The organism is Thioalkalivibrio sp. ALJ4 (genome assembly GCF_000377225.1).
Lineage (GTDB): Bacteria > Pseudomonadota > Gammaproteobacteria > Ectothiorhodospirales > Ectothiorhodospiraceae > Thioalkalivibrio.
On record NZ_KB897920.1, the window covers coordinates 114,103 to 169,031 of the forward strand.

At 64.9% G+C, this 54,929-nt stretch carries 62 protein-coding genes and 1 tRNA gene (1 of these 63 running past the window's edge); 24 read left to right on the top strand and 39 right to left on the bottom strand.

Features of this window, described 5'->3' with window-relative positions:
• Positions 1-49 precede the first annotated feature (49 nt).
• The 11 genes from flgJ to C936_RS0112040 all read right to left on the bottom strand — a co-directional run bounded on the left by flgJ (position 50) and on the right by C936_RS0112040 (position 9,624).
• Positions 50-1,105 carry a flagellar assembly peptidoglycan hydrolase FlgJ gene (gene flgJ / locus C936_RS0111990; RefSeq protein WP_018174474.1) on the bottom strand — a complete coding sequence of 352 codons (1,056 nt, stop codon included), beginning with the start codon at positions 1,103-1,105 and terminating at the stop codon, positions 50-52.
• A complete protein-coding gene (locus C936_RS0111995; RefSeq protein WP_369699445.1) occupies positions 1,105-2,238 on the bottom strand; it encodes a flagellar basal body P-ring protein FlgI in 1,134 nt (377 codons plus the stop codon). The genes flgJ and C936_RS0111995 overlap by 1 nt, the downstream gene beginning before the upstream one ends.
• Before the next feature lie 86 nt (positions 2,239-2,324).
• The gene (flgH, locus tag C936_RS0112000) at positions 2,325-3,023 is read right to left on the bottom strand and encodes a flagellar basal body L-ring protein FlgH (protein WP_018139141.1); all 699 of its coding nucleotides are present in this window, start codon (positions 3,021-3,023) and stop codon (positions 2,325-2,327) included.
• Positions 3,024-3,027: 4 nt separating this feature from the next.
• The gene (gene flgG, locus C936_RS0112005) at positions 3,028-3,816 is read right to left on the bottom strand and encodes a flagellar basal-body rod protein FlgG (RefSeq protein WP_018139142.1); all 789 of its coding nucleotides are present in this window, start codon (positions 3,814-3,816) and stop codon (positions 3,028-3,030) included.
• A 35-nt stretch (positions 3,817-3,851) separates the two neighbouring features.
• Complete coding sequence (gene flgF, locus C936_RS0112010) at positions 3,852-4,592, bottom strand: flagellar basal-body rod protein FlgF (RefSeq protein ID WP_018174472.1); 741 nt, start codon at positions 4,590-4,592, stop codon at positions 3,852-3,854.
• Between the two features lie 29 nt (positions 4,593-4,621).
• Positions 4,622-5,848, bottom strand: coding sequence for a flagellar hook protein FlgE (gene flgE, locus C936_RS0112015; RefSeq protein WP_018139144.1), 1,227 nt, complete (start codon positions 5,846-5,848; stop codon positions 4,622-4,624).
• A 25-nt stretch (positions 5,849-5,873) separates the two neighbouring features.
• Positions 5,874-6,545: a flagellar hook assembly protein FlgD gene (locus C936_RS0112020; protein WP_026278842.1), complete on the bottom strand. Its 672-nt coding sequence runs from the start codon at positions 6,543-6,545 to the stop codon at positions 5,874-5,876.
• A 13-nt stretch (positions 6,546-6,558) separates the two neighbouring features.
• A complete protein-coding gene (gene flgC / locus C936_RS0112025) occupies positions 6,559-6,978 on the bottom strand; it encodes a flagellar basal body rod protein FlgC (RefSeq protein WP_018139146.1) in 420 nt (139 codons plus the stop codon).
• Positions 6,979-7,014: 36 nt separating this feature from the next.
• Positions 7,015-7,425, bottom strand: a complete 411-nt coding sequence (gene flgB, locus C936_RS0112030) for a flagellar basal body rod protein FlgB (RefSeq protein WP_012982336.1) — start codon at positions 7,423-7,425, stop codon at positions 7,015-7,017.
• 180 nt (positions 7,426-7,605) lie between these two features.
• Positions 7,606-8,421 (bottom strand): protein-glutamate O-methyltransferase CheR, encoded by an 816-nt coding sequence (locus tag C936_RS0112035; RefSeq protein ID WP_018139147.1) that lies wholly within the window; start codon positions 8,419-8,421, stop codon positions 7,606-7,608.
• Positions 8,422-8,694: 273 nt separating this feature from the next.
• Positions 8,695-9,624, bottom strand: a complete 930-nt coding sequence (locus C936_RS0112040; protein WP_018139148.1) for a chemotaxis protein — start codon at positions 9,622-9,624, stop codon at positions 8,695-8,697.
• Between the two features lie 243 nt (positions 9,625-9,867).
• Here C936_RS0112040 and flgA point away from each other — a divergent pair, with 243 nt between their 5' ends.
• The 4 genes from flgA to C936_RS0112060 all read left to right on the top strand — a co-directional run bounded on the left by flgA (position 9,868) and on the right by C936_RS0112060 (position 12,382).
• Complete coding sequence (gene flgA, locus C936_RS0112045) at positions 9,868-10,602, top strand: flagellar basal body P-ring formation chaperone FlgA (protein WP_018139149.1); 735 nt, start codon at positions 9,868-9,870, stop codon at positions 10,600-10,602.
• A gap of 131 nt (positions 10,603-10,733) precedes the next feature.
• Positions 10,734-11,048 carry a flagellar biosynthesis anti-sigma factor FlgM gene (flgM, locus tag C936_RS0112050; protein WP_018139150.1) on the top strand — a complete coding sequence of 105 codons (315 nt, stop codon included), beginning with the start codon at positions 10,734-10,736 and terminating at the stop codon, positions 11,046-11,048.
• Between the two features lie 13 nt (positions 11,049-11,061).
• On the top strand, positions 11,062-11,547 hold the full coding sequence (locus C936_RS0112055; RefSeq protein ID WP_018139151.1) for a flagella synthesis protein FlgN: 486 nt from the start codon (positions 11,062-11,064) through the stop codon (positions 11,545-11,547).
• Positions 11,548-11,665: 118 nt separating this feature from the next.
• Positions 11,666-12,382, top strand: coding sequence for a flagellar brake protein (locus tag C936_RS0112060; RefSeq protein ID WP_018139152.1), 717 nt, complete (start codon positions 11,666-11,668; stop codon positions 12,380-12,382).
• Positions 12,383-12,480: 98 nt separating this feature from the next.
• On the opposite strand, the gene C936_RS0112065 is transcribed toward C936_RS0112060, so the two are convergent.
• The 11 genes from C936_RS0112065 to C936_RS0112115 form a co-directional block, all read right to left on the bottom strand.
• Positions 12,481-12,557: transfer RNA gene (locus tag C936_RS0112065), tRNA-Pro, on the bottom strand.
• Between the two features lie 59 nt (positions 12,558-12,616).
• Entirely contained in the window at positions 12,617-12,973 is a 357-nt protein-coding gene (locus C936_RS0112070) for a MerR family transcriptional regulator (protein WP_012982329.1), read from the bottom strand.
• Positions 12,957-13,256: an integration host factor subunit alpha gene (locus C936_RS0112075; RefSeq protein WP_018139153.1), complete on the bottom strand. Its 300-nt coding sequence runs from the start codon at positions 13,254-13,256 to the stop codon at positions 12,957-12,959. Before C936_RS0112075 ends, C936_RS0112070 begins: the two co-directional genes overlap by 17 nt.
• 4 nt (positions 13,257-13,260) lie before the next feature.
• The gene (gene pheT, locus C936_RS0112080; protein WP_018174469.1) at positions 13,261-15,621 is read right to left on the bottom strand and encodes a phenylalanine--tRNA ligase subunit beta; all 2,361 of its coding nucleotides are present in this window, start codon (positions 15,619-15,621) and stop codon (positions 13,261-13,263) included.
• Positions 15,621-16,649: a phenylalanine--tRNA ligase subunit alpha gene (gene pheS / locus C936_RS0112085; protein ID WP_038038722.1), complete on the bottom strand. Its 1,029-nt coding sequence runs from the start codon at positions 16,647-16,649 to the stop codon at positions 15,621-15,623. The genes pheT and pheS overlap by 1 nt, the downstream gene beginning before the upstream one ends.
• A 142-nt stretch (positions 16,650-16,791) precedes the next feature.
• Complete coding sequence (gene rplT, locus C936_RS0112090) at positions 16,792-17,151, bottom strand: 50S ribosomal protein L20 (RefSeq protein WP_018139156.1); 360 nt, start codon at positions 17,149-17,151, stop codon at positions 16,792-16,794.
• 20 nt (positions 17,152-17,171) lie between these two features.
• Complete coding sequence (gene rpmI, locus C936_RS0112095; protein WP_018139157.1) at positions 17,172-17,369, bottom strand: 50S ribosomal protein L35; 198 nt, start codon at positions 17,367-17,369, stop codon at positions 17,172-17,174.
• Positions 17,370-17,471: 102 nt separating this feature from the next.
• Entirely contained in the window at positions 17,472-18,005 is a 534-nt protein-coding gene (gene infC / locus C936_RS0112100) for a translation initiation factor IF-3 (RefSeq protein WP_081601214.1), read from the bottom strand.
• Positions 18,006-18,012: 7 nt separating this feature from the next.
• On the bottom strand, positions 18,013-19,929 hold the full coding sequence (gene thrS / locus C936_RS0112105) for a threonine--tRNA ligase (protein ID WP_018174468.1): 1,917 nt from the start codon (positions 19,927-19,929) through the stop codon (positions 18,013-18,015).
• 149 nt (positions 19,930-20,078) lie between these two features.
• Positions 20,079-21,071: an MBL fold metallo-hydrolase gene (locus C936_RS0112110; protein WP_038038701.1), complete on the bottom strand. Its 993-nt coding sequence runs from the start codon at positions 21,069-21,071 to the stop codon at positions 20,079-20,081.
• A 148-nt stretch (positions 21,072-21,219) separates the two neighbouring features.
• Positions 21,220-21,900: a TVP38/TMEM64 family protein gene (locus tag C936_RS0112115; RefSeq protein ID WP_018174466.1), complete on the bottom strand. Its 681-nt coding sequence runs from the start codon at positions 21,898-21,900 to the stop codon at positions 21,220-21,222.
• An 88-nt stretch (positions 21,901-21,988) separates the two neighbouring features.
• Here C936_RS0112115 and C936_RS0112120 point away from each other — a divergent pair, with 88 nt between their 5' ends.
• Positions 21,989-23,014: a serine/threonine protein kinase gene (locus C936_RS0112120; RefSeq protein ID WP_018174465.1), complete on the top strand. Its 1,026-nt coding sequence runs from the start codon at positions 21,989-21,991 to the stop codon at positions 23,012-23,014.
• Between the two features lie 305 nt (positions 23,015-23,319).
• Here C936_RS0112120 and C936_RS0112125 read toward each other — a convergent pair whose 3' ends face one another.
• From C936_RS0112125 to C936_RS0112140, 4 genes are all read right to left on the bottom strand, one after another.
• Positions 23,320-24,081 (bottom strand): DUF2063 domain-containing protein, encoded by a 762-nt coding sequence (locus C936_RS0112125; protein WP_018174464.1) that lies wholly within the window; start codon positions 24,079-24,081, stop codon positions 23,320-23,322.
• Positions 24,074-24,958: a DUF692 domain-containing protein gene (locus C936_RS0112130; protein ID WP_018174463.1), complete on the bottom strand. Its 885-nt coding sequence runs from the start codon at positions 24,956-24,958 to the stop codon at positions 24,074-24,076. Before C936_RS0112130 ends, C936_RS0112125 begins: the two co-directional genes overlap by 8 nt.
• Positions 24,948-25,244, bottom strand: coding sequence for a hypothetical protein (locus C936_RS0112135; RefSeq protein WP_018139164.1), 297 nt, complete (start codon positions 25,242-25,244; stop codon positions 24,948-24,950). The genes C936_RS0112130 and C936_RS0112135 overlap by 11 nt, the downstream gene beginning before the upstream one ends.
• 106 nt (positions 25,245-25,350) lie before the next feature.
• Positions 25,351-25,965: a DoxX family protein gene (locus C936_RS0112140; RefSeq protein WP_018174462.1), complete on the bottom strand. Its 615-nt coding sequence runs from the start codon at positions 25,963-25,965 to the stop codon at positions 25,351-25,353.
• 176 nt (positions 25,966-26,141) lie between these two features.
• On the opposite strand from C936_RS0112140, the gene C936_RS0112145 reads away from it, so the two are divergent.
• Positions 26,142-27,077 carry an AraC family transcriptional regulator gene (locus C936_RS0112145; RefSeq protein ID WP_018174461.1) on the top strand — a complete coding sequence of 312 codons (936 nt, stop codon included), beginning with the start codon at positions 26,142-26,144 and terminating at the stop codon, positions 27,075-27,077.
• Positions 27,078-27,097: 20 nt separating this feature from the next.
• On the opposite strand, the gene C936_RS0112150 is transcribed toward C936_RS0112145, so the two are convergent.
• Positions 27,098-27,649 (bottom strand): carboxymuconolactone decarboxylase family protein, encoded by a 552-nt coding sequence (locus C936_RS0112150; RefSeq protein WP_018174460.1) that lies wholly within the window; start codon positions 27,647-27,649, stop codon positions 27,098-27,100.
• A 21-nt stretch (positions 27,650-27,670) separates the two neighbouring features.
• The gene (locus C936_RS0112155) at positions 27,671-28,309 is read right to left on the bottom strand and encodes a TetR/AcrR family transcriptional regulator (protein ID WP_018174459.1); all 639 of its coding nucleotides are present in this window, start codon (positions 28,307-28,309) and stop codon (positions 27,671-27,673) included.
• A gap of 62 nt (positions 28,310-28,371) precedes the next feature.
• Between C936_RS0112155 and C936_RS0112160 the strand changes: the two genes are divergently transcribed.
• Complete coding sequence (locus C936_RS0112160) at positions 28,372-29,091, top strand: hypothetical protein (RefSeq protein ID WP_018174458.1); 720 nt, start codon at positions 28,372-28,374, stop codon at positions 29,089-29,091.
• Positions 29,092-29,127: 36 nt separating this feature from the next.
• Here C936_RS0112160 and C936_RS0112165 read toward each other — a convergent pair whose 3' ends face one another.
• Complete coding sequence (locus C936_RS0112165) at positions 29,128-29,646, bottom strand: hypothetical protein (RefSeq protein WP_018649357.1); 519 nt, start codon at positions 29,644-29,646, stop codon at positions 29,128-29,130.
• A 177-nt stretch (positions 29,647-29,823) separates the two neighbouring features.
• Complete coding sequence (locus tag C936_RS0112170; RefSeq protein ID WP_018139171.1) at positions 29,824-30,264, bottom strand: nucleoside deaminase; 441 nt, start codon at positions 30,262-30,264, stop codon at positions 29,824-29,826.
• 109 nt (positions 30,265-30,373) lie between these two features.
• Between C936_RS0112170 and C936_RS0112175 the strand changes: the two genes are divergently transcribed.
• Positions 30,374-31,657, top strand: a complete 1,284-nt coding sequence (locus C936_RS0112175) for a phosphatidylserine/phosphatidylglycerophosphate/cardiolipin synthase family protein (RefSeq protein ID WP_018174456.1) — start codon at positions 30,374-30,376, stop codon at positions 31,655-31,657.
• A gap of 25 nt (positions 31,658-31,682) precedes the next feature.
• Here the strand turns inward: C936_RS0112175 and C936_RS0112180 are convergent, their stop codons facing one another.
• Genes C936_RS0112180 through C936_RS0112190 form a run of 3 tightly spaced genes read right to left on the bottom strand, consistent with a single transcriptional unit; the run spans position 31,683 to position 33,041 of the window.
• On the bottom strand, positions 31,683-32,300 hold the full coding sequence (locus C936_RS0112180; protein WP_018174455.1) for a histidine phosphatase family protein: 618 nt from the start codon (positions 32,298-32,300) through the stop codon (positions 31,683-31,685).
• Positions 32,301-32,323: 23 nt separating this feature from the next.
• Complete coding sequence (locus C936_RS0112185) at positions 32,324-32,719, bottom strand: thiol-disulfide oxidoreductase DCC family protein (RefSeq protein ID WP_018174454.1); 396 nt, start codon at positions 32,717-32,719, stop codon at positions 32,324-32,326.
• A complete protein-coding gene (locus C936_RS0112190; RefSeq protein WP_018139175.1) occupies positions 32,712-33,041 on the bottom strand; it encodes a hypothetical protein in 330 nt (109 codons plus the stop codon). The genes C936_RS0112185 and C936_RS0112190 overlap by 8 nt, the downstream gene beginning before the upstream one ends.
• Positions 33,042-33,297: 256 nt before the next feature.
• Between C936_RS0112190 and mtgA the strand changes: the two genes are divergently transcribed.
• From mtgA to C936_RS0112240, 10 genes are all read left to right on the top strand, one after another.
• Positions 33,298-34,020 (top strand): monofunctional biosynthetic peptidoglycan transglycosylase, encoded by a 723-nt coding sequence (mtgA, locus tag C936_RS0112195; RefSeq protein ID WP_018174453.1) that lies wholly within the window; start codon positions 33,298-33,300, stop codon positions 34,018-34,020.
• A gap of 133 nt (positions 34,021-34,153) precedes the next feature.
• Positions 34,154-36,457, top strand: coding sequence for a mechanosensitive ion channel domain-containing protein (locus tag C936_RS0112200; RefSeq protein WP_018649356.1), 2,304 nt, complete (start codon positions 34,154-34,156; stop codon positions 36,455-36,457).
• A 72-nt stretch (positions 36,458-36,529) separates the two neighbouring features.
• Positions 36,530-37,216: a zinc metallopeptidase gene (locus C936_RS0112205; RefSeq protein WP_018139178.1), complete on the top strand. Its 687-nt coding sequence runs from the start codon at positions 36,530-36,532 to the stop codon at positions 37,214-37,216.
• 3 nt (positions 37,217-37,219) lie between these two features.
• Positions 37,220-37,942, top strand: coding sequence for a class I SAM-dependent methyltransferase (locus C936_RS0112210; protein ID WP_018649355.1), 723 nt, complete (start codon positions 37,220-37,222; stop codon positions 37,940-37,942).
• Between the two features lie 59 nt (positions 37,943-38,001).
• Positions 38,002-38,586, top strand: a complete 585-nt coding sequence (locus tag C936_RS0112215; RefSeq protein WP_018139180.1) for a hypothetical protein — start codon at positions 38,002-38,004, stop codon at positions 38,584-38,586.
• A gap of 317 nt (positions 38,587-38,903) precedes the next feature.
• The gene (locus C936_RS0112220) at positions 38,904-40,976 is read left to right on the top strand and encodes a SulP family inorganic anion transporter (protein ID WP_018649354.1); all 2,073 of its coding nucleotides are present in this window, start codon (positions 38,904-38,906) and stop codon (positions 40,974-40,976) included.
• A gap of 95 nt (positions 40,977-41,071) precedes the next feature.
• Positions 41,072-41,761 (top strand): Bax inhibitor-1/YccA family protein, encoded by a 690-nt coding sequence (locus C936_RS0112225; RefSeq protein ID WP_018139182.1) that lies wholly within the window; start codon positions 41,072-41,074, stop codon positions 41,759-41,761.
• A 180-nt stretch (positions 41,762-41,941) separates the two neighbouring features.
• The gene (locus tag C936_RS0112230; protein WP_018649353.1) at positions 41,942-42,922 is read left to right on the top strand and encodes a D-2-hydroxyacid dehydrogenase; all 981 of its coding nucleotides are present in this window, start codon (positions 41,942-41,944) and stop codon (positions 42,920-42,922) included.
• Positions 42,909-43,151: a SlyX family protein gene (locus C936_RS14775; RefSeq protein WP_081601215.1), complete on the top strand. Its 243-nt coding sequence runs from the start codon at positions 42,909-42,911 to the stop codon at positions 43,149-43,151. The genes C936_RS0112230 and C936_RS14775 overlap by 14 nt, the downstream gene beginning before the upstream one ends.
• Positions 43,152-43,153: 2 nt before the next feature.
• Positions 43,154-43,909, top strand: coding sequence for a class I SAM-dependent methyltransferase (locus tag C936_RS0112240; protein WP_018174446.1), 756 nt, complete (start codon positions 43,154-43,156; stop codon positions 43,907-43,909).
• Between the two features lie 37 nt (positions 43,910-43,946).
• Here the strand turns inward: C936_RS0112240 and C936_RS0112245 are convergent, their stop codons facing one another.
• Complete coding sequence (locus tag C936_RS0112245; protein ID WP_018139186.1) at positions 43,947-44,507, bottom strand: hypothetical protein; 561 nt, start codon at positions 44,505-44,507, stop codon at positions 43,947-43,949.
• Between the two features lie 131 nt (positions 44,508-44,638).
• Between C936_RS0112245 and C936_RS0112250 the strand changes: the two genes are divergently transcribed.
• From C936_RS0112250 to cyaY, 3 genes are all read left to right on the top strand, one after another.
• Entirely contained in the window at positions 44,639-44,911 is a 273-nt protein-coding gene (locus C936_RS0112250) for a hypothetical protein (protein ID WP_018139187.1), read from the top strand.
• Between the two features lie 15 nt (positions 44,912-44,926).
• Positions 44,927-45,319: a DUF423 domain-containing protein gene (locus tag C936_RS0112255; RefSeq protein WP_018174445.1), complete on the top strand. Its 393-nt coding sequence runs from the start codon at positions 44,927-44,929 to the stop codon at positions 45,317-45,319.
• A gap of 98 nt (positions 45,320-45,417) precedes the next feature.
• Positions 45,418-45,741 carry an iron donor protein CyaY gene (gene cyaY / locus C936_RS0112260; RefSeq protein ID WP_012982299.1) on the top strand — a complete coding sequence of 108 codons (324 nt, stop codon included), beginning with the start codon at positions 45,418-45,420 and terminating at the stop codon, positions 45,739-45,741.
• A 172-nt stretch (positions 45,742-45,913) separates the two neighbouring features.
• On the opposite strand, the gene C936_RS0112265 is transcribed toward cyaY, so the two are convergent.
• The 5 genes from C936_RS0112265 to C936_RS0112285 all read right to left on the bottom strand — a co-directional run bounded on the left by C936_RS0112265 (position 45,914) and on the right by C936_RS0112285 (position 49,905).
• Positions 45,914-46,321, bottom strand: a complete 408-nt coding sequence (locus C936_RS0112265) for a hypothetical protein (RefSeq protein WP_018139189.1) — start codon at positions 46,319-46,321, stop codon at positions 45,914-45,916.
• A 311-nt stretch (positions 46,322-46,632) separates the two neighbouring features.
• Positions 46,633-47,661 (bottom strand): thioredoxin fold domain-containing protein, encoded by a 1,029-nt coding sequence (locus C936_RS0112270; RefSeq protein ID WP_018174444.1) that lies wholly within the window; start codon positions 47,659-47,661, stop codon positions 46,633-46,635.
• A 21-nt stretch (positions 47,662-47,682) separates the two neighbouring features.
• Positions 47,683-48,972: a serine--tRNA ligase gene (gene serS, locus C936_RS0112275; protein WP_018649352.1), complete on the bottom strand. Its 1,290-nt coding sequence runs from the start codon at positions 48,970-48,972 to the stop codon at positions 47,683-47,685.
• An 85-nt stretch (positions 48,973-49,057) separates the two neighbouring features.
• A complete protein-coding gene (gene crcB / locus C936_RS0112280; protein ID WP_018138819.1) occupies positions 49,058-49,474 on the bottom strand; it encodes a fluoride efflux transporter CrcB in 417 nt (138 codons plus the stop codon).
• Positions 49,471-49,905, bottom strand: a complete 435-nt coding sequence (locus C936_RS0112285) for a CrcB family protein (RefSeq protein ID WP_018138820.1) — start codon at positions 49,903-49,905, stop codon at positions 49,471-49,473. Before C936_RS0112285 ends, crcB begins: the two co-directional genes overlap by 4 nt.
• Positions 49,906-50,080: 175 nt before the next feature.
• Here C936_RS0112285 and C936_RS0112290 point away from each other — a divergent pair, with 175 nt between their 5' ends.
• The 3 genes from C936_RS0112290 to C936_RS0112300 all read left to right on the top strand — a co-directional run.
• The gene (locus tag C936_RS0112290; protein WP_018649351.1) at positions 50,081-52,789 is read left to right on the top strand and encodes a cation-transporting P-type ATPase; all 2,709 of its coding nucleotides are present in this window, start codon (positions 50,081-50,083) and stop codon (positions 52,787-52,789) included.
• Positions 52,790-53,020: 231 nt separating this feature from the next.
• Positions 53,021-54,703, top strand: a complete 1,683-nt coding sequence (locus tag C936_RS0112295; protein ID WP_018138822.1) for an NADH-quinone oxidoreductase subunit L — start codon at positions 53,021-53,023, stop codon at positions 54,701-54,703.
• A 1-nt stretch (position 54,704) separates the two neighbouring features.
• Positions 54,705-54,929: the 5' portion of a hypothetical protein gene (locus C936_RS0112300; RefSeq protein ID WP_018174442.1), read on the top strand. It continues 528 nt past the right edge of the window; 225 of the gene's 753 nt are visible here — the first part of the coding sequence; it begins with the start codon at positions 54,705-54,707; its stop codon lies off the right edge, out of view.

Consider the following 54,929-nt stretch of genomic DNA (forward strand, 5'->3'; position numbering starts at 1 on the left):
CCCTCCGTGTCAGGCTCGCCCAGCTGGATTTACGTGTCTGCGACATGGTCTACCCCTCGTTTCGGGTAACGGCCGGCTCGGCCAATGCTTGAGTCGGCTCCGGATTCACGTAGCCCGACAATTGGTCACGTACCCGCAGCACCTTGTCCGCATAGGCGGGGTCGGTCGCGTAGCCGGCGGCCTGCAGCTCACGGATGTACTGGACATCGTCGCCAGCCTGAAGGGCGCGGTGATAGCGCGGATTGTTGCGGATAAAGTCGACGTAGTCAGCGAAGGAATCCGCCGGATCGGCGTACGCGCGGAAACGTGCCTGCTCGCGCTGGGCCACGCCATCACGGTACTCAAGGGTGCCCACGGCGACCTGATCCCCTTCCCAGCGGGAGTCGGCCTTGATCCCGAACAGGTTGAAGCTTGGCTGGCCGTTCTCGCGCGAGGGCACGTGCCGTCCCCAGCCGGTCTCCAGGGCACTTTGCGCCAGCAGGATGCCGGGCTCCACGCCCAGGTCGGCAGCCGCTTCCCGTGCCAGGGGTTCCAGTGTCGCAACAAACTCGGACGGGTCGCGTGGCGGCCAGTCGATCGCCAGCGGGCTCGGCGCACCGCCCAGCCGTTGGAGCTCACCGGCTCCAGCCCCCGTGTCGCTTTGTGCAGGACGCACGGGCGCGACGGGCTCGAGTTCGCGTTGTTCGTCGGACAGGCGCCGGAAATTCAGGTCACCCCGGCGTTGCGGGAGATCCAGGGACGCCAGCCGCTCGGGATCCCGCAGACCCTGCCCGTCCTGCGGCTGGCTCTGCTGCGACAGCTGCTGCATCAGTACCTCGCGCAGTCCAATCCCGTCCCCCTGACTCATGGACTTGGCGAATTCCTGGTCCTGCATCTCGAGGTACATCTTGCTCTGCTCGTTGTCGAACAGTCCGTCGCCCAGCGAGGCCTCGCGCATCTGCTTGAGCATCTGGCCGATCAGCATCGCCTCGAACTCGCGTGCGACCGCCTCCAGCGCCTCGTCCCCGCCTCCCTGGGCGGCGCGCCCGAGGTCACGCAGGCCGCTCGGGTCGCTGGCCAGCGCCGAGCGTGCCTGCATGGAGAAATCGTGGCCGGAGGAGATCATCAGATGACCACCAGCTCCGCGCGCAGGGCGCCCGCCTCGCGCAGGGCCTCGAGGATGGCCACCAGATCACCCGGAGCCGCGCCCACGTTGTTCACCGCGCGCACGATCTCGTCCAGCGAGGTGCCGGGGTCAAACAGGAACATGGTGCTGTCGTCCTGCTGGATGGCAATGTCCGTCTGCGGCTGCACCGCGGTCTCGCCCTCGGCAAAGGGCAGCGGCTGCACCACCTGCGGGGCCTCGCTGATGGTGACGGTCAGGCTGCCATGAGAGACCGCCGCCGGGGTCACCTGCACGCTGGAGCCGATCACCACGGTCCCGGTGCGCGAGTTCACGATCACCCGTGCCGGGGGCGCACCTCGCTCGATGGGCAGGTTCTCCAGCTCGGCGACAAAACCCACGCGCTGGTCCGGGTTCTGGGGCGCGCGCACACGCACCGAGGATCCGTCCAGTGCATGTGCCACGCCAGGCCCAAACGTGTCGTTGACGGTCTCCACCAGCCGGTTGGCCGTTGTGAAGTCCGGACGGTTCAGGTTCAGGGTCACGTGATCGCCCTGGGCAAAGGCCGTCGGCACCTCGCGCTCGACCGTCGCGCCATTCGGGATACGGCCGACACTTGGGACGTTCACGGTGATCCGTGACCCGTCCTGCCCCTCGGCACCGAAACCGCCCACAACCAGGTTGCCCTGGGCGATGCTATAGGTCTGCCCGTCCGCGCCCTTCAGCGGCGTCATCAGCAGGGTCCCGCCCCTCAGGCTGGTCGCGTTCCCCATCGAGGAGACGGTCACGTCGATGCGCTGACCGGGCTTGGCGAACGGGGGCAGGTCGGCTGTAACCATGACGGCCGCGACATTGCGCAACTGTGGGTTGCCGGCCTCGGGGGTCAGCCCCAGCTGGCCGAGCATGTTGTTCAGGCTCTGGATGGTGAACGGGGTCTGCGTGGTCTGGTCGCCCGTACCGTCCAGCCCCACGACCAGGCCATAGCCCACCAGCTGGTTCTCGCGCACGCCGAAGACACTGGCCACGTCCTTGACCCGTTCGGTGTAGGTGCGCTCCTGCATCGCCGCCTGCTGCTGGATCGCTGTCTGGGCCTGCGCGCCGGCGATTCCGCCCAGCAGTAGCCCCATGGCGACCATCAGACCGGGCAGCACGCGCCCTGCGATGCGGCGCATGCTGCGCCGATGCGACTTGTACCCTGTTCGTTGCATCTCGGATCTCCCGCTCAGAACGGCCACCAGGGGCTATTGAAGAAGCGGGTGATCCACCCGGGCGTGTTGCTGTCGGCCAGCACACCCGTGCCGCCGTAGTAGACCCGCGCATTGGCCACCTGCGTCGACAAGACGGTGTTGTTGGTCGTCACGTCCACCGGGCGCACGATGCCGCGAAAGCGCACGTATTCCTCGCCCTGGTTGATGCCCAGCCACTTCTCGCCCTGCACCACGAGATTGCCGTTCGGCAGTACCTCGGCGACGGTCACGGTGATCTCGCCATCCAGCTGGTTACTCTGCGACGAGTCGCCGGAGCCATCGAAGTCACGGCTGCTGGTATTGCTGGCACCGAACAACGGACGGCCACGGTGGGTCGCCTCGCCGCCGAACGCCTGCAGATTGCCGAGATCCAGGTTCGAATCCTTTTGCGTAGAGGTCGAGGCGGACTTCTGCGCCTGGGTGCTCTCGGCCAGGATCACGGTCAGGATGTCGCCCACCTGGCGTGCCTTGTAGTCCTCGAACAGGCCCTGAGACTGCGCGACCTGGTAGATGCCGCCATTGTTCTGGGCCTGCGGCACCGGTTGCGGCGGCATCACGGGGTTGTAGTCCGGGTTGTCCCCGGGCATCGTCGGCTGGGTCGCGGCGCAGGCGGACAGCACCACCACAGCCGCCAGGCCCAGGATCGGTCGCATCAGGGTCTCAAGCCGGTTCATCGCGCTACCCGATCGTCTGGTTGACGAACTGCAGCGACTGGTCGGCCGCGGAGATCGCCTTGGAGTTGACCTCGTAGGCGCGCTGGGTCTCGATCATGTTCACCAGCTCCTCGGCGATGTTCACGTTCGAGGTCTCCAGCGAGCCCTGTACCAGGGTGCCGGTACCGTTCAGCCCGGGCTGGGCCTGCTGGGCGACGCCGGAGGCCGCAGTCTCCTGGAACAGGTTCTCGCCCATCGCCTGCAGACCCGCCGGATTCACGAAGTCCGCCAGCTGGATGTTCCCCAGCTCCACCGGTTCGGCCTGCCCCGGGATCTGCGCGGTCACGGTCCCATCCTTGCCGATCGCCAGCGACTGGGTATCCGGCGGCACGAACAGGCCCGGCTGCAGCGGATAGCCGTTCGACATCACCACCTCGCCATCGGCATTGAGCTGGAAGCTGCCGTCCCGTGTGTAACCAATGTCCCCATTGGGCATCAGGACCTGGAAGAAACCCCGCCCTTCGATCGCGACATCCAGCGAGTTGTCGGTCTGCTGCAGGTTACCCTGGGTAAACATCTTCTCGGTGGACACGGCGCGCACACCGGTACCGATCTGCAGCCCCGAGGGCAGTTGCTGATCCTGGGTGGCCTGGGCGCCCGGCTGGCGTACGGTCTGGTAGATCAGATCCTCGAACACCGCACGGTCCTTCTTGAAGCCGGTGGTATTCACGTTGGCCAGGTTGTTCGAGACCGTCGACATGCGCGTGTGCTGCGCGTCGAGGCCGGTCTTGGCAATCCACAGTGCCTGGTTCATGGTGCTCTCCTGTCAGTCCTGCAATGGGGGCCGCGTCAGCCGAGGCCCAGCAGCCGGTTGCTGCTTTGTTCCAGCGTGTTGGCGCTGTCCATCATCTTTACCTGCATCTCGAAGTGGCGAGACAGCTCGATCATCCGGGTCAGCGCCTCGACGGTATTCACGTTGCTGCCCTCGAGCATGCCCGAGACCACCCGCACCTCGGCATCCGGCGGCGCCTCGCCGCCGTCGGCCATGCGGAACAGGCCGTCATCGCCGCGCTCCAGTTCATTCACGTCCGGGTTCACCAGGCGGATACGCTCGATCGCGGCCAGGGCCTCCGGCCCAACTCCCTGCGGGCGCACGCTGATCGTGCCGTCCGTGCCGATCTCGATCTTCTCCGACGGCGGGATCGCGATCGGGCCGCCATCCCCCAGGACCTGGTGCCCCTGTGCGGTGCGCAAGAGCCCGAACGCATCCACATGCAGGGAACCCGCCCGGGTGTAACCCTCCTCACCGTCCGGGCCCTGCACCGCGATAAAACCCTGGTCTTCAATCGCGATGTCCAGATCGCGACCGGTGCTTTGCATCTGGCCCTTGGAGAAGTCCGTGCCGTCGGTGCCCAGCTGTGCGTAGTCGCGCGAATCGAATACCGGACCCCGCACGGGGACGGTGTTCGCGTTGGCCAGTGCCTGGCGAAAGCCGTCGGTATTGGCATTCGCCAGGTTGTGGTTGTTGACCGCCTGCGCGTGCATGGTCTCCTTCGCGCCGGACATCGCGATGTAGAGGAATCGATCCATGCCTGTGCCCTCGTGTCCCTGTCCCTGACCTAGCGGATGTTGATGATGGTCTGGGTGACCTGGTCGGCCGTGGAGATCGTCTGCGCGTTCGCCTGGAAGTTGCGCTGCGCGGTGATCAGATTCACCAGCTCCTGGGCGATATCGACGTTCGAGGCCTCCAGGGCACCGGCCTGGATCTCGCCCAGGTTGCCGGTGCCCGGAGAGGCAAACACTGGATCACCGGCCGCAAAGGTCTCGGCCCAGTTGTTGTTGCCCAGCTGCTCCAGGCCCTGTGGGTTGGTGAAGTTGGCCAGAGCGACCTGCCCCAGAACGGAAGATTGGCCGTTGGTGAAGCGCGCGAACACCACCCCGCTGGAATCGATGTCGACCCCCGTCAGCCGGCCCGAAGCGAACCCGTCCTGGCCAAGATCGTTCACCGCAAAGTCGCCACCAAACTGAGTGGTCCCGGCAAAGTCGATCGTCCCGTCCAGACCTTCAGCCCCGTTGGTAAAATCTTCCGTGGAGAACGGGAATTCCGTGTTGCCATCCAGCTGGCCACTGGCGTCAAAAGAGAGTTCGAAGCCTTCTTCCTCGTTGATCGGCTCGCCGTCAACGCTCATGAAGGCCGTCCACTCTCGTTCGTCGCTCTTCACGAAGTAGATGCGCGCATCGCGGGACGTCCCCAGCGAGTCATACACCGTCAGGGACGTCGAGTAGTTATAGCTGTCCGGATCATCGAACTCGAACTCGCCCGGATCCAGGATTGGAGCATCCGACTGGAGATTGACCAGAGCCTCAATGTCACTGGTAGCCTGCGGCGCGGAGGCCCCTGTCTGCAGACGCAAATCCCCAAGCTGTCCGGTATTGAAATCAGTATCCGTGCTGCCCGGGTTGATTGGCGGATAGCCCTGCAGCTGCTGCCCCTGGTTGTTCACCAGGTTGCCGTCGCGGTTTACCTGAAACTCGCCAGCGCGCGTATAGACACGATTGCCACCATCGTTCATCACGAAAAAGCCCTCGCCATCAATCGCGAGGTCGAGACCGTTCTCGGTGAACTCCGTGCGTCCCTGCGAGAACTGCTGTGTCACCGCCATGAGACGCGAACCACCCCCAGTCGCGGTCTGGCTGACGCCACCAAAACTCTGCGCAAAGACATCACCGAACTCGGCGCGCGAGCGCTTGAAACCGGTCGTGCCGGCATTCGAGACGTTGTTGCCGGTGGTCTGCAGATCGGCCTGCGCCGAGTTCAGTCCGCTCAATCCGATATTGAAGGGCATACTGGTCTACCTCCGTTAGAGTCCGTCAGCTGCTGATGCGCCGGACATCCGAGAAATTGATCTCGCCCAGGCCACGGACCATCAGGCCCAGGCTGGAATCGTCGCCTACCGAAACGCTCTCGACGCGGGCGTCGAGGAAGACATCTACTGATTCACTACTGGAACCGCTCTGGGCCGACGCCCGGAATTCATATACGCCCGGGGCCGCAGGCGTCCCGTCATCGCGCAGACCGTCCCAGGTGAATTCCTGCAGCCCCTCACTGGCCGAACCCAGATTCATGCTTCGGATGCGTTCACCCGTGGGGCTGTACACCTCGACCTGCAACTGCCCGGTCGACTGATCCAGATCCACGGCGCCGCGCACCGTGCCATCCGCACCCAACTCGCTGAAGTCGGTTGGGACAAGGACGTCCTTACCCACCAGGGAGGCCGCTTGCAGGGTCTGGCTCTGGCCCATGGACTGAGCGAGTTTCTCGAAGGACTTCGAAAGCTCTTCGATCCCCGTGACGGTCGAGAACTGAGCCATCTGACCGATAAACTCCCCGTTTTCCATCGGTTCAAACGGGTCCTGATTCTGCAGCTGGGTAGTCATCAGCTTCAGGAAATCGTCCTGACCCAGGCGATCCGTCTCCTTGTCGTCCTGCTTGGGACGTGACAGGCCCAAGCGGTCCAGCATTTCGGGTGATATCTGAGTCATGGGAGGCTCCGGTTTAGCCCTGGCCGATCTGCAGCGTTCGCTGCAACAGCTGGCGCGAGGTCTCCATCACCTCGACGTTCGCTTCGTAGTTGCGCGAGGCCGACATCATGTTGGCCATCTCCTCCACCACGCTGATCGCGGGACGGAAGATGTAGCCGTCTTCGTTGGCCTGCGGATGGTTTGGTTCGTAGTGCGCCTGTGGCGGCGCGCGCGACTCATCAATTCCCGCCACCCGCACGCCATTGGAGGCGCCGTTCGGATCGGCCTGGTTCATCACGGTCTGAAACAGCACCTGCTTCGCCCGGTAGGCCTCGTCGGGGTTGGTCGCCACGGTGTTGGCGTTGGCCAGATTCGACGCGACCGTATTCAGCCGCACCGACTGCGCGGTCAGCGCGGAGGCCGAGGTGTTGAACAGATTAAACAGATCACTCACGACATCACTCTCCTGTTCCCAGCGTTGGCGCTCGCATTAGCGCTCGCCCCGCAGAGCATCACGGATGCCGGAAACCCGGCGGTTCAGGAACTCGAGGCTGCTCTGGTACTGCAGGGAATTCTCGGCAAAGGCCGCCCGCTCCAGCTGCGGGTCCACCGTGTTGCCATCCAGAGACGGCTGCGACGGCACGCGATAAAGCGTCTCCATCGACCCGTTGGCACCACCCGCCCCGCCGGCGCCGATATGGCCCTGATGTGTGCTCGCCATCGGCATGTTGCCGCCCTCGCCGGCCGCCGCCTGCAGCACCGAGCGAAAGTCGATATCGCGCGCTTTGTAATTCGGCGTATCGGCATTCGCGATATTCGAGGCCAGCAGCTCCATCCGCTTCGCACGGACGTTCACCGCCTCCGGGAGAATGCCCATCGCCTTGTCGAGAGAGAGACTCATCCGTCGTACCCCGTCCGCCACTGGCGAACTTCAGGTTCCTCGGGACGAAACCGCTTCGCCCCGTACGACAGGGACAAAGCAATTGGTGTGCCACTATGGGCCGAAAGAGGTTGGGAGAGCAGCGCCGAGGGTGGCGCCCGGATCGCGGGAGCGACCGTATGGAAAGGCGGAAAGGGCCGATCAGCCCTTCAGGCGAAGGACGGAGCCGTACTCGGTGCGAACGGTTTCGAAGGCCTGGGTGTAAGGACCCGCTGTCTCGGAAGCGCCAAGAAACAGATAGCCACCGGGATTCATCTGGCGGGCAATTCCGTCAAGAACCTGTCGCTTGGTCTCGGCGGAGAAATAGATCAGCACGTTGCGACAGAACACGATGTCGAACTTGCCCAGCGCCGCATAGCTGTCGATCAGGTTGAGCTTCTGGAAACGGCAGCGGCGCTGGATCTCCGGGCGTACGCGATGGCCCTCCGCCACGGTCTCGAAGAAGCGGGCGCGCCTCGCCTCGCTCAGGCCACGGACGATGCTCAGCCCGTCGTACACCGCGCGCCGGGCATCGTCCAGAATCTTCTCCGAGAGATCCGTACCCAGGATCGATACCGGCACCACACGCTTGGGCCGCGATTCCTCCCACTCGGACGCCACCATCGAGATGCTGTAGGCCTCCTGTCCGCTGGAGCAGCCGGACGACCAGACCTTGATCCCTGCGCCTTTCTCCGCCCGTTCCGGGAGCAGTACATGGCGCAGGATCTCGAACGGGAAGCCATCGCGAAACCAGGAGGTTTCGTTCGTGGTCATCGCGTCGATCACACGCGTGCGCAGGCGCGGGTTGGGTGCCTGGCGCATTGCGTGCAGCAGCTCCGGCACACTCTTGTAGCCGAACTCGTCCAGCAGCCGCGACAGTCGGCTCGACACGAGATACTGACGACTGTCGCCCAGCACCAGGCCACAGCACTCGGAAAGAAAACGCGAGAACTCCTCGTAGTCACGCGAGTCGATCACGAAGTCATCCTTGAAAGTCGACGGTACGGGCGGACGGGCACGTTGATGACGAATCCTTGACAGCGTGTCGGAAAACCCGACTGGGGAACACGCGATCCCCCATGCCGGACGGATGCAGTATACGTGCAACCGCGCGGACGCCGACAGCATCCCAACGGGTGATCGATGCGGCGCGCCATGGCCGCTGATGTTCATGCGGCCGGCAATCCGTTACCGCTTCCATGCCGCCAGGGTCGACTCGGTCGACTAACGCAAACGGCGCAGGCACCGGCATCAGTCCTTGCGGGTCTGGTCAAGCACAGCCTCGGCCAGCTCGTCGGGGTTGAACTTGGACAGGAAGGCGTCGGCCCCGGCACGCTTGACCATATCCGTATTGAACTCCCCACTCAGTGACGAGTGCAGCAGAACCCGGAGGCCTTTCAGGCGATCGTTCGCACGAATTCGAGCGGTGAGGGTATAGCCGTCCATGCGCGGCATCTCGATATCCGAAATCACCAGCTCCACCACCTCGTCCACGGTGCCGGCCTCGGCCTGCTCCTCCAGGAAATCCAGCGCCTCGCGACCATCCTTGAAGACCACGTACTCCCAGCCCAGGCCCTTGATCGCACCCTCGATCTGCTTGCGCGCGACCACGGAGTCATCAACGATCACAATCTTGCGCTGTCCATGCTTGGCGCGTTCTTCCTCGGCCTCCGCGCGCACCGCGTCGGATACCGTGGATGGCAACGGGTTGACGATCGACAGTACCCGTTCGACGTCAATGATCTCGACCAGCTTGTTGTCGATCTCGGTGACCGCCACCAGAAACGACTCGCGCCCGGTCCCACGAGGCGGGGACTTCACGTCTTCCCAGTTAACGTTGACGATCCGGTCGACCGCGGACACCCAGAACCCCTGTACCGACCGGTTGAACTCGGTCACCACCACCTTGTGGTCGCCCGTTTCGCCCACGGCGGTACGCAGCCCCATCGCGCGCGCCAGATCGATGATGGGGACGGTTCCGCCACGCAGGGTAGCCACACCACGCACCACACTCAGCGATCCGGGAATCTGCCGCAGCGGCGGCGACGGGATCACCTCGCGCACCTTGAATACGTTGATACCGAAAGTCTGCGAGCTCCCCAAATGAAACAGGAGCAGCTCCATACGGTTCTGCCCCACCAGCTGGGTGCGCTGATTCACATCGTCAATGAATTGACTCATTGTCCTGCTCTCCCCCTCGCCCAGCGGCCAGCCACCTCGACTCGCCGGCCCCAGTGTGCACCCCGCAGACCGACGCTGTCATGCCACAACCCGCCGTCGCATGCCGATTGCACGCGTTCTAGACCCGATAACGGCCGGCCGCTGTGACTCTTGAGGGTACGCTCCTGATTGCCTGGCATGTTTTCTGCTTGCACGTCTCTGCAAACCTCTCGAGTCCTGACAAGCCGACGCGCATCCAGACCAATGAACCAGTCAGCACGCAAACCTTCCATTCGCTCCTGGTGGCTTTCGGCCGCCATGGGCGTCGTTCTGGCCCTGGTCTCCATTGCGGCACAGGCCGAGATCGAGGCAGTGGAAAACATCCGCCTGGCGGCGGAGCGCTTCATCCAGGAGGAGTTGAACCTCACACCAGGCGACGAAGCGGTAGAGATTCAGATCGGCCGGCTGGACAACCGCCTGCGCCTGGCCCGATGCAGCGAGGCACTGGAGACCCGGTTCCCGCCCGGCGGGCGACGCGATGGCAATACGGCGGTACAGGTTCAGTGCGAGACCCCCGTCAGCTGGTCGATCTATGTGCCAGTCACGGTCGAGCGCTACGCCGAGGTGCTGGTCGCCAGCCGCAGCCTGCGACGCCAGCACACGATCCTCCCCGGCGATCTGCGCACCAAGCGAATTCAGACCTCTCGCCATGCGGGGAGCTATTTCGAGAACAAGGGCGAACTGGTGGGGCTGCAGACCCGGCGCAACATCCGGCCCGGTCAGATCCTGGGCCAGCAGCACGTCACCCAGCGCGAGGTGGTCAGCCGCGGCCAGCGCGTCACCATCCTGGCCGAGAACGGCTCGGTGGTGATCCGCATGCAGGGCGAGGCGCTGGAGAATGGCATCCTGGGCGATCGCATCCGCGTGAAGAACACCTCGTCCGGACGCGTCGTGGAAGGCGAGGTGCTCGAGTCCGGACATGTACGCGTTGCCCTGTAGAATGGCGGTGTGTCTCGTCACCATCCACAAACTGTGAAGCGAATCGAAAATTCACAGCTCAAGGGGCTACAGTTTCAGCCGGTGCTGCCGCTAACCCCTGCAGTAGAATTGCAAAAACAGGAAACCGAATAATGGATATCAAAGGCCCGAACTCCCCCGGCCTGCGCCCGGATGGCAACAGCTCGAGCGTGAAGGGCCGCGATGAGACCTCTCGCCCCGACGCAGGCGCCCAGGGCAATGCATCCTCACCCGTACGTCAGGATGACTCTGTCACCCTGACCGGCGCGGCGCAGGCAATGAACGCCGCCTCCGGGGCCGCCAGCAACGCCCCGTTCGACGAGGCGCGAGTCGCCGAGCTGCGCGAGGCCATCTCCAACGGTCAGTACCCGGTAGACAACGAACAGCTAGCCGATCGCATGATCGAGCTGGAAAGCCTGTTGCGCTAACAGAGACCCGACGATGTCGCCCGAACAACGCCACGCCTTCCTCCGCTCGCTGGAGGCCTCGATTCGGCTGAGCCACCAGATGGAGGACATCCTGCTGCAGGAGACCCGGGCGGTGGAATCACGGGCCGCCGAGACCCTGCGCGAAGTCGTGGCCCAGAAGCAGACGCTACTGCAGGAACTCGAAACCGAAAGCCGGCGACAGCGCGAGACGATCGAGGCCGCCGGCGAAACGTATACGCCCGAGGGACTTGCACGGCTGTTCGGTCGGCTCGAGGGAGGCGCCGAGCTGGACGACCACTGGCAGGCGCTACGCCGCTCGGTGGAGCGCTGCAATACCCTCAACCAGGGGAATGCCCGACTGATCGATCGCGACCGTCGTCGCGTGGAGATGTCCATCCAGATCCTGCGCGGCGAGGAACCCGGCCCGGCTCCCACCTACGACCCCTACGGCCGCACCCAGTCCGGCAGCCGTACCGGTCGGCGCATCACCCGCGCATGACCCGCGCGCGCTCTGCGCGACACCTCTCCGCCCTTCTCCGCCTCACACCCGGGGCTGGCATTCCGGACCGCTCGGCAGTACCGTGCGGCTTGGCCCAATAATTACAACAACGCCACGCATGGAAGAGACCGACTACACCGTCGACAAGCCGGAGCGGATTGCCGGCATCCTCAAGGATCTGGATCACAAGCTCACCCTCGTCAACGTCCGCCTCGACGACGATGGCCCGCTGTACAACTCCGCGCTGGTTCGCCTTGATTCCGGTGCACGCGAGCTCTTCCTCGACGAACTCACGCCCATCGAAGCGAATCGCCACGCCCAGGAAGGCACTGGCATGCGGGTATTCGCCAGCCTGCGCGGGGTGGCCGTACGCTTCTCCACCGCCGTCTCGCGCATCGAACGCGAGGACGCCGGGGCCCTTTACGTCTGCCCCTATCCCGAGACCCTGGAATATCTCCAGCGACGCGAGACCTTTCGCGTCCATATCCCGATCAGCGAGCGCCCGCGCGTCGAATTGCAGTACCGCGAATGGGAAGAGCCCGGTATCGGGGACCTGGCCGATCTTTCGGCCCAGGGGATGTGCGTGGAGGTACCACAAGACTGGGTCGAAACAATCGAGATCGGGACCCCGATGCGTTTCGAGAACCTGCTACTGCCCGAAGTTGGCGAACGCCTGGGCGGCGACCTGCGTCTGGCCAATCGCCGTCGCAGCCCGCGCGACGGATACGTGTATGCCGGCTTCCAGGTCACCGGCATGAACCAGTGGCTGGAGCGGCAGTTCAACATCGCCCTGCTGCACTATCAGCGCGAGGCGCGCCGGCGTTCGATGGAGTAACAGACGAGGCCAGTCTCTTCCCTCACTCCAGACACAAAAAAGGCCGCTCGATGCGGCCTCTTTTTTCACCTGAAGAATATCCTTCAAGTCGTTGAACTTGGTCGGGACGGCAGGATTTGAACCTGCGACCCTCTGCACCCCATGCAGATGCGCTACCAGACTGCGCTACGCCCCGAAGCCGCGAATCATATCCGATTCCCTGCCCCCACGAAAGGACCCGGACCAGAAGACCTCTCAGGCGCGCAATACACGCAACACCGATTCCAGCTCCGAGATCGTATCCTGGATGATCTGGCGTGCCTGCTGGCGATCACCCTTGGCCTCGTCGCCAGACAGCTTCTGTCGCGCGCCATTGATCGTATAGCCCTCTTCGTACAGCAGGGCCCGAATCTGGCGGATCAGGATCACGTCCTGGCGCTGGTAGTAGCGCCGATTGCCCCGCCGCTTGACCGGCTCGAGCATCGGGAACTCCTGTTCCCAGTAGCGCAGCACGTGAGGTTTCACCTGACACAGCTCGGCGACCTCGCCAATGGTGAAGTAGCGCTTGCCCGGGATCGCGGGCAGTTCCTGGTGGTTACTCGCTTCCAGCATAGCTTTCGACCCTCTCGCGCAGCTTCTGCCCCGGGCGGAAGGTGACGACGCGCCGCGCCGAGACCGGGATTTCCTCGCCGGTCTTCGGATTGCGCCCGGGCCGCTGGTTCTTGTCGCGAAGGATGAAGTTGCCGAAGCCGGAGAGCTTCACGCCCTCACCCTCTTCCAGCGACTGGCGCATCTCCTCGAAGAACATCTCGACGAATTCCTTGGCCTCACGCTTGTTCAGGCCCAGTTCTTCGTTCAGCGTGGCGGCAAGATCCGCCTTCGTCACTGCTGCCATGGAATCACTGCCTCAGGGTTGCCTGGAAGCGAGCGTGCAGATGCTCGACGACCTTGTCGGTGACGCTTGCCACGTCCTGTTCGCCTAGGGTGCGATCAAAAGCCCGCAAAATCAAGCCCAAAGCGAGGCTCTTCTCGTCCGGATTCAAGCCCTTGCCCTGGTAGACATCAAACAGCCGGACATCCTGCACCAGCTCCAGCCCCAGTTCTTCGATCGCGTTCAGCACATCACCGGCCGGAACGGTCGCCTGCACCACCAGGGCAAGATCACGCCGGATCGACGGATATGGCGACAGCGGCGCGAACTGGGCGACCGGTGCGCGCAGGATCGCCCGGGCATCGAGATCGAACAGATACACCGGCTCGACATCGAACTGCTTGCAAAGCGCCGGGTGCAGGCGCCCGACCCAGCCAATGGGGCGATCACCCGCCAGAATCCGCGCGGACTGTCCGTCGTGGAGCGCAGGATGTTTCTCCGAGTGAAAGCCCAGCGGCGCATCCACGGAGGCGCAAAGCGCCTCGACCACGCCCTTGGCATCAAAGAAATCAACGCGGCGCGACGCGGCCTCCCAGTGTTCCGACTGCGCCCGCCCACCCAGCAGGCCCGCAAGACGCGGCTCCTGGCGCAAGCCGGAAGCATCCGGTACAAAACGCAGGCCATGCTCGAACAGGCGAAGGTCTGGCTGCTGGCGCGCCTGGTTGTAGGCCGCCGTGGCGACCAGACCGGGCCACAGGCCGGGGCGCATTACCGCCAAGTCACTGGAGATCGGGTTGGCCAGGCCCAGCGGCTCCACCGTCGGATAGAAAGACCGCGAGGCCTCGGCATCGATGAAGCTGAAACTGATGACCTCGTGAAACCCCTGACTCGCCAACTGATCGCGCAGACCACGCAAGGCCGGTGGCCGCTCGGCCGGCGCCACCGGGGACGGCAGGCGCTGCGGCAGACGGTCGTAGCCATGCACCCGCGCCAGCTCTTCGATCAGGTCCTCCTCGCGCTCCATGTCGAAGCGGGCACGCGGGGCCCGGACTTGCCAGCCGTCATCCGAGGAAGCGACCTGGCAACCCAGGGCGCCCAGGATGCGCTCGACCTCTTCATCCGCGAACGTCGTCCCCAGCAGCCGTTCGATGCGGGGCCGGCGCAGTCGAATCGCTTGGGCGAAATGAGACGACGGCAGCTCGCCGACACGCTCCACCGGCCCGCACTGCCCGCCACAGATCTCCAGCAACAGACGCGTAGCACGCTCCATGGCCCGCTCGACCAGGGTCGGATCCACACCACGTTCAAAGCGATGCGAGGCATCGGTGTGCAGGCCATGGGCCCGCGCGCGCCCGGCCAGTGCCAGCGGGGCAAAGTGGGCACACTCGAGCACCACCCGCGTCGTGTCGTCATCCACGGCGCTGTCGGCGCCGCCCATGATCCCCGCCAGCGCCACCGCAGTGGTGGCCGAGGCGATTACCAGGTCCTGCTCGGCGAGCTCGACTTTCTGGTCCCCGCCCAGCAGGGTCAGCGCCTCGCCGGAGCGCGCCCAGCGCACCTCGATGGTGTCACCCAGACGGCCCGCGTCGAACGCATGCAGGGGCTGCCCGAGTTCCAGCATCACGTAGTTCGTGACATCCACGATTGCGCTGAGCGGACGCACCCCGGCCCGCCGCAGGCGCTCGGTCATCCACAAAGGCGTGGACGCACGCGCATCCAGACCGTCGAGCACGCGCGCCGCGTACAGCGGGCAGGCCTCGGTATCCTCGACCTGGATCGCAACACGTGCGTCCAGTTCCGCCCCGGCCGGCTCGGCCACGTTCTCGTTCAGCGGCCGATCGAGCAGCGCCGAGCATTCACGGGCAATCCCCCGCATCCCGAGACAGTCGGCGCGGTTCGGGGTCAGGTCCACCTCCAGGATGTGATCATCCAGGCCCAGTGCCGCGCGCAGATCCGCGCCGATCTTGAGGTCCGCGGGCAGTGCGAGCAGGCCCTCGGCGTCCTCCGCAAGGCCCAGTTCGCGTGCCGAACACAGCATGCCCGCGGAGGCGACGCCTCGCAGCTTGGACTTCTTGATCTTGAAGTTGTCGGGCAGCACCGCGCCAACCACGGCGACCGGCGCCACCATGCCCTCGTGCACATTGGGCGCGCCGCAGACGATGGTCAGCGGTTCGGCCTCCCCAACATCGACCTGGCAGACACGCAGGCGATCGGCATCCGGATGCGGCTCCACCTTCGCCACCCGGCCCACGCGCACACCACTGAACGCGGGTGCCGCCGCCTCGATCGCGTCCAGCTCCAGCCCCGCCATGGTCAGGCGGTGGCCCAGCTCCTCGGGGGTCTCGTCGATCTGCAGCCAGTCCCGCAGCCACTGAATACTGATGCGCATTAGCCGGTCCGTCCGAATTGGCGAATGAATCGGATGTCGTTGTCGAAGAACAGGCGCAGGTCATTCACGCCGTGGCGCAGCATCGCCATCCGCTCGACCCCGAGGCCGAAGGCAAAGCCGGTGTACTGTTCCGGGTCGATGCCCACATGGCCCAGCACGTTCGGATGCACCATGCCGCAGCCCATCACCTCCAGCCAGCCGGTATGACTGCAAACCCGGCAGCCATCGCCACCGCAGTGCACGCACTGGATATCGACCTCGGCCGAGGGCTCGGTGAACGGGAAATACGACGGACGAAAGCGCGTGGCCAGGTCGTCGCGGTCGAAGAAGCTCTGCAGGAACGCACTCAAGACGCCACGCAGATCCGCGAAGGTAATGTCCTCGTCCACGCAGAGCCCCTCGACCTGGTGGAACATCGGGCTGTGCGTCAGATCGGAGTCGCAGCGATAGACCCGCCCCGGCGCAATGACGCGCAGCGGCGGCTTCTGCTGTTCCATGGTCCGGATCTGAACCGGCGAGGTATGGGTGCGCAGGACGCGGTGGGCGTCGAAGTAGAACGTGTCGTGCATCGCCCGCGCGGGGTGATGTTCGGGGATGTTCAGCGCCTCGAAGTTGTGGAAGTCGTCCTCGACCTCGGGCCCTTCGGCCACGCGGAACCCCAGCCCGGCGAAGAATGCCTCGATGCGCTCCAGGGTGTGGGTGATCGGATGCAGCGAACCCTCGGGCAGGCGGCGCCCCGGCAGGGTCACATCCACCTGCTCGCTGGCCAGCTGCTCGGCCAGGGCGCTGTCCGCCAGGGCCTGCTTGCGGGCCTCGATCAGGCCGGCGACCTCAGTCTTGGCCTCGTTGACCTTCTGGCCGGCGGCCGGACGCTCCTCCGCCGGCAGCTTGCCGAGCTCCTTCAGCTGAGCGGTAATCGAGCCCTTCTTGCCCAGGTACTGCACCCGGACATCATCCAGCGCCTTCAGGTCAGTGGCCGCCTCGATGCGGTCGCGGGCCTCGGCGACGAGCTGTTGCAGTTGCTCCACGTGCATTCCCCGAAAGTGACGGGGCGGCGGTTGCCCGCCGTCCCGGTGTTCCCTGTTCCCGAAACAAAAAAGGGAGGGCGTCGACCCTCCCCTTTCCGGGACCCGCCAGGCAGCGCCCGGCGGGTAATCCTGCAGGACCTCGTCAGGCCGGCAGTGCAGCCTTGGCCTGTTCGGCGATCTTGCCGAAGGCGGTCAGGTCGTGCACGGCCAGATCGGCCAGGCTCTTGCGGTCGATCTCGATCTCGGCCTTCTTCAGACCCGCCATCAGGCGGCTGTAGGAGAGATCGAACTGACGGGCCGCCGCATTGATGCGGACGATCCACAGCGACCGGAACTGGCGCTTTTTCTGGCGACGGTCACGGTAGGCATACTGGCCGGCCTTGATGACGGCCTGGTTGGCAACGCGGAAGACGTTCTTCCGGGCGCCGTAGTAGCCCTTGGCCTGTTTGAGGACCTTCTTGTGACGGGCGTGAGCGGTTACACCGCGCTTGACTCGTGGCATGTCTTTCTTCCTCGGTCAGATCAACGGTACGGCAGCATTTTGCGCACGGCGGCGACATCCGCCTCGTGCACCATGGCCGGACTGCGCAGTTGACGCTTACGCTTGGTGGATTTCTTGGTCAGGATGTGGCTGCGGTGCGACTGGAACCGCTTGAACTTCCCAGACCCGGTACGGGCGAAGCGCTTGGCCGCACCCCGATTGGTCTTGATCTTTGGCATTGCTCTCTCCGGCATTTTGGGCCGTACCCGATTCGGGCCGGCCGTTTATGGGAGGACCGGCAGGTATGCGGAGACCTGCGCGATCCTTGTTGTCTGACCGGCCTACTTCTTCTTGCCGGTCAGCACCATGATCATCTGGCGTCCTTCCATCTTCGGCCGCTGCTCGACGACCGCGATATCGGACATGTCCTGCTCGATCTTGTCCAGCAGCTCGCCACCCAGCTCCTGGTGGCGCATTTCGCGACCGCGGAAGCGGATGGTCACCTTGCCCTTGTCGCCGCCCTCGATGAAGCGGCGCAGGTTGCGAATCTTGACGTTGTAGTCGCCCTCGTCCGTACCCGGACGGAACTTCACTTCCTTGATCTGGATCTGTTTCTGCTTCTTCTTGGCTTCCTGCGCCTTCTTCGCCTGCTCGAACTTGAACTTGCCGTAGTCCATGATCCGGGCTACGGGCGGTTCCGCATTCGGTGAGATCTCGACCAGGTCCAGACCGCTCTCCTGGGCCATTTCCAGGGCCTCTGCAGTACTGCAGACGCCGCGATTCTCGCCCTCGGCGTCGATCAGTCGGATTTGCGGGCACGTGATCTGATCGTTCAGGCGGACCGTTTTCGCTGCGCTAATAGCCTTCTCTCCAATTCAAGGTTCAGTGTTGGCGACTGGCGACCTCCTCCCGGAGGCGCTCGCCGAAGGCCTCGACGCTCATTACGCCCAGGTCTTCTCCGCTTCGTGTACGCACCGCGACCTGCCCGTTTTCCATTTCCTTGTCTCCAAGGACCAGCAGGTACGGCACGCGCTTGAGCGTGTGCTCGCGAATCTTAAAGCCGATCTTCTCGTTTCTCAAGTCGGACTCGACCCGGAATCCCTTGTCCCGTAGCGTCTTGGTGACCTCGCGGGCATAGTCGTCCTGGCGTTCGGTGATGGTCAGCACCTCGGCCTGCACCGGGGCCAGCCAGGTCGGGAAGTGCCCGGCGTAGTGCTCGATCAGCACGCCGAAGAAACGTTCCACCGAGCCCAGCAGCGCGCGGTGGATCATGATCGGGCGCCGGCGCTCGTTGTCTTCGGCCACGTATTCCATGTCGAAGCGCTCGGGCAGGTTGAAGTCCAGCTGCACCGTGGAGCACTGCCATTCGCGGCCGATCGCGTCGTGGATCTTGATGTCGATTTTCGGCCCGTAGAAGGCGCCACCGCCCTCGTCCACCGAGTATTCCAGCCCCTTCTTCTCGATCGCCGAGCGCAACGACGCGGTCGCGTGCTCCCAGATCGCGTCGGAGCCGACCGCATCTTCCGGCTTGGTCGAGAGGTTCACATCGAACTTCTCGAACCCGAAGGTCTGCAGGACCTCCAGCGTCAGGTCGATCACCGCCATCACCTCGGCCTCGATCTGGTCCTCGCGGCAGAAGATATGGGCGTCGTCCTGGGTGAAGCCGCGCACACGCATCAGCCCGTGCAGCGCGCCGGACATCTCGCGACGGTAGACCGTGCCCATCTCCGCCCAGCGCAGCGGCAGATCGCGGTAGGAATGCAGCCGGTCCTTGTACATCAGCACGTGGAACGGGCAGTTCATCGGCTTGAGCTGGAAGGCCTGGTGCTCGTCCTCCATCGGCTCGTACATGGACTCGGCGTAGAAGTCCGCATGGCCGGAGGTCTTCCACAGCTCCAGGTTCGCGATGTGCGGCGACACGACGAAGTCGTAACCCGCCTTCTCGTGCATGTCGTACCAGTACTTCTCGATCTCGCGGCGGATGCGCGCGCCCTTCGGGTGCCAGAACACCAGGCCGCCGCCGGCCTCGTCCTGGATCGAGAACAGGTCCAGCTCCTGACCGATCTTGCGGTGATCGCGGCGCTCGGCCTCCTTCAGGCGTTCCAGGTATTCCTTCAGCTGGTCCTTGTTCGCCCAGGCGGTCCCGTAGATACGCTGCAGCATCTCGTTGTCGGAGTCGCCGCGCCAGTAGGCACCGGCCACCTTGGTCAGCTTGAAGGCCTTCAGCTTGCCGGTTGACGGGATATGCGGGCCGCGACAGAGATCGACAAAGTCGCCCTGCTTGTACAGCGAAATGTTCTCGCCCTGCGGGATGGAGGCGATGATTTCGGCCTTGTACTCTTCTCCCATGTCGCGGAAGTACTTCACCGCCTCGTCGCGATCCATCAGCGAGCGCTCCACCGGCAGGTCCTGCTTGGCCAGCTCCTTCATGCGCTTCTCGATCTTCTCCAGATCCTCCGGCGTGAAGCCGCGGTCATAGGCGAAGTCGTAGTAGAAGCCGTTCTCGATGGTCGGGCCGATGGTGACCTGGGCCTCGGGAAAGAGCTGCTTGACCGCCTGCGCCATCAGGTGCGCGGTCGAATGCCGGATGATCTCCACCCCCTCCGGGTCGCGGTCGGTCACGATCGCGAGTTCGGCGTCGGCGTCGATCTCGTGGCGGGCATCGACCAGCTGGCCGTTCACCTTGCCGGCCAGGGTCGCCTTGGCGAGGCCCGGACCGATGTCCTTGGCCACATCCAGCACGGTGACTGGATGATCGAACTCGCGGCGGCTGCCGTCGGGGAGGGTTACTGCGGGCATTGCAAGGCTCCTTCGCCGACCCATACGCGGGGTCGAACGTCGCGTGTCAAAAATTGGACTTGCCGGAAACGACAACGGCGCGAAGCGTATCACACGCCCCGCGCCGCGGCAGGTTTCCCGGCCTGCAGCCGGGATTCCCGGATCGCCCCTTACATGTTCTCTTCGATGAACAGATAGGTCCGGTTCACGTTGGGTCGATGCCAGTCGTCGTAGTGGCGCAGGTGCTTGAACTCTTCGAGATCGGACAGGCGTTCCACCACCTCGTCCAGGGACTCCCAGTCCTCGATACCCGCTTCGACCTCGCGCACCAGCAGTTCCAGGTAGTCACCCGTGTCCTGGCGCGCCTCGGCCATGTCCGTCGCGCGGCCATGACCCGGTACGACGATCTCGGGATCGATGGACTCCAGGTGCCGGAAGGCCTCCAGCTTCTCCACCGGGTTACTCCAGGGATGGATGCCCAACATGCGTTCGGTGTAGACGATGTCGCCGGTGAACACGACATCCTCGCCTGGCAGGTGGACCATGATATCGCCCGGGAAGTGGGCGTCCCCGGCATAGATCAGTTCGAAGTCCACCCCGCCGACCGTCAGGGTGTGTTCGTCCACGTCAATCGGATTCGGGGCCGGGACTGGCTCGGTCCCTTCCATGGCCTCTTCTCCCACGGTATTCGCCAGGGACTCGATCTGCCCCTCGCCGCGTTCGGCCTGCGTGGATGCAGTGCGCTGCAGGGCGACCAGCTCCGCACCCTGCTCGTGGAAGTAGCCATTGCCCAGCCAGCGGTGATCCTGCGAACCCACCGAGATCACATGCGTGATCGGCTGATCCGTGACCTCGGCGATCGCCCTGGCCATGCGTTCGGCGACCTTGTAGCTCGGCCCCGAATCGATCAGCACGACGCCGTCGTCAGTGACGACGAAGCCCGTGTTATTGGTGAAGCCGAGATTTTCCGGCGTGCGGTTCTCCAGCGAACCGTAGAAGTACCAGACGCGGTCCGTCAGCTGAATCGGCTCCAGTACCTTCTCGATGGGTCGGTCGCGCGGCTCTTCTTTCTCTTCTCCGGCCTGCGCAATCAGGGCCAGGCCCATCAGCACAACGGCCAGCACTGGCCATACGGTCCAGCGCCCTTTCAATTGCCTATCCATCCAAACATCCTCAATAAGCGGGTTTCGCCCCCCGGTTGGAGAGCCTGCGAACGCGTCGCGTGTACCCCGGCCTTCGAACGCCCGTTCGGGCCGTTATTGGTTTTCGGCGATTATATCCGCTTTCGCGCATATTTAGACAGGGTTCACATCAGCGCCGCGGCTGCGAGTCCCCTGTCGAACCATGCAGGGCACGCACGACCCACCGCGCCACCAGCGGAAACAGGCCCACCGCGACCAGAGAGGCAATCAGACCGGGCGAAAAGATCCCCTCGGGCCCGTCCAGACGACTGATCTGCGTACCGGCATTGGCAAAGACGATCGTCGCCGGGAGCATGCCCAGCTGCGACACCCAGTAGTACGTCCACGTCCTGATGCGCATCAGGCCCATGCCTGCATTGATCACAAAGAAGGGGAAGGCCGGCGTCAGGCGCAGCGCGAACAGGTAGTACGCCCCCTCGCGCTCGAAGCCACGGTTGATGGGTTCCAGCCGGTCTGCGAATCGGCGCTGCAGGGGCTCGCGAGCGATGGTGCGCGCCACCAGAAACGTCAGCGTCGCGCCCAGTGTGGAGGCAAAGGACGACAGCACACTACCCCAGAACACCCCGAAGATGGCCCCGCCCGCCAGCGTCATGATCACGATACCGGGCAACGACAGCGCCGCGACCACCACATAAACGAAGAAGAACACCACCGCCGCCAACAGCGGCCGGGCCGCACGCTGGTCCTCCAGATCCCCCTGGGCTGCCTGCAGGCGCTCGAACTCCAGGAAACGGCCCAAGTCGAGCGCGAAGAACGCGATCAATGCGGCCACCGCAAGGATCGCCACCACCCAGTACGCTCGATTCACCTGCCCTCTCCCGATACGCATTCGTCAAAACGCTGGACCCGGACGCTGCCCGCGTGCGTACATTGGCCGCATGAATACACAGCCCCACCCATACGATGCCCTCAAACCCACCGTGATTCTCGACGCGGTGGAAACCACCGGCCTGCGCTGCGATGGCCGCCTGCTTGCCCTGAACAGCTACGAGAACCGGGTGTATCAGATTGGCATCGAGGATGCGACGCCGGTCATTGCCAAGTTCTACCGGCCCGGCCGCTGGACCGACCGCGCGATCCTCGAGGAGCATGCATTCAGCCAGGAGCTGGCCGCGCGGGAGGTCCCCGTCGTCGCGCCGCTGGTCGCAGACGACGGGGCAACCCTGCACCATCATCAGGGCTTTCGCTTCGCGGTTTATCCGCGCTGCGGCGGGCGTACGCCGGACCTGGAGCAGTCGGACACGCTGCAGCGCATCGGGCGGTTCATTGCGCGAATCCACGAAGTGGGCCTCAGCGCCTCATTCCACGAACGCATCACGCTGGAGCCGGTGGCACTGGGCGAACAGGCGCGGCAGGACGTGCTCGCCTCCGGCTACCTGCCCCCCGAGTTGCAGTCAGTCTATCGCGACCTCAGCGCGGACCTGATCAGCCGCATGCAGCGAAACACCGAGGCGGTGGGCCCCGTCCCGCAGCTCCGGCTGCATGGCGACACCCACCCGGGCAACATCCTGTGGACCGACGACGGTCCCCACTTCGTCGACCTCGACGACGCCTGCAATGGGCCCGCGATGCAGGATCTTTGGATGTTCCTCTCCGGGGAGCCACCGGAGATGGCATCACAGCTGCGCGACCTGCTGGAGGGTTACGAGACGTTCATGCGCTTCGACCGCCGCGAGCTGGGCCTGATCAGCACCCTGCGCACGCTGCGCATCATGCGCCACGCCGCCTGGCTGGCCCGCCGGGCGGATGATCCCGCGTTCGTCGACGGATTCCCGGTGTTCTACACCCCGCGCTACTGGGAGGAACACATCCTGACCCTTCGCGAACAAGCCGCCGCCCTGGACGAGCCCGCACTGGAACTGGACAGCCCGGGGGTCGCGGCCAGGGACTACTGGGATCTTTAAGGAGACGCTGATTTGATCGCACGTCCGCGTTGGTGCCCACTGTTATCCGAGACAACGCGCGTCGTGTAACGGGCAATGGTTTTACCCGCAAGCGGTGCAACGCAGGATCAGGGAAACTGGGGCGCCAACCCACAAGCCATTCAATGCAGGGGCTCGGCCGCCCGCCGTTATCCAAAACGGGCGCGCACACGGCGCTGCGGCTCCCTTGTGCAGAATGACTGCACGGCAGTCACTGCGCCTTGTTCGCACGCAAAAGGGACGAAGCAGCAAGCGTGTACATTAATCAATGTTTCTCTCAGCAAACACTAATCAAGCGGTCGCGCACCTGCGATCGCCCCCAGGCCCCGATAGTGTTCCAGCAGTTGCCGCCCGCTCTCCAATAACTCGGGACCGGGCTCGAGGCCAAAATCCTCCGCTACCCGGCGAAGCTGCTGGTCACCCGCTGCCGGCTCCTCGCAGACCCGCCACAACAGCCGTGCTCCCAGCGGGTTCAGCTCGGCAAAGCGTACGCGCTCGCCCTCGCCACGATAGGCCAACAGGTAGGTGGGCACATCACCCGGCTGCTGGGGGCAGTGGTCCGGCCCAATCCGATGCACCGGGAACTCGTAAGCCAGCAGTCGCGCGGCGGACGAAAACTCCGGGACCCCCGTCAGCAGATCGCCCTGCGGATCCACGTCGGCCGAGGGCTGCGCATCGCTGTAGACGAGCTCCGTCTCGACCCGTTCGTAGTGCGCCAGCTCGGCCAGAAACGGCCAGTCGCCCGGCAGCAGCCTCCGCTCCTCGGCCAGGTACTGGACGAATTCCTCCGCCAGCCGCGGGAAATACGGCGTATGACAGCCATGGTCGCGATAGAAATCGCGCACCAGCGCTGCCCACGCCTCCTCCCCTAGGATCCGCCGGATGACCGGGAACCCGCGCCCGAGCAGATTACGAATGTTATTGATAAACAGGCGCCGGTAGATCGCCAGCCGGCGGTCCTCGATACCCTCCGGGGGCGGGTGGCGCTCCGGGTCGCGCAGGTGCCGGGCGAGGACCTGCTGCAACTCCTGAAAATCGGGTTCAGCCATGGGCCTGCAGGGATGCGCGCTTCCCGGCCGCGGTGACCTGAAGTGCGCGGATGCGGTCCGTTTCCTCCAGCAAGACCTCCAGCGCCGGGAAGTTGAAGTCCCGCTCCAGCAAGGTCGGCACCGGGCCGATCCGTTCGTAGGTCGCCTCCAGCAGATCCCATACGTCCCCGCAGACCGGCTGGCCATGCGTGTCCACGCGCAGATCCGGCGCTTCTTCCTCGTGGCCGGCGATGTGGATGTAGCGCACGCGCTCCAGCGGCAGACCATCGAGGAACTCGACCGGGTCATAGCCGTGGTTGATGCTGTTCACGTAGATGTTGTTCACATCCAGCAACAGCTCGCAGTCGGCTTCGTCCAGCACCGCCCGGAGGAACTCCAGCTCGCTCATCCGGGCCCCGACCGGGGTGTAGTAGGAAACATTCTCCAGTGCCATGCGCCGGCCGATCGTCTCCTGCACCTGGAGCACGCGACGGGCCACATGCCGCACGGCTTCTTCGGTAAACGGGATCGGCATCAGGTCGTAGAGGTGGCCCTTTTCGTCCCCGCAGGCCGAGAGGTGTTCGGTGTAGTCCTCGATGTCATGCGTATCGAGGAACCGGCGCAGATCGGCCAGAAAGTCCATGTCCAGGGGTCGTGGCCCGCCGATGTCCAGGGAAAGCCCGTGACAGACGAACGGGTGGGCCTCGGTATATTCGCGGAAAGTACGGCCCAGGCGCCCGCCAAGGTGCATCCAGTTCTCCGGCGCAGCCTCGAAAAACCCGAGCCGCTCCAGCGACTCGGGTGCCTCGGCCAGCGGCTCCAGTAGTGCCCGCCGCAGGCCGAGCCCGGCCCCGCGTACGCGGGCCGGGCGTACGGGCTGGATGGCTTCAGCCGCCACAGGTCCCCTCGCCACAGGAGCCTTCCGAGTCCTTCTCTTCCCCGTTGGCGCCACAGCTACCCTCGCCACAGGAACCTTCGGAGTCCTTGGGCTCGCTATCGGCGCCACCGCAGGTGCCTTCACCACAGGAACCCTGGGCCAGCATGTGAGGGGCTGAAGATCCCTGCTGATACCCGTGGTTCAGATCCACCGCGGCGAAGGCCGGGCTGGAACCCATGGCCAGGCCGATCGCGGCGGTACCCACCACGCCGGCCAGGGTCTTTTTCGAGAACAGTTCTTGTTTCATGATGCAACTCCTTCGTCGCTTAACGTTAGGGGCAAAATGCCCGCCTTGCCAATGGTTGCTGTTTTGCACAGCTCCATTGGCGATCCCCTGTCCTCCATCCTCCTGGCTATCCCCTGTCCATCATCCTCCTGCGGATGTAGAAATCGATGCTCAGGTAGCGGCCGGCGCCCCAGAAGAAGATCACCAGCAGCATGATGAAGTACGTCGCGGCCATCTCGATTCCGCTGTTCACGATCGCGAAGCTCCCGTACTCGGTCAGCCAGTCCCAGTTGCCGTGCTCCCGCAGGATGGAACGCGCGCGGCTCAGCCGTTCCTGGGCCGCTTCCACTCCCGAGCAGTTGAACAGGCACATCATCGGGTCGGAGATGCGCTGCCATCCGTTCTCCAGATGGGCCGTGACCGCCGCGACGATCATCGTGACCATCAGGGGAATGGAGAACCAGCGCGCGGCAATACCCAGCAGCAGGGCGATCGCACCCAGGACCTCGGCATAGGCGGCCAGCAGCACCATCAGGTACGGAAACGGCATCCCCAGCCCCCAGTCCGGGTTGCCAAACCACATCACCACGCTTTCCTTCGGCAGGAAGCCGTCGAGCTTGTTGGTGCCGGCCATCCAGAACACCGGCGCGAGATACAGGCGAATCAGCAGCGGCGCCAGAAAATCCGCTCCGCGCGTCATGTCCAGCCACCGCTGGAATCGGATACCCGCCCGCAACGCCATAGCGTTCATCGCCTCGTCCTCGATTCTTCCGTTGAACTGACTTAAAGCCTAGCCAGCCCTTCGGACAATCGTGAGAACCGTCGCGCCGGCATTTATGTCCGATCGTCCGGGGCGGAGCCAAGACGCCTGCGATGCCGTACATTGATCAGTGTTTCCTCGACAGGAGCGAACCCCTCATGGACATGAGCCGGATCATGCCGCGCGAGGACACGCTGTCGTCCGTCCTCTCGGCCTACAACCTGCGCGCACGGATCGACACCAACCCCCGTCTGTGCGGCCAGTGGCAGCTCAGCACCACCGGTTCCGGGCATGCGAGCTTTCACCTGATCAGCGAAGGGGGCTGTTACCTGCACATGGAGGACTGCGAGCCACTGTGGCTGGATGCGGGCGACATGCTGCTCCTGCCCCACGACGACTGGCACCTGCTGGCGAGCGAGCCTTCATTCGAGGACCGGGACAATCACCTGAATCTGCTGGACCCGTCCGAGCCCGAACCCGGCTCGACACAGCTGTTATGCGGTCACTTCGAATTCGATTCCGGGCGCCGGAATCCGATCCTGGCGGCCCTGCCCGACCGCGTGATCGTGCGCCACGCCGAGAGCGGCGAGCGGCTGGCGCGGCTGGCCGATCTGATGCGCCTGGAACTGTCAGAGCAGTCCGCCGGCTATCGGCCGGTACTCGATCGTCTGGCGGATACCCTGTTCGTAATGACGGTGCGCCACTACGTCTGCCATTACCAGGAGCATCCAGAACAGTGTCTGATCGCGGCCCTCGCGGACGACCGTATCCGCCGTGCCCTCGATGCGCTGCACGCACGCCCCGAGGAGAACTGGACGGTCGAGGGCTTGGCGCAGGAGGCCGCGATGTCGCGAACCAGTTTCGCCGCGCGTTTCAGCGAGCTGGTCGGACAGGCCCCCATCGACTACCTGACCCAGTGGCGCATGGTCCTGGCCGAACGCCTGCTGCGCGATCCGAGGGCATCGGTGGCCAGCGTGATGGAACAGGTCGGCTATGGCTCGGAGCCGGCCTTTCGCAAGGCCTTCAAGCGCGTCCACGGGTACGGCCCCGGGCGTATCCGGCGACTGTTCTCGCGCCTGACTCGCGCGCACTGAAACACCGCGGTACCGGGCTTTCAGCGACCCGCAGGCGCCTCCCAGTGCTCGTCCTGCATCACGTCATCCAGTGGCGTGGCGGCCAGGTGGTTGGTGTAGTTCGAGAGGGTCTTCAGCGCGACTGCGAGGATCACATCCAGGATCGCCGCCTCCTCGAATCCCGCCCGGCGAAACGCCTCGAGTTCGTCATTGGGGACCGCACCGCGATGCTTGAGTACTGCTACCACGAATTGGCGCAGGGCCTCGAGCCGCTGATCGGGCACGGGTTGATCCTCGCGCAGCGCGTCGACGACCGCATCGGGCAGGCCCGCCATCCGTCCCGTCATGGAGTGCGCGGCCATGCAGTAATGACATTCGTGGTACCGACTGATCGTGAGTAGCGCAACGCTCTGTTCCTCGGGGGACAGGCTGCTCTGGCTCAACCGCTCGGTCAGGTCCAGGTAGGCCGAGGCCGCCGCCGGGCTGCTGGCCATCACGCGAATCAAATTCGGCACCAGTCCCAGCACCTTCCCGGATCGCTCGAAGGCCTCCGGCGCGCTGTCGGGTGTTCTCAGTGGAAATTCCATCGTCATATACCTCCAGGGAACCACGGATCAATGGTTCCCTCGCTCTTCGTCGTCGGCGGGCCTGGCCGGCAGCAGGGTTTCCAGTGCCGGCAACAGATGCAGGACCGTGTCCGCGTCCTGCCGCGCCTTGGCCAGCAGCAGCACGCCTTCGACCTGCGCCAGCCACTGTTCCGACAGACGGGCACTATCCGATGCCTGCGGGAGTTCGCCGCTTTGCACGGCGGTCTCGATCGCTCGCTGGAAATGGCCGCGCAGGGCCTCCAGGTGCGCGGCCACGGCCTCTCGAACCGCCGAATTCCAGTTCGCCAGCTCCAGCGCCAGGTTCCCGAACGGGCAGCCGGGGAGCTCCCCGACCTCCCCCTGGGCGCGGATCTCGAACTGATACAGGCGATCGACAAACCGCCCGAGGCGGTCGCGCAGAGGCAGGTCGCATTCCAGCGACGGCCGCAGTACCTCGCGTTCGAGCTCGCGATAAAGCGTCTCGAGCATCTCCAGCACCAGGGCGTCCTTGCCGGGAAAAAAGTGATAAAGGCTGCCCTTCTTCACGCCAGCGTGCGCACAGATCTCGGCCACGCCGACGGCGCCGTAGCTGCGGCCAAGGATCAGCGACCGTGCGGCGGCGATCAGGGCGTCGCGTGTCCGGGTTGGGGTGAATGCATCGGCCATACATTGAAGAATAGTTGACCGGTCGGTAAATTGGAAAGCATCGGATATCTAGCGAGGCCACCATGTCCATCCCGGTTATCAACGCGCAGGCGGTCACGATTCCGGTTCGCTACGAGGACAGCTGGCAGGACGGCTTCGGCGCCCGCGGCTGGAAGCTGGACGTCGCCGGGCTGGGCGCCGACGTGATTGCCGCAACTCCCTATTGCGGGGATCGCATTCCGACCTCGGTGTTTGTCCATGACATCGTCGACCATCTCCTGTGCGGTTTCAGTCTGTCCGGTTACGTCGACGAGGCCGCGGCCCTGATCCAGCTCTCCCTGCGAACCCACTCTGACCCCGTCCCGGACTATCAGCAGATGGTCGACGAAGATCTGATCCCGGGGCTTGGCCAGCACGATGACTGGGTCGAGCTCCTGCCGGCCTCGCTCAACGTCTCCCCCGAGAGCGTCGGGGACCCCGGCCTCCTCCTGAACGAGCTTCGCGACAAGCTGGGTGACGGGGCCCTGCGCGCCCTGCTGACCGCCGGGTTCGTCCGCGAAGGCTGGAAACGAGCGGAAGATGCCCGGCACTACTGGGAGGGGCTTGGCCTGCGTTATCCGGACCGCGGCGCGACCGCCCTGGCACTACAGGAGCTATTCGAGTGGATGGATGCCACGGTGCGCGAACAACTGTGGATGCACGCGACTGGTCAATTCCTGATCCATCGCGAGCACGTGACCTTCCGGTTTTCCCGGCCTGAGGGCGCAGGGCATCGGTCAGTAAATGTCGCTTCCGGTCATTGAAGCCGACCCACAAGACCGCAGATCTGCGCCCAGGCTTCACGCCTGCAGGTCAAAGTGCGATCCGAGGTGCTCGTTGGAGTTGGACTGCACCGAGCCGTCGGGCATGAAGGTCTGGCCCATGTCCGCTTCGTCGTCCGGATCGGCGTCCATCTGGGGGGCATCGTCGGCCTGCGGGGCCCCGTTGACCTGGCCGCCGGCCAGCGGCATCGCGGTGGCCTGCGTCGGCGGCGTCGCATTAAGGCCCTGGGGCGCGAATGCCGCCTCGTGTGCCGACGGGGCCTGTGTGGTGGACGCCGGCTGGGCCACATGTGGGGAAGTCGAGACGGCCGCGCCCTGTCCGTTGACCTGACCGTTCGCCTGCGCTTGCGTGGCGGCCTGAGCCTGCTGTGCCGGCTGTGCGTGTGCCGCCTGCCCAGCCTGCCCAGCCTGCCCGGCCTGCCCGGCCTGCCCGGCCTGCGCCGGTCGGTGGCCAGCCTGCCCGGCGTTGTTCGGGCTTTGCGCCGAATGGACCGGCCGCGCCAGCGCCGCCTGATTCATTCCGATGCCGTCGATCATGAGGTGCTCCCGGTTTTCGTGGCACCCGGCACCCAAGCAGCGACCATGCCAGAACACTGGTGTTTTCCGTGAAGGGCGCCATGAGGCGCTCCCCGGGCGCCCGCCCCATGTCGCTGTCTTGTCCGGTGCGGCAAGCACGATCCGTCCGCCAGCAAGGGTGTTCCGGTCAAACCGGCCCTATTCGCAACCGATATCCTCGTGCCAGAGGTCCGGGTGTCGTTCGATAAACGCGGCCATCAGCTCCTGGCAGGCGGCGTCCTGCAACACATCGACCTGCACGCCGTGCGAACGCAGCCAGTCCTCCTCTCCCATGAAGGTGGCGTTTTCCCCGACCACCACACGCGGGATGCCGTACAGCACGATCGCCCCGCTGCACATCGCACAGGGCGAGAGCGTCGTGTAGAGCGTGCACTCGCGGTAGATGCTCGCCGCCTGGCGTCCGGCGTTCTCCAGGGCATCCATCTCGGCATGCAGGATGGCGCTGCCGTTTTGCACCCGCCGATTGTGTCCGCGGCCGACGATGCGCCCGCCGTGCTCGATGACCGAACCAATCGGGATACCCCCTTCATCCCAGCCGGTTCGTGCCTCGTCCAGGGCTGCTTCCAGAAAAGGATTCATGACATTCGTCCGGGTTTGTTCGAGAACTGATTGTGTAGACTCATGGACTGAGGTGCGAATTCGGCGCCAACCACCCTCCCCTTGACGGGCTCGATACGAGAGACTTTCCATGCGCCGCCGCATCATCGGCATCCCTGTCGGTATCCTCCTGGGCGTCGCGCTCGCCTTCGTGCTGGCAAACGTTGCCCTGTTCAACCTCCTCCCGAAACCCGACCGAGTGAAGGCCCCGGTGGCCATCGACTACGGCACCTCGGACAGTGCATTTCGCCGCGGAATGGGGCTCACGCTGCAGCAGCCGATTGTCTCCGGCAACGCGCTGGAGCTGCTGCGCGACGGCGAGGCCATCTACGACGCCAAGATCGAGGCCATCGAAGGCGCTGAACAGACGGTTACCTTCGAGGTATACGAGTTCTGGGGCGAGCAGGCCGCCCGCTTCGCCGAGGCCTTCGCACGCGCGGCGGAGCGCGGGGTCAAGGTTCATGTGGTGATCGACTACGTGGGCTCCGTGCTCGCGGATCAGGAAAAGTTCGACCGCATGACCGAAGCCGGCGCGGAAGTCGTGCGCTGGCGCGAGCCCTCCTGGTATCAGATGTCACGTTTCAACCACCGTACGCATCGAAAAATTCTGGTGGTGGACGGCAGAACCGGATTCATCGGCGGCGCGAACATCGCGGACACCTGGGTGCCCGCCGAGGACCACGAGCCCTACCGCGACAACCACTTCCGTGTCACCGGGCCCGTTGTGGGCAACTTGCAGGCGGCATTCATGGAGACCTGGCTGGATGCCAAAGGCGAACTGAAGCTGGGCGATGCGTATTACCCGGAACTCGAGGACGAAGGTGCTCTGGATGCGCAGGTCGTCAACAGCGCCCCGCGCGAGGGCCGTCATCGCATTCGCAAGATGTTCCTGCATGCCCTGGCAGCAGCCGAGGACCAGGTGACCATTGCGACGGCGTACTTCTATCCCGACCCGGACTTTCTCGATGCGCTGACCGACGCGGCCGACCGCGGCGTTCGAATCCGCGTGCTCATGCCGGGCGACAGCATCAACCACGGTTTCGTACGACATGCCTCCGTGAATCGCTGGAGGCCCATGCTGGAGGCCGGGGTCGAGCTGCACGAATACCACCCGCGGATGTATCACTCCAAGCTGATGAGCGTGGACGACCGCTGGACCAGCATCGGCTCGGCCAATCTGCACAACCGCTCATTCCGCCTGAACGACGAAACCAATCTGAACATCTATGACGAAGACTTCGCCCGCTCGATCCGGGAACTGATCGAGGAAGACAAGGCCGAGGCCGAGCGGATGACGATCGAGGCCTGGGAAAACCGGCCCTGGAAATACCGCATCTACGGCTGGATCGCGCGCATCATCGGGCCGTACATGTAGCGGCCCCGAGCCGGAGCCGGCCTTTTCAGTTGGCGACGGGCCGGGCGCCACCCTCGGCATCGATCTCCACTACCAGCATGTCGCCCGCGCCGATGCTGCGACCGGACAGTTCCATGATGTTCGCACGATGCGTGACATACACCGCCGGCCCCGCATCGCGCGCAAATGCCTCCGCAAGATGCTGGTGCCAGGCACGCATGCGGCGCTCCCGGTCGGGTTCATTGGTGCGGAAGATCGAGCCCAGCGCATCGAGGATCTCCGGCTCGCCGTAGCCCAGCAGGCGCGCCGTATCCGCATTGCGGCACCACGGGCCGGCAAATACGCGGATCTCGGCCAGTCCGGCGGCGCGCAGACGTTCACCAAGCTCGCGCGCCTGGTCACGGCCCAACTCGGAGAGGTTGCGCTGGGTTGTGCAGTCCTCGAGATCGAAACCCGGAGGGTCCCCGATACCTGGCGCCGCGGCATGCCGCATTAACAGGATCCGGTGGGGCTCCTGCAACTGAGCAACAATGACGTGCTCCGCAGCCAGTTCGTCCGCCCAAACCGGTGTGCCAAACAGACACCCCACTACCAGGGCCAGCCCAAGCAGCAGCCGTTTCACAGTTCCGATTTCCTCCGCTACACCACCGCGCGACTCCGCCATGCAGAGCCATCACCGCCGCCGGACTAATCGGGGCGGCAGAGCCCGTCACCACAGCGCGACCGCCAGCGTCGACGCGCAAACCCGTTATAGACCCGATCCATCAGGCGCACCACGTGCGGCACGCGCGACAGCACCCGCCCCAGCAAGCGGTAGTACGGCAAATGCCGCCAGACGACGACAAACGCCCAGGCCCCACTGTGGATCTGCCCCTGGGCGTCGACCACATGCATACGCCGCATCGCCGCATCCCAGTCGATGCGCCACGCCTTCAAGGGCGCCGCGTCGGCGTGGATATCCTGCCAGTCCACGCGACCGGCCTTGTCCAGCCGCCGGTAGTGGCCGATCTCGCGCCGACAAAGTGGGCAGCCGCCATCGAAAAAGACGATGGGGCGCCGCCCGGATAACGAATGGTCAGGCATGGCCGACCGGGCCCAGGTATTGATATTCGGCCTCCGGCAGCGAGCCCAACGCACGTTCTACCACGTCGCGCGCCAGATCGCGGGTCATCTCCGGATGCGCCGGGATCATGTCGGTGCGCACGGCGAGCGCCATTGCCAGCGCCTGCAGCACATCTCCATTGCAGGTGTCGCCCAGCAGTGCAATCTCGTGATCCAGGGTCTCGACCAGCCGGTCCAGCAACTGCTGGACACGCACGGCGGACCCGGTCTCGGGATGCAAACGAAACTCGAAGGAAACGGCCTCTCCACTGGGGGTGGTATACCGATAGGGCATCACGTCCATGGGTCTCTCCTTCTTGTTCGTGTGGATCGGATGGTATCGCCAGGCCGAACGGCGGCTTAGGCTTACGTGGTTGGGCCACGCATGACGGAAACAGTTCAACCAGGAACGAGTTTCCCCGTCGGTCAAGATGGGGTCTGCATCGTTACTGGGCTTTACCGTATCAGACCACACTGACGGGATACTCGATCGAACCGCGAGTCGCGGTATTCTTGACCTCGATGAATATGGGACTGCACTTACACGCAGGGTGGCACTGATGGCCCGTCGACGACGCGGACCGATTACCCGTCTGCTACGCGCACTGACCTGGCTGCTGGCCGGGACGCTCACACTCGCGGTCACATTCGCGCTCGGCCTGATCGTGCTGTTCGCCAAGGTCAACCCGCCCTATGGCATGGCCATGGTCGTCGCCACGGACTGGCAGACCGCATCCCGCCTACGGCCCGAATGGCAGCGCCTGGACGACCTTCCGCGTCACCTGATGCTGGCCGTGATCGCAGCGGAAGACCAGCACTTTCCGGTACATCGCGGCTTTGACTGGGGCTCCATGCGCCAGGCGGTAGACGACCACATGCTGCACGGCCAACGCCTGCGCGGGGCCAGCACCATCAGCCAGCAAACGGCCAAAAACCTGTTCCTGTGGCACAAGCGCTCCTGGGTCCGCAAAACGCTGGAGGCCGGATTCACGGCCGGTATGGAAACCATCTGGCCCAAGCGCCGCATCTTCGAGGTCTACCTGAACCTGGCCGAGTGGGGTCCGGGCATCTACGGGATCGAGCACGCCGCCCAGCACTACTTTGGCTTATCCGCGCGCGAACTGGACCGCCACCAGTCCGCACGCCTGGCCGCGATCCTCCCCAGCCCGGGCAGCTACAACCCGGTCAACCCCGGCCCGCGCCTCAGCCAGCGGATCGCCTGGATCGAGCGCCAGATGAACCAGCTGGGCATCGCCTGGCTGGACCCCATGCTGCTGGAATAGCCCCTGCGCTCGCTCCACGGGCGTGAAAATGCCCTGGTGTTTCCCTAGACTACATTCCTCCGCTGTCGCACGGATGCTCGCACTGGCGTCCTCCTGGCGACCCGCGAACCCCGTCCAAACCCGAGGTCCGCCCGTGTCCCCCAGCCGCTTTTTGCGTCTCCCCTTCTTCCTCCTCCTCACCCTCTTCTCGCTGTTGCTGCTCATGCCCCTGGGGACCGTTCAGGCCCAGGAGGGTGGCGATGGAGGTGATCTGCATGACGCGCTGATCGAGGCACTGGAGAACGAAGAGGCACGCGAACGCCTGCTCGAGACACTGCGGGCCGAACGTACCGGGGACGACGAGAGTACGGCAGACGATGAGGCGGCGGTCGACACCGACGAACTGACGTCGATCCCGCGCCAGATCGCCCAGTTCACCCAATCGCTGGCCGAAGGCACAGTGCAGGAGATTCGGGCCCTGAACGAGATCGCCGTGGATATTGGCGACAAGCTGAGCTCGATCGACCCGGTGGTATTCGGCGCGGGGGTGCTGGACCTGGCGATCCTGATTGTCCTGACGATCGCCGCGTTCCTGATCCTGCGGCGCCTTGGCAGCCCGATGTTCGCGGCGTTGGATCGCTGGGTGATCAACTCGCCGGAGCAGTATCACCTGCTGCGCGCACTCCCCGCCGTACTCCTGGCCGCGCTGATCGATTTCCTGATCGTGATCCTGGCCTGGGTCGGGGGTTATGGCCTCGCGCTCTTTGTGCTCGGGGAGTCCGGAGAGATGCTGACGCGGCACTCGCTGTTCCTCAACGCCTTCCTGCTGATCGAGGTCACCAAGGCGGCCCTGCGCCTGATCTTCGCCACGCGCTACCGGGGCCTGCGGCTGCTGCCCATGGCCGGCGACGAGGCCGCCTACTGGAATGCCTGGCTGGCACGCCTGGTCACGTACATCGGCTACGGCCTGCTGCTGCTGGTGCCGCTGGCCAACAATCATCTCTCCAGCGAGGCCGGGCGCTCGCTGGGGCTGCTGGTCATGCTGACCGCTTTCCTCTACGCGGCGGTCATCATCCTGCAGAACCGCCAGCGCGTGCATGACCGCCTGATCCTGGTCGCCAATCGTGCCGGATTCGCCTTCACGCGCATGACGCTGACCTTCCTGGCGAACGCCTGGCACTGGATCGCGCTGATCTACTTCCTGACCCTGGCAATCGTCAGCATCACCCGCCCGGAAGATGCCCTGCCCTTCATGGCCAAGGCCACCGGACAGACGGTACTGGCCGCATTCATCGGGGTCTTTGTCGCCAACGTGCTCAGCCAGATCATCGGCCGCGAGATCCGGGTTCCGGACGAGACTCGCATGAAGTTCCCGATGCTCGAGGTACGCCTGAACTCGTACATCCCCAAGGCGCTGAAGACGATGCGCCTGGTGATCCTGCTCATCGTGCTGGCAGTGATCGCAGATGCCTGGGGCGCGTTCAATCTCGGCGCCTGGATTGCCTCCGATACGGGCATGTACGTGCTCGGCACTGCGATCTCGGTCGCCCTGATCCTGATCGGTGCCCTGGCCATCTGGCTCGTGTTCGCCAGCTGGATCGAACACCGCCTGAGCCCGAATACCGGCGAGGGCGAGCCCGGGGCGCGCGAGAAGACCCTGCTGACCCTGTTCCGCAATGCGGTCGCCGTCGTGCTGGCCGTGATGACCGCCATGATCGTGCTGGCCGAGATTGGCGTGAATATCGGCCCGCTGCTGGCCGGCGCCGGCGTGCTCGGCCTGGCGGTTGGCTTCGGCGCACAAAAGCTGGTGCAGGACATCATCACCGGGGTGTTCATCCAGCTGGAGAAAGCCATCAACACCGGGGACGTGGTCACGGTGGCCGGCATGACCGGCGTGGTCGAGAAGCTCACGATCCGTTCCATGGGCCTGCGTGACCTGTCCGGCACCTATCACCTGATCCCATTCTCGTCGGTGGATGCCGTCTCCAACTACATGCGCGAGTATGGCTATCACGTGGGCGAGTACGGCGTGGCCTATCGCGAGGACATCGACGAAGTGATCGTGCGCCTGCGCGAGGCCTTCGAGGAACTCAAGGAAGATCCGGACCAGGGTCCGAACATCCTCGACGAGATGGAGGTACACGGCGTGACTGCGCTGGCCGACAGCTCGGTCAACGTGCGCATCCGCATCAAGGCGCTGCCCGGTACGCAGTTTGGCCTGGGCCGCGCGTTCAACCGCCTGGTGAAGAAGCACTTCGACGCCGCCGGTATCGAGATCCCGTTCCCGCATCAGACCATCTACTTCGGTCAGGAAAAGGACGGCAGCGCTCCGCCCGCGCACCTGCGTCTCAGCCAGGAGCAGGGTGAAGACACCGACGACGGTCGCGACTACTCGAAAGACCAGCGGGCCCGCCCCAATCCGAAGCACAAGGGCGATTACGACGAGGCCGAGGACTGAGCGAGACAGGGCCGGTGTACGGATTCACGCGGACGACTTCCCCCGAAGGGGAAGTCGCGCCATGATGAAGGCATGCGACTGCTGATTCTGCTCGCACCGCTCGTGCTGCTTCTGGCCTGGGCACCGAGCTGGTGGGTACGCCAGACGATGAGGAAGTACAGCCAGCCGGAGGACCGCTACGACGGGACCGGCGCCGAGCTTGCGCGTGACCTTCTGGATCGCCATGGCCTGCATCACGTGCGCGTCGAATCCACCCGCGATGGCGACCACTACGATCCCTTCGATCGCGCGGTGCGGCTGTCGGAGGACAACCACGACGGTCGCTCGCTCACCGCGATCACGGTGGCTGCGCACGAGGTCGGGCACGCGGTGCAGCACGCTCAGGACTACCCGCCCCTGCGCATGCGCAGCAACCTGGTCTGCCTGTCTCGCTACGGACAGCAGATCGGGGCCTGGCTAATGGTCGCGATCCCCATCATCACGCTGATCGCCCGGCATCCGGCACCGGGCATCCTGTTCTTCCTGGCCGGGATTCTGTCGATGGGGATCGCCGCGCTGGTGCACTTCGTCACCCTGCCCACCGAGTTCGACGCGAGCTTTCGCCGCGCCCTGCCGATGCTGCGCCGGGGCAATTACCTGCACCCGCCGGACTATCCCCATGCCCAGCGCATCCTGAAGGCCGCGGCCTACACCTACGTCGCCCAGTCCCTGATGAGCCTGTTGAACATCGCGTCCTGGTTCCGCTTCCTGCGGCGGTAGCGCATGGACCGCTGCCCGCTGTGTACCGCACCTCTGCGCCCGTTCTTCAGCCGCGGGGTGCGCGACCCTTCGCCCGGGGACTACCAGCGCTGCAGGGGCTGCTCGCTGATTGTCCTGAAGCACCGTTGCTGGCCCACCCTCGCATTCGAGCGCGAGTACTACCAGACACACGAAAACCGGCCGGACGACCCCGGGTATCGGCGGTTTCTGGGCCGCCTGCTTGCACCGCTGGAGGCGCACTGCCCGCCACCGGCGCAGGGCGTGGACTGGGGCTGCGGCCCCCATCCGGTACTGGCGGACATGCTGTGTGCGCGCGGCTACTCCATGCAGACCCATGACCCCGTATTCGCACCTGACCGTCCCGAAGCCCGTGCATGCTTCGATCTCGTCACCTGTACCGAGGTTCTCGAGCACCTGCATGACCCGATCGCCACCCTTGGCGAGATGGCCACCCTTCTGCGCCCCGGCGGCACGATTGCGATCATGACCGGCTGGCCGCCTCCCGCGGCGGCCTTTCATCGCTGGCACTATCGCCGCGACCCTACCCACGTGGCCTTCTACGGGCCCGACACCCTGCGCTGGATCGCCGCGCATCTTGGCTGGGCGATCCACCTGCCGGCACCGGACATTGCGCTTTTTCGCATCCCGGAGCCCCAGGGAAACGAAAAACGAGAAGCCTGCAACGAAATCCGGGGTGCCCCGGAAACCTCGGCTCGCGCCTGTTAAGCTGTTGTTAAGTCGCCACGCACTAAGCTTCCCACCGTACTTTCACGAGGAGAGTTGTTATGACGAACCGTTCCCGGCCTCTCGCCGGTTTGATTGCCGCCGCCGCGCTTGCGCTCGCCAGTCCGCTGGTGATGGCCCAGGGCATGGGTCAGGAAGGCATGGGCCAGCAGGGGCAGCAGGAAGGCGGGGCCAACCCGCAAATGGAAATGCAGCAGCTGCAGCAGACCCTGGCCGAGACCCAGCAGCAGGCGATCGAGAACAACCCTGATCTGGAGCGCAAGGGCGAAGAGCTTGAGAACCTGGTGCTCGACAAAATGGAAGAGGCCGGTTACCAGCCCCGCCAGGATCTTGAAACCCTCGAAGGCGCCGAAGAACGCCTGCGCGACCCGGACCTGAGTGCCGAAGAGCGCCAGCAGGTAATCCAGTCCGAAGAGGTCCAGCAGGCGCAGATGAACCTGCAGGAGGCCCAGCAGGCTGTCGCGCAGGACGAGGAGGTCATCTCCGCTCAGGAATCGCTGCGCGAGGACCTGATGGCCGCGATGCGCGAAGAGAATCCGGACATCGATGACATCATCGCGCGTCTGGAAACCCTGCAGCAGGAAATGCAACAGGGCGGAAGCCCGGGCATGGCACCCCCGCAGTAAGCCACGCTGAAGCATACGCTGGAAGGCCCCGGTCGCCGCTGGTGACCGGGGCTTTTTTGTGCAGGGTTGGGCGCTCCAGCGAGTGCGATATATACCCTCAAGGCTATATATCGTATTGAATGCCTTTGATAGAAGAAAATAAGCCGACCTTCTATAATCTTCCCTCCCCTGACTGCGCCCGGCCCAACCCCGGGCCAGAGATGGCTGCCAATCACGTGACGACGGCCCTGGCAGCCATACAGCCCGGGTGCGCCAGGCACGCGGGATCGCTCGACTAGCCGTCGTCTTCGTCACGAACAGGCCAAGCGAGTACCGCCATGAATTCGATCCTGCTGCGCATCTTTCCGTTCCTGAGCTGGCGTCCCACCAAGGAAACGCTCAACGCGGATCTGATTGCGGGGATCTCGGTGGCCCTGGTCCTGATCCCGCAATCCATGGCCTATGCGCAACTGGCCGGTCTGCCTCCGGTGTACGGGCTCTATGCCTCGCTGCTGCCGGTGATGGTGGCCGCGCTGTGGGGTTCCTCGAATCAGCTCGCCACCGGCCCGGTGGCAGTGGTATCCCTGCTCACGGCATCGGCCCTGGTGCCGCTGGCGGCCGAGGGCTCATCCGAATTCATCATGCTGGCGATTGCTCTCGCCCTGATCGTGGGCGTAATCCAGCTGGTCATGGGCCTGTTCAAGCTGGGCGCGCTGGTCAGCTTCATCTCGCACCCGGTGATCGTCGGCTTTACCAACGCCGCCGCGATCATCATCGGGCTGTCCCAGATCAACAAGCTGCTGGGGGTACCGATCGACACCTCCGGCCACTTCCTTCTGGGTCTTTGGGGTGTCGTGCTGGAGCTGGGGCACACCCATTGGCCCACCCTCGCCTTCGGCCTGGGCGCGATCGCGCTGATGGTCGGCATGAAACGCGTCGCCCCGAAGATTCCGGGCGTGCTGGTCGCGGTGGTTGTCACCATCCTGGTCTCCTGGCTGATCGGGTACGAGCGCAAGGCCGACACGACGCTCGCACAAATTGCGCCTGGCGAGCTGGTCGAACTCGCCCAGCAGATCGAGGAGAAGCAGGGACAGGCGGCCAATCTGGATGACCGCGTGCGCGAACTGGAACTCGAGATTCAGGAGGCGGCCCGTGGCGATGCACCGGCCCTGCGCTTCGAGCAGGAGCAGGCCGCACTGCAGCGCGATGAACTGCGCGCCGAGCTCGCCCCACTGCGCGACGAGTTGCGCAACACAACGTTGCGCCGACTCCCGGCGACGGACGACGAACCCGAGCGCTTCATCGCCGATGACCACATGACGGATGCCGAACGCGAACGCGCCGAGCGCACCTCGTGGCGGATCGAGCAAGTGGACGGCGATGAGGTCTCGCTCAATGGTGGCGGCGCTGTCGTGGGCAACGTACCCCAGGGTCTGCCGTCAATCTCTGCACCAGAGATCACCTTCGGAACGATCACCACGCTCCTGACCACGGCCTTCGTGATCGCGCTGGTCGGCTTTACCGAGGCCATTGCGATCGCCAAAGCCATGGCCGCGCGCACCGGCCAGCGTCTGGACCCGAACAAGGAGCTGATGGGACAGGGCCTGGCCAACATCGCCGGCGGCTTTACACAGGGCTACCCCGTCAGCGGTTCGTTCTCGCGCTCGGCGGTCAACCTCAATTCGGGTGCACGCACCGGCCTGGCCTCGGTATTTACAGCCGTGCTTATCGGGATCGCATTGCTCTTCCTGACGCCCCTGATCTACCACCTGCCGCAATCGGTACTGGCGGCGATCATCATGATGGCCGTGGTCGGGCTGATTAACTTCAAGGCAATCAAGCACGCCTGGGTGGCCAACAAGCATGACGGGGCGGCCGCGGTGGTCACCTTCATCGCCACCCTGGCGATGGCCCCGAATCTCGACTACGGCATCTTGATGGGTGCCGGTCTGGCCATCGTGCTGTACCTGTACCGCACCATGCAGCCGCGCGTATGCGAACTGGCCCGCTACGACGACGGGACGCTTCGCGAGGCCCAGCGCTACGGGCTGGAGACCAACGAGAAGGTCGGCCTGATGCGCTTCGACGGCTCGCTGTACTTCGCCAACGTCCCCTACTTCGAGGACGCGGTACTGGACCTGGTCGCGCGCCACCCACAGGCCAAGTATCTGATCGTGGTGGGCAAGGGCATCAACGAGATCGACGCCTCCGGCGAGGAAGTGATCCACCAGCTGGTGCACCGCCTGAAGGCGCGCGGCATCACCCTGGTCTTCGCCGGCGTGAAGGCACAGGTCCTGGAGGTGATACAGCGCACCGGGCTCGAGGACATTATCGGCAAGGACAACATCTTCAAGTCCACCGACCACGCGGTTAAGGAGATCTCCGAACGCGTGGGTGAGCCAATCAAGTGATCGCCAAAGCCCACGCCACGGACGGCGAAAAGGGCTGCACCCACCGGCGTCAATCGCTACACTGAGCAGGTTACGAACCCAAGAGGAGTTGACCCGTGTCCCGAGACCAGATCGTTCGCTCGAGTCGCAATCCGTCCAGCACCGGTTCCATCAGCGAGACCATCTCGACCAACAAGGTCATCCGCCAGACCTACATGCTGCTGTCGGTGACGCTGGCATTCAGCGCCGTGATGGCCTTCGTGGCGATGGCTGTGGGCGCCCCGGCGGTGCACTGGCTGGTCCTGCTGGCGGTCCTGATTGGCGGCCCGTTCGCCATCCATGCCGCTCGCAATTCCGCGCTCGGACTGGTGCTGACCTTCGCCTTCACCGGCGTGCTGGGCTTCTTCCTCGGCCCGATCCTGAGCATGTACCTGGGCCTGCCCAACGGGCCGCAGATCGTCGGCAATGCCTTTACCGCCACGGCGGTCGCCTTTGTCGCGCTGTCCGGCTATGCCCTGGCCACCAAGAAGGACTTCAGCTTCCTGGGTGGCTTCCTGGTGGTCGGCCTGATCGTCGCCCTGCTGGCGATCGTCGCGAACATCTTCCTGGCGATCCCGGCGCTGTCGCTGACCATCTCGGCGGCCGTGGTGCTGCTGCTGTCGGCGGCGATCCTGTTCGACACCAGCCGCATGATCCACGACCCGGAGGCCAACTACATCATGATGACGGTCTCGCTGTACGCGAACCTCTATGTGATGTTCCTCCACCTGCTGAACCTGTTCCACGCCTTCATGGGCGACAACTAACAGTCGCAGGCCGACAGGCAAGCGATTCGGGCCCCGCGATGCGGGGCCCTTTTGTTGGGAAACACTGATCAATGTACACGCTCGCGTTGGTACCCCAGGTTTTCCGAGGCAAGCCGCATCGTGCGGTCGGTAGTGATCCTGTCCGCAAGCGTCGCAACACCGTTTCGCCTGGTAAACGCCATGACTGAACTGCGACACGGGGTATTTCTCGACCTGTCCACGGTGGATCGCGACGACCTGGACCTCACCCCCCTGCGCGAGGCCCTTCCCGAGTGGGACCTGCACCCGCGCACAGACCCCGACGAGATCGCCGCCCGCATCGCCAGTGCCGAGGTTGTGGTCACCAACAAGGTGGTGCTCGACGAGTCGCTGCTGGCCGCGGCCGCAAACCTGCAGCTGGTCTGCGCGGCGGCCACCGGCACCAACAATATCGATGTCGCCGCCGCGAACCGGGCGGGCATCACGGTCAGCAATGCCCGCGACTATGCGACAGACTCCGTGGTACAGCATGTCTTTGCCCTGCTGCTGACGCTGGTCACGCGGCTGGACGACTACCGCGCCGATATTCGCGCCGGCCACTGGAGCGCGTCCGATCAGTTCTGTCTGCTGGATCACCCGATCCGGACCCTGGCGGGCATGCGTCTGGGCATCATCGGCCATGGCGTACTGGGCCAGGCCACGGCACGCGTCGCCCGGGCCTTCGGCATGCAGGTTCAGGTGGCCGCAAGCCTGCGCAAGGCGGTGCCCTCGCCTGCGGATGACGCGGATCGAATCCCGCTGCCCGAGCTCCTGGCGACCAGCGACGTGGTCAGCCTGCATTGCCCGTTGTCCCCCGAAACCCGCCACCTGATCGACGACAACGCACTGCGGCAGATGCCCACTGGGTCAATCCTGCTCAATACCGCCCGTGGCGGCCTGGTCGATCCCGAGGCCCTCGCGCGGCATTTGCGAGCGGGCCACCTGGGCGGTGCCGGCATCGACGTCCTGGAGCCCGAGCCCCCGCCCGCAGACCACCCCCTGCTGGCAGCGGACATCCCGAACCTTGTGCTGACGCCACATACGGCCTGGGCGGCCCGCGGTGCCCGTCAGCACGTGATCGAGGAGGTCGCAGCCAACATCCACTCTTTCGCCCAGGGACAGCCCCGCCATGTCGTCAGCTGACCCATCCCGCACCGACCACGAACTGATCGCGCGGATCGAGGCGCTGGAAGTTCGCCTGGCGCATCAGGAATACACCCAGGAAGAGCAGGCCCGCGTCCAGCACGAGCTCCAGCAGGACAACCAGGAACTGCGCCGCCAGCTCCAGTGGCTCCGCGACCGGTTGCGGGAACTCGAGGACCAGGGTGGCGGCCCCGGAGACGGCAACGAGCCGCCTCCGCCGCACTACTGACCGTGACCCTTCAAGTCCGCGCAGAACCCGGGCAGGAGGCCCGAGGCCGGGAGATCGACCACTACCTGAGAGCCCACGGCTATCGCCACCTGGGCGAGGCGCCCCTGGTACTGGAGGTCGGCGCGCACGGGCTGTCGCTGATCCGCGAGGAGGGTCGACGCGAACTGCGTCTGCATCTGGACTTTGCCACCGGCCGTCAGGGATATCGTCTGGCCCATAGCGGGCATCAGCGAGAGGGCCTGATCCGGGCCATGGGCAACATCCCGCGAGACAGCCATGTGGTGGACGCCACCGCCGGCCTGGGGCGCGATACGCTGCTGCTGGCCGCGCACGGCTTCCGCGTGGATGCCTGGGAACGCCACCCGGTCGTCTACCTGCTGCTGGCGGATGCCCTGCAGCGCGCCGCCCATGACGAGGCGCTGGCCCCGATTGTCGAGCGCATCACGCTGCACGCGGGCCTGGCCACGCCAGCGACCCTGGGCACACCGCCCGTCGCCGCCGTGTTCGATCCCATGTTTCCGGAGCGGGCCAAGCGCGCCGCGGTCAAGAAGGACATGCAGCTGACCCAGGCCCTGATGGAGGGCGCCCCGGACCCCGACCCGGAAACCACGCTGCAGCGTCTGCGCGAGGCGGCCACGCGGCGGGTCGTCGTCAAGCGGCCCCTGCATGCCCCTGCCCTGGGTCCCGACACGCCCCAGGGCAGCGTCCGGGGCAAGAGCGTACGCTTCGACGTCTACGCACCCACCGTGCACGCCTGAATCCGGCCTCCGGGCCCGCCCACGCGCGCCTCACCGATCACGAACCACCCAGAATCAGCCTGTCGTCTCCGGAGAAACGGTACTCGGGGATCGGCAGATTGCGCCGGGCGTCCTGCCCGTCATACACCCGTCCGGCGGCGTCATAGCGGCCCCCACGGCAGCGATCGACGAACCCGCCGGACCAGTCCTCCGCCGCGTCCGGGTGCACCAGGTCCAGCTCGCAGCCGAGATCGGTGCTCTCGCCGATCACGACCAGCCACTCCGGCCGCAGACTACGCAGCGGCAGTTCCAGCCCGTCTGGCTGCTGGCCCCGGCGGGCGCGTGGATCGACCAGCTCGTCATCCTCGCCCAGCGCCTGTTGGAGAGCCGGGTCACGGTGCAGGACCAGGATGCGCCGACCCTCCCAGTCCAGCCGCTTGAGCTCGCCGGGGGCGATCGTATCCAGCTCCACGACGCGGCGCTCGGTCTCCCCGCCCCCCAGCATGGACAGGGCGTAGCTCGCAAGGACACCGGCGAACATCACCACCCCGCCCAGCACCATCAGCTTCATCAGGACGCGGATCCGTATTCGATTCAGGCTTTCGCCCGCGGGCTGCATCGTGAGTACTCCGGTCTGTAAAGAATGTGCTTTGCGCCTGGCCGGCGTGCCTCTACACTACGCGCATGACTACAGCCAGACGCTCCGGACGCCGCCACTACATCGGCATCCACAATGACTTGTACGGCGGCATGACGCCGGTCGGCAATATTATCCGCGATGCCTGGGTCTTCGGCTTCCTGCCGGAGACCGAGACCTGCGAGGGGTGGGACCTCGGGCGCATCCAGCAGCTGCACGACCAGGTCAACGCCGAGTGGGACAAGTACGACCTGCGCATCGCCAACCTCCCGCCCGAGCTTCGCGAGCGCCACACGCGCATCCACGATGCAGCGATCGAGCGTGCCCGCGAGCACGGCTGGATCCCCGGGAAGGACTACGACAGCGAGATGGGCGACGACGCCTAGCCCAGGGAAACACTGATGCCAGGTACGGAGACCGAGCCGATGATCCGCGCCCTAGTCGTGATCGGGGCCCTGCTCGCCGCCATCGCGGTGGTGCTCGGTGCCTTCGGCGCACATGCCCTGCAAGAACGATTGTCCGAGCGCGCGCTGGCCACCTGGGACACCGGCGTCCAGTATCACTTCATCCATGCCCTCGCCCTGCTGCTACTGGCAGCGCTGTGGTCGCACCTGGCCAGCGGCTGGGCCACCGCCAGCGCGGTGGCCTTCGTGCTCGGCATCCTGCTCTTTGCCGGCAGCCTGTATGCCCTGGCACTGGGCGCCCCGCGCGTACTGGGGGCCATCGCGCCACTGGGCGGCACCGCCTTCATCCTCGGCTGGCTGGGCCTGGCCATCGCCGCCTGGCGAGCATAAGAAGACGTTGACCCCGTCCGGAACGCCGACATCGCTTCCTTCAGCGCTTCCTCCTTTATACTGCCCGCGCCACAAGCATCGACCGAACCGAGAGACCCATGAGCCAGCCCTCCTTCGCCGTATTTGCCGAACAGACCCTCGACGAGATCTACAACCGCCTGAGCGACCAGGACGGTCTCGACGACCTGGACATCGACCTGATCGACGGTGTCCTGACCCTCGAGTTCGAGGACGGGGCGCAGATGATCCTGAACCGCCAGGAGGCTGCGCAGCAGATCTGGCTGTCCTCGCCCGAGGGCCCGGCTCACTTCGGCTACAACGAGGACGAAGATGCCTGGCTGGATGACCGTAACGGGGACGACCTGCACGAGACCGTGGCCCGCGTGATCGGGCAGAAGCTGGGCGTACGCGTCGAGCTCTAGGGAGACGCTGGTTTAATCGCACGTCCGCGTTGGTGCCCCCTGTTTTCCGAGACAAGGCGCGTCGTGTAGCGGGTAGTGGTTCTACCCGCCCGTTTTTGATGAATGCGGGGCGCAACGCAGGATCGGGGAACAGGGGGCACCAACGCGGACGTGCGATTAAACCAGCGTCTCCCTAGTCTCGGCCCGACCGGCCGTCTTCACCCTCCTGCGACGACGCCTCCGGAGATCCCTCCTCATCCAGCGCCCGCAGGTGGGCCTCCAGCTCCGCCAGCACCGGATGCGGCCGGTCCTCTTCCAGCGCGTTATCCAGTGCCCGGGTCGCTTCCAGCGCCTGGGGGTCCCCTCGCAGCGGCATGCGCGCGATCCCCAGCGCCAGCATGCGGAACTGGCGAAACACCAGGTAGCTGACGGTCGCGGTGATCAGCGCCGCCCACATCTGCTCCTGAAACCAAAGCCAGACGGCGATCCCGTAGCCGCTGAAGGTCAGCACAAAGATCCCCAGCGCGACACGATGAGCGCGGGCCACAATGGCCTCCAGCACATCGCGATTGCGCACGACGAAGTCACGTTCGAAATGCATGCAGTTCGGTCCTCGGCCGCCTAGGGAAACGCTGATTCATGTACACGCTCGCGCTCGAGTCGCTTTTGCGTGCGAACAAGGCGCGGTGACCGCCGTGCAGTCATTCTGCACAAGGGAACCGCAACGCCGGGCGCGCGCCCGTTGTCATCAAAAACGGGCGGCCGAGCCCCTTGGGGTTGGCACCCCCGGTTCCCCGATCCTGCGTTGCGGCCCTTGCCGGTAGAACCGCTACCGGCTGCGCACCGCGCCTTCTCTCGGAAAACCGGGGGTGCCAACGCGAGTGTGTACATGAATCAGCGTTTCCCTAACGGCTATGGTTGCTGGGCGCGCCAGCGTTCGAAGGTTGGATAGTCCTCATAGCCGCGCGTGAGCACATAGTCCATCACGTTGCGCAGCCGGTTCAGGTGCACGACCGAATCAATGCGGATGATCTCCTCGCCCGTCTCGTCGAAGAAGATCAGAGTCGGCGCCCAGTGCACGTCCAGTTCCGCCGCCCAGTCGCGCGGGTTGGTTCGTTGACCGTCCGGGGTCAGTACCGGCGTGTCACTGTCCTCGGCGTCCAGCTGGACGGCATCCATCAGGGCGATGCGGTCCAGCACCTCGTCTTCCTGCAACGGTTCGGTATGCAGGATATCGCAGGCATGGCAGGCCTCGCGCTCGAAGAACACCACCAGGGGCCGTTGCGCGGGGATCTTGCTGCGATCCAGCGCATAGGGCTCGTTGACAAAGAAGTCGCGCTCGTTGATGTCGTCCGTGTCGAACTTGGGCGGAGGGTCGGCGCGGTCGAGATAATCACGAAAACTCATTTCGCGGTCGTGACGCTCCGTCACGAAGTCGAGCAGCGCGCGGAATCGATACGGCGGGTAGTATCCCCGCATCTGGTGGATGCGTTCGCCGTCAGCATCATAGAAAGCAATTGAAGGGGTGAAGTTAAGCCGCTGTTCCGAGGCATATTCGCGTTCGAATTTGACCTCCCCGTCCAGCCCGGTCACCTCGCGGTCGCCGAGCACGTCGATCGCCACCACATCGAAGTTGTCCGACAGCTGCGCGCGAATGTCCTCTTTCTCGAAATTCACCTCGAACAGCTGTTCGCAGTACGGGCAGTCGTCCATCCCGTAGTACACGGCCAGCCCCTGCTTGCCGCGCTCCACGGCACGTTCCAGGTCCTCCGGCAGATCGAGAAAGCTCAGCTCGAACCAGTCCGGTGCGTGCAGGCCGATGATCCGCGGTGAATCGTCGAAATCGAAGCCCTCCTCGATCTCGGCCTGCGCCCACAGCGGCCAGCAAAGCAGCAGCACCAGCAGACTGACGAACGCAGTTGGCTTTCCGATTTGGCTCACATCCACCCCGCCTGAATCAACTTACTGTTCAGACGGCGGTTTCAGGACCGAGGTTCCACCGAGATAGGGACGCAGCCGCTCCGGGACCGTGATCGAGCCGTCGGCCTGCTGGTGATTCTCGAGCAGGGCGACCAGGGCACGACCCACCGCGACACCGGACCCGTTGATGGTATGCACCAGCTCGGGCTTGCTGCCTGCTTCCGGACGGAAGCGGGCCTGCATACGCCGCGCTTGGAAGGCCTCGAAATTGGAGCACGAGGAGATCTCGCGGTAGGCCTGCTGGCCCGGCAACCAGACCTCCAGGTCATAGGTGCGCGCGGCCGCAAAGCCCATGTCGCCGGTACTCAGCAGCATTACGCGATAGGGCAGCTCCAGTGCCTGCAGCACCGTCTCCGCGTGCCCGAGCAGCTCTTCCAGGGCCGCGCCGGACTGTTCCGGATGCACCACCTGCACCAGCTCCACCTTCTCGAACTGGTGCTGGCGGATCAGGCCGCGCACGTCACGCCCGTAGCTGCCCGCCTCCGAGCGGAAGCACGGGGTGTGGGCGGTCATCTTCAGCGGGAGCGCGCCGGCCTCGAGGATCTGCTCGCGCACCAGGTTGGTCAGCGTGACCTCGGCGGTCGGGATCAGCCGGAAACGCTGGTCGCAGTCCACCGAGAACAGGTCCTCATCGAACTTGGGCAGCTGGCCCGTCCCCTCCAGGGACTCCGGATTCGCCAGGTACGGGACATAGGTTTCCTGGTAGCCATGCTGCTGGGTGTGCAGGTCGAGCATGAACTGGGTCAACGCGCGGTGCAGACGCGCCATCTCGCCGCGCATCACCACGAAGCGGGAGCCGGCCACGCGTACCGCCGCCTCGAAATCCAGCCAGCCGCCGGGCAGGCCCAGGTCCACGTGGTCGCGGGGGGTGAAATCGAACTCGCGCGGGGTGCCCTCGCGGCGCACCTCGACGTTCGCCTCCTCGTCCTTGCCGACGGGCACGTCCTTCTGCGGCAGGTTCGGGATGCGCATCAGCAGCGCGTCCAGCTCCTGCTGCACGCCATGCAGGTCGGCCTCGCACTGCTTGAGTTCATCACCCAGACGACCGACCTCGGCCTTCAGGGGCTCGATATCCTCGCCCCGCGCCTTGGCCTGCCCGATCCCCTTGGAGCGGGTATTACGCTCGTTCTGGAGTTCCTGGGTACGAACCTGAAGGTCCTTGCGCCGCGCTTCCAGCGTCTCGAAGCGCTCGCGGTCGAGCTCGAAGCCGCGGCTGGCCAGGGCCGCCACGGTCGCGTCCAGGTCCTGGCGCAGACTGCGAATATCCAGCATGTCGGTAATCCGTTCACAAACGACCGGGAAGTCTACGGTCGCGGCCGCGCCCCGTCCATGGCCGGGCCGTCAGGCCCGTCCGGCCTCAGCCGCGTGACGCAGCGGCATTCCAGCGACGCCCCTGCACGCTACCCAGCCATACGCCCGCCAGCCACAGCACCAGGGATACGGACACATACAGCGCCGCACGTCCGGGATCGCCCGTCTCCAGCAACCACAGGCTCTCCAGGCTGAACACCGAAAACGTCGTAAAGCCCCCGCAGAAGCCGGCCAGGACAAACTGGCGGCTCACCGGATCGGCGGGCCGGCAACCCTCCGGGGCACTGATCACGGCGTAAAGCCCAATCAGCCAGGAGCCGGCCACATTCACCGCCAGCGTGTCCCAGGGAAACCCGGTTCCCATCAGGTGCAGCCCGGTCCACGACAGGCCATAGCGCGCCATGCTGCCCAGCGCGGCCCCCAGGGCGACGAACGCGGACAGGCGCAGCGAGTAGCCCGTCATGCCGCACCACCCGCGACGCGGCCCAGCGCATGGCCGATATACACCAGCGCCAGCCCACCACCCAGTGTGAGCAGGACGTAGGCGATCGCCGGGCGCCAGCCGTCGCGTTCCGCAACACCCAACGTCTGCAGGCTGAACGAGGAGACCGTGGTGAAACTGCCGAGCACCCCCACCACCAGCAACAACCAGAGCCAGCGCGCTCCGGAGGGGTCCGCCACCAGCCCGATCGTCACGCCGATCAGCAGCGCGCCCGAGGCGTTCACGACCAGCGTCCCCCACGGGAAACGGCCTCCGGTGCGGTTATCAATCCACTGCGACAGCCAGAAGCGCGCCAGCCCTCCCAGCGCGCCCCCTGCCCCCACCAGCACAAGGCCCTCCCACCAGTCGATCATGACGGCATTGTCTGTGCCCGCAGTCGGCCTGTCGAGCATTTGCATTCGGCGCACCGATTCAGCGCCCTCCGCGGATCTGTTCAAATACAACTTGGCCATGCTTCGGCACACGCTAGTGCGCCTGTTCATCGACAAGCCCTGACACATCGCCTTTCCCGGCGCATGATTAGGACAACCGGAAGCAATGTACAGCCGCCATCCGTCAGGGATACACATGAGCGATCGCGAACCAGACCGCGACTGGCACAGCCGGGGCGTCGACCAGACCCTGGATGCCCTTGGCACCAACGCTGACGGCCTGGATAGCGAAACCGCCCACCAGCGGCTGGAAAAACACGGGTACAACCGGCTGCCCCAGCCGCCACGCCGTGGACCGCTGATGCGCTTTCTGGGGCAGTTTCACAACATACTGATCTACGTACTGATCGCCGCAGCCGTTGGCACAGCGCTCCTTGGTCACTGGCTGGATACTGGCGTAATCCTCGGGGTGGTGCTGATCAATGCCACCATCGGCCACATCCAGGAGGGCAATGCCGAAAAGGCCCTCGAAGCCATCCGCGGGATGCTCTCGCCCCAGGCGCAAGTCCTGCGGGAGGGGCAACGCCGCAGCATTCCCGCCGAGAAGCTCGTCCCCGGCGATATCGTCTATCTGCAGGCCGGAGACCGAGTCCCGGCTGATCTGCGCTTGATCGGGGCGCACAATATGCGGGTCGACGAGGCCACGCTGACCGGCGAGTCGATCGCCAGCGACAAACAGACCGACCCCGTGGACAGCGACGCCGATCTTGGCGACCGTCAGTCCATGGCCTACTCCGGGACCCTGGTCGCCTTCGGCCAGGGGCGCGGCGTAGTGGTGGCCACGGGCGCCAATACCGAGATCGGCCGCATCTCCACCCTGCTTGGCGAAGTGGAGAGCGTCACCACTCCGCTGCTTCAGCAGATCGCCCAGTTTGGCCGCTGGTTGTCAGTCGCGATTGGCGTGCTGGCGGCACTCACCTTTGCATTCGGCTTCTGGGTGCGCGACTACGACCTGGTAGAGACCTTTCTCGCTGCAGCCAGCCTTGCCGTTGCGGCGATTCCCGAGGGGCTGCCAGCGATCATGACCATCACCCTGGCGATCGGGGTTCAGCGGATGGCTGCCCGTCACGCGATCATCCGCCGCCTGCCGGCGGTCGAGACCCTGGGCTCGGTTACCACCATCTGCTCGGACAAGACCGGCACCCTCACCCGTAACGAGATGACGGTAAAGAGCATCATCACCACCCAGGCAGAGTACGAACTGGGCGGGGTGGGCTACGAGCCGCACGGCGGGGTCACCCGCGACGGCCAGGAGGCCGATCCGGAGACCGATCCCCTGCTGGCCGAGACCTTGCGCGGCATCCTGCTGTGCAACGACGCCGAGGTCTATCTCAAGGGCGACCAGTGGACCATGGAAGGCGACCCGACCGAAGGCGCCCTGATCACCGCGGCGATGAAGGGCGGGCTGGAGCCGAAGCTCGTGAACAAGGAATTTGTGCGCGACGACGTGATCCCGTTCGAATCATCCTACAAGTTCATGGCCACCCTGCACCACGATCATGAGGGGCACGCCTTCCTCTTCCTCAAGGGCGCGCCGGAACGCGTACTGGCGCTGTGCAGCCACCAGCGCACCGACGATGAGGATGAGCCGCTGGACACCGAACACTGGCAACAGTGGATGGATGATGTCGCCTCCCGCGGTCAGCGCCTGCTCGCTCTCGCTACCAAACGCATGGAAAGGCACTGCCGAGAACTCGAGTTCGACGACATCGAGAACGGAGGCCTCACCCTGGTTGCTGTCTGCGGAATCATCGACCCTCCGCGAGAAGAGGCAATCGAAGCGGTGGCTCACTGTCAGAGAGCCGGGATCCGCGTGAAGATGATCACCGGCGATCACGGCGTCACCGCACGGGCGATCGCCGACGAACTGGGCATCAGCACCGAAGGCGGTGTCGTGGTCGGCCACGAACTGGACGACACCTCGGACGATGACCTCCAGGCGATGGTCCAGCGGGTCGACGTATTTGCCCGCACCACACCGGAGCACAAGCTGCGGCTCGTTCGCGCGATTCAGAGCCACGGCGACGTGGTAGCAATGACCGGTGACGGCGTAAACGACACCCCTGCACTCAAACGCGCCGATGTTGGCGTGGCCATGGGACTGAAGGGTACCGAGGCCGCACGCGAGGCCTCCGCAATGGTGCTGGCCGACGACAACTTCGTCTCCATCGCCAATGCGGTCGAGGAAGGCCGCACGGTCTATGACAACCTGAAAAAGGCGATCATGTTCCTGCTGCCCAGCAACGGGGGACTGGCCTTTACGATCGTCGCTGCCATTTTGCTGGGTCTGACCTTGCCGCTAACCCCGGTGCAGGTCCTGTGGGTCAACATGGTCAGTGCGGTTACCCTCGGCCTGGCGCTGGCCTTCGAACCGACCGAGCCGGGCGTGATGCAACGCCCTCCTCGCCCGCCCAATACGCCTATCTTGTCCGGCTTCCTGCTCTGGCGCGTCAGTTTCGTGTCCACCCTGCTGGTCGCCGGTGCCTTTGGCCACTTCCTGTGGCTGGAGCAGCAGGGGGCCGAACACGAGTTTGCCCGTACGGTGGCCATCAACACCCTGGTCATGGGGCAGCTGTTCTTCATGCTTACCAGCCGCTCTCTTCTGGCGCCCGCTCTCAGCCATGCAAGCCTCGTCGCCAGCCGACCGGCCCTGATCGCAATCGGGATCCTGATCGTGCTCCAGAGCCTCTTTACCTATGCCCCGCCACTGCAACTCCTGTTCGGCACCACCGCCATCGGACCGCAAGAGTGGCTGCGCATCCTCGCGTTCGGCCTGATCCTCTTTACCCTGGTGGAGCTCGAGAAGGCCCTGTTGCGCCGCAGGGGCTTCAACCCGCACCAGTAAAGGAGCCCCGAGCCGGCAGCCGGCCGCGGCCGCCCCCGTCCGCGACTGGCTCACGCAGGACAGCCCGCCGGGGCCCGCGTACGCCTCCCGTGATGAAGGGCCAGAGTTTGCAATCGGCCCACCTGTTTTGTATCCGGACGGCGTGTTTTTGGATATTTCTTTACCTATTATCCGGTACATCGAAGTCAACACCCCGACGGGCAGCCAACAGCGCCAACCAAGGTCGAGACAATGATCGAGACGCAGTGGCTGATCCCTCTCCTCCCCTTCCTCTCGGCATTACTCGTCCATCTGTTCGGTGCCCGACTCGGCAAACGGGTCGCACGGCTGAGCGTGGGCATCAACCTGCTCGTCGTGCTGGTGGCCGCTTTCCAGCTGATCGCCTACATCGCCAGAGACACAGGGCCGCAATGGACGGTCATGGCCGGCGGCTGGGGCAGTCTGCAGATCGACCCGCTGAGCGCGATCATGGCGCTGGTCGTCGCCGGCATCAGCCTGGTGGTCCACATCTATTCGATCCGCTACATGATCGAGGAGCCGGGGTACGCGCGCTTTTTCATGTTGCTGGATCTGATGACCGGCTCGATCCTGCTGATGGTCATGGCCGGCGATCTGATCACCCTGCTGGTGGCCTGGCATCTGATCGGCGTCTTTCTCTATTTCCTGCTGGCGCACAACACCGAACCCGTTAACGCGCAGCGCTACGCGTTCTGGACGTTCATTACCTATCGCCTGGGTGACCTGCCGCTGGTACTGGCCGCGATGGTGCTCTTCCAGGCCTACGGGGCGCTGGACTTCCCCACCCTGTTCGCCCGGATCGAAGCGGCGCCGGACGCCCGTACGTTCCTGGACCTGCCGGTGGCCGGAACCGTGGCCTTCCTGGTGGCGCTGGCGGCCTTTGCCAAATCCGCCCAGTTCCCGCTGCACACCTGGCTGCCCTATTCCATGGAGGGACCGACACCGGTTTCGGCATTGATGCACGCGGGTATCGTCAACGCCGGCGGCATCATCATCAATCGCTTCGCGCCGGTATTCGTCCACAGCAGCGAGGTCCTGCATCTGCTGTTCATCGTGGGCCTGTTCACGGCGGTACTCGGTTCGATGCTGATGCTCGCGCAGAACGACATCAAGAAGTCGCTGGGCTATTCCACCGTGGGCCAGATGGGCTTCATGATCATGGAGACCGGTGCGGGTGCGTTCGCGCTGGCGATCTTCCACCTGATTGCCCACGGGCTGTTCAAGGGCACGCTGTTCCTGGGTGCCGGCAAGGTAATTGGCGCCGCGCGCAAGCACGACGGCGTGCCGAACGACCCGCTCTACGACTTTCTGGTCGAACGCAAGTCGGCCCCGGCCCGACTGCCATGGCTGTTGATCGGGGCTGCGATGCTGATCGTGCCGCTGGTGATCCTGGTGCTCGCACACTACTGGGTGGCCCCGGACTTCTTCCAGAAACAGGGCGCGATCGTGCTCCTGTTCTTTGGCTGGATCACGGGCGTCCAGGTGCTGTTCGCCACGCACCGGCTGGATACCGGCAATCCCTTGCGCATGATGGCCCTGATCGTCCTGTCATTCGCGGTGATCGTGGTCGGCTACAGCTTTGTCGGGCACAGCTTCGAGAGCTTCCTGTATCCGGATGCCGAGTTCCGCGAAGCGCTTTATACCGCGGCAGGCATCGACCAGATCACCTTCGGTGTGCTGATCGCGCTACTGGCGCTGGTCATGGTGGCCGGGTGGATGGGCGCCTATCTGACCCACGTGCGCCGCCAGCGGGTCGACAGGGAACATGGACGCACCTGGCTGACGCTGTACTCGCTGTTCTCCCGCGAGTTCTACGTCGCCGAGCTCTACACTCGCATGACGGTCTCGCTGCTGGCGGGTTCCCGGCGCCTGAATCTCTGGCTGAGGTGGGGTTGAGATGTCCGCTCTGCTGATCCTCGTCGCGGCATTCTTCCTGCCACTGTTCCCGATGAGCCTGGCGTTCAATGCGCTGGCTGCGCGCATCAGCAACACCTACGTGCAGGTGGCGCTTTTCGTGGCCTGGCCGCAGATCGGCGTGGCACTGATCCTGTGGGGTGATATCGCACCATTCGCTGGAGTGCTTGTCGTCTGGGCGACCCTGAGTGCGATCCTGTACGCCTTT

Bases quoted from the DNA above. Each gene is read 5' to 3' on its own strand.
- C936_RS0112165 (WP_018649357.1), bottom strand. From the start codon at position 29,646: ATGATCGACGGCATCGGAATGAATCAGGCGGCGCTGGCGCGGCCGGTC.
- cyaY (WP_012982299.1), top strand. From the start codon at position 45,418: ATGAGCCAGCCCTCCTTCGCCGTATTTGCCGAACAGACCCTCGACGAG.
- rpmI (WP_018139157.1), bottom strand. From the start codon at position 17,369: ATGCCAAAGATCAAGACCAATCGGGGTGCGGCCAAGCGCTTCGCCCGT.
- C936_RS0112265 (WP_018139189.1), bottom strand. From the start codon at position 46,321: ATGCATTTCGAACGTGACTTCGTCGTGCGCAATCGCGATGTGCTGGAG.
- C936_RS0112205 (WP_018139178.1), top strand. From the start codon at position 36,530: ATGCGACTGCTGATTCTGCTCGCACCGCTCGTGCTGCTTCTGGCCTGG.
- flgG (WP_018139142.1), bottom strand. From the start codon at position 3,816: ATGAACCAGGCACTGTGGATTGCCAAGACCGGCCTCGACGCGCAGCAC.
- rplT (WP_018139156.1), bottom strand. From the start codon at position 17,151: ATGCCACGAGTCAAGCGCGGTGTAACCGCTCACGCCCGTCACAAGAAG.
- C936_RS0112215 (WP_018139180.1), top strand. From the start codon at position 38,002: ATGACGAACCGTTCCCGGCCTCTCGCCGGTTTGATTGCCGCCGCCGCG.
- C936_RS0112140 (WP_018174462.1), bottom strand. From the start codon at position 25,965: ATGGCGTTGCGGGCGGGTATCCGATTCCAGCGGTGGCTGGACATGACG.
- C936_RS0112290 (WP_018649351.1), top strand. From the start codon at position 50,081: ATGAGCGATCGCGAACCAGACCGCGACTGGCACAGCCGGGGCGTCGAC.
- C936_RS0112125 (WP_018174464.1), bottom strand. From the start codon at position 24,081: ATGGCTGAACCCGATTTTCAGGAGTTGCAGCAGGTCCTCGCCCGGCAC.
- C936_RS0112060 (WP_018139152.1), top strand. From the start codon at position 11,666: ATGGAAGAGACCGACTACACCGTCGACAAGCCGGAGCGGATTGCCGGC.
- C936_RS0112040 (WP_018139148.1), bottom strand. From the start codon at position 9,624: ATGAGTCAATTCATTGACGATGTGAATCAGCGCACCCAGCTGGTGGGG.
- C936_RS0112150 (WP_018174460.1), bottom strand. From the start codon at position 27,649: ATGACGATGGAATTTCCACTGAGAACACCCGACAGCGCGCCGGAGGCC.
- flgH (WP_018139141.1), bottom strand. From the start codon at position 3,023: ATGAACCGGCTTGAGACCCTGATGCGACCGATCCTGGGCCTGGCGGCT.
- C936_RS0112210 (WP_018649355.1), top strand. From the start codon at position 37,220: ATGGACCGCTGCCCGCTGTGTACCGCACCTCTGCGCCCGTTCTTCAGC.
- C936_RS0112190 (WP_018139175.1), bottom strand. From the start codon at position 33,041: ATGGACGTGATGCCCTATCGGTATACCACCCCCAGTGGAGAGGCCGTT.
- C936_RS0112180 (WP_018174455.1), bottom strand. From the start codon at position 32,300: ATGGCGGAGTCGCGCGGTGGTGTAGCGGAGGAAATCGGAACTGTGAAA.
- flgE (WP_018139144.1), bottom strand. From the start codon at position 5,848: ATGCCCTTCAATATCGGATTGAGCGGACTGAACTCGGCGCAGGCCGAT.
- C936_RS0112160 (WP_018174458.1), top strand. From the start codon at position 28,372: ATGTCCATCCCGGTTATCAACGCGCAGGCGGTCACGATTCCGGTTCGC.
- C936_RS0112255 (WP_018174445.1), top strand. From the start codon at position 44,927: ATGCCAGGTACGGAGACCGAGCCGATGATCCGCGCCCTAGTCGTGATC.
- flgA (WP_018139149.1), top strand. From the start codon at position 9,868: ATGAACCAGTCAGCACGCAAACCTTCCATTCGCTCCTGGTGGCTTTCG.
- C936_RS0112145 (WP_018174461.1), top strand. From the start codon at position 26,142: ATGGACATGAGCCGGATCATGCCGCGCGAGGACACGCTGTCGTCCGTC.
- pheT (WP_018174469.1), bottom strand. From the start codon at position 15,621: ATGCGCATCAGTATTCAGTGGCTGCGGGACTGGCTGCAGATCGACGAG.
- C936_RS0112120 (WP_018174465.1), top strand. From the start codon at position 21,989: ATGAATACACAGCCCCACCCATACGATGCCCTCAAACCCACCGTGATT.
- C936_RS0112220 (WP_018649354.1), top strand. From the start codon at position 38,904: ATGAATTCGATCCTGCTGCGCATCTTTCCGTTCCTGAGCTGGCGTCCC.
- flgB (WP_012982336.1), bottom strand. From the start codon at position 7,425: ATGAGTCTCTCTCTCGACAAGGCGATGGGCATTCTCCCGGAGGCGGTG.
- C936_RS0112245 (WP_018139186.1), bottom strand. From the start codon at position 44,507: ATGCAGCCCGCGGGCGAAAGCCTGAATCGAATACGGATCCGCGTCCTG.
- C936_RS0112175 (WP_018174456.1), top strand. From the start codon at position 30,374: ATGCGCCGCCGCATCATCGGCATCCCTGTCGGTATCCTCCTGGGCGTC.
- C936_RS0112155 (WP_018174459.1), bottom strand. From the start codon at position 28,309: ATGGCCGATGCATTCACCCCAACCCGGACACGCGACGCCCTGATCGCC.
- C936_RS0112135 (WP_018139164.1), bottom strand. From the start codon at position 25,244: ATGAAACAAGAACTGTTCTCGAAAAAGACCCTGGCCGGCGTGGTGGGT.
- flgJ (WP_018174474.1), bottom strand. From the start codon at position 1,105: ATGATCTCCTCCGGCCACGATTTCTCCATGCAGGCACGCTCGGCGCTG.
- C936_RS0112250 (WP_018139187.1), top strand. From the start codon at position 44,639: ATGACGCCGGTCGGCAATATTATCCGCGATGCCTGGGTCTTCGGCTTC.
- mtgA (WP_018174453.1), top strand. From the start codon at position 33,298: ATGGCCCGTCGACGACGCGGACCGATTACCCGTCTGCTACGCGCACTG.
- C936_RS0111995 (WP_369699445.1), bottom strand. From the start codon at position 2,238: ATGGTCGCCATGGGGCTACTGCTGGGCGGAATCGCCGGCGCGCAGGCC.
- C936_RS14775 (WP_081601215.1), top strand. From the start codon at position 42,909: ATGTCGTCAGCTGACCCATCCCGCACCGACCACGAACTGATCGCGCGG.
- C936_RS0112020 (WP_026278842.1), bottom strand. From the start codon at position 6,545: ATGACTCAGATATCACCCGAAATGCTGGACCGCTTGGGCCTGTCACGT.
- C936_RS0112185 (WP_018174454.1), bottom strand. From the start codon at position 32,719: ATGCCTGACCATTCGTTATCCGGGCGGCGCCCCATCGTCTTTTTCGAT.
- C936_RS0112070 (WP_012982329.1), bottom strand. From the start codon at position 12,973: ATGCTGGAAGCGAGTAACCACCAGGAACTGCCCGCGATCCCGGGCAAG.
- C936_RS0112055 (WP_018139151.1), top strand. From the start codon at position 11,062: ATGTCGCCCGAACAACGCCACGCCTTCCTCCGCTCGCTGGAGGCCTCG.
- crcB (WP_018138819.1), bottom strand. From the start codon at position 49,474: ATGACGGGCTACTCGCTGCGCCTGTCCGCGTTCGTCGCCCTGGGGGCC.
- C936_RS0112295 (WP_018138822.1), top strand. From the start codon at position 53,021: ATGATCGAGACGCAGTGGCTGATCCCTCTCCTCCCCTTCCTCTCGGCA.
- serS (WP_018649352.1), bottom strand. From the start codon at position 48,972: ATGCTGGATATTCGCAGTCTGCGCCAGGACCTGGACGCGACCGTGGCG.
- C936_RS0112230 (WP_018649353.1), top strand. From the start codon at position 41,942: ATGACTGAACTGCGACACGGGGTATTTCTCGACCTGTCCACGGTGGAT.
- C936_RS0112110 (WP_038038701.1), bottom strand. From the start codon at position 21,071: ATGGATAGGCAATTGAAAGGGCGCTGGACCGTATGGCCAGTGCTGGCC.
- thrS (WP_018174468.1), bottom strand. From the start codon at position 19,929: ATGCCCGCAGTAACCCTCCCCGACGGCAGCCGCCGCGAGTTCGATCAT.
- C936_RS0112170 (WP_018139171.1), bottom strand. From the start codon at position 30,264: ATGAATCCTTTTCTGGAAGCAGCCCTGGACGAGGCACGAACCGGCTGG.
- flgF (WP_018174472.1), bottom strand. From the start codon at position 4,592: ATGGATCGATTCCTCTACATCGCGATGTCCGGCGCGAAGGAGACCATG.
- C936_RS0112075 (WP_018139153.1), bottom strand. From the start codon at position 13,256: ATGGCAGCAGTGACGAAGGCGGATCTTGCCGCCACGCTGAACGAAGAA.
- flgM (WP_018139150.1), top strand. From the start codon at position 10,734: ATGGATATCAAAGGCCCGAACTCCCCCGGCCTGCGCCCGGATGGCAAC.
- C936_RS0112285 (WP_018138820.1), bottom strand. From the start codon at position 49,905: ATGCTCGACAGGCCGACTGCGGGCACAGACAATGCCGTCATGATCGAC.